This window comes from Nicoliella sp. ESL1120, from assembly GCF_058508515.1.
Map to the genome: position 1 here is coordinate 403,700 of NZ_CP196383.1, position 57,671 is coordinate 461,370.

Consider the following 57,671-nt stretch of genomic DNA (forward strand, 5'->3'; position numbering starts at 1 on the left):
TCAAGGAAAGCGCGGGATTGAAACGAATCCGTTTGGCGACATGATGGAAGTCGGCTTTAGATGGTATCAAGGGCATTTTGAACACCTCTTTGTTAGACCCGATTGGCTTTGGAAAGTAGCCAATCTCGCTCAACGGGGCGTTTTGCATCCAGAAATCGATGCTACTTTTTCAGTGCGCTACATTAAAGATGCAATTAAGTATGCGATTAAAAATCCGATTGACGGTAAGATTTCGATCACAATGGATTTTGATGATCAAAAATATAATGAAGAACGCTAGCATCACTGGTTATCCAGTGGTGTTTTTGTTTGCCCTGCATCGAGTGTTGACAAAGAAATTTCGATGATTGATAATTGAAATAATTTTACATAATTTGATTGAAATGGGGAATCTAAATGCAAGTTGATTTACTAGTCAAGGGAAACAATGTTTTAAATGTTTACGCACGCCGATTTGAGGCGAATCAACTTTGGATCGATGGGGGCAAGATCATTGCGACTGGAGACCAGCCATTCACTGCCGAACAAACCTACGATGCTCATGATCAATACATTGTTCCAGGTTTTATTGATAGTCATGTTCACGTTGAAAGTTCTTTATTAGTCCCTTCCGAACTAGCGAAGGTCATTTTGCCACTTGGGACGACGACTATTTTTACCGATCCACACGAAATTGCAAACGTTGCTGGTGTGCCAGGGGTTCAATATATGATTGATGATGCGCGACAAACCCCTTTGGATGTCGATGTAATGTTACCATCATCAGTTCCTGCGACGCCCTTTGAAAATAACGGAGCAACCTTGAGCGCTGATGACTTACGTCCGTTTTATCGTGAACCAGAGGTCAAGGGACTAGCCGAGGTGATGGATTATCCAGCCGTTTTAAAGCGCAGTCCTGGTATTATGGCTAAAATTAATGATGCTTTGAGCCTAGGCTACCAAGTTGATGGGCACGGGGCTGGTTTTAACCGTCAAATGTTAGATACATACCGTCAGGTCGGAATCAATACTGATCATGAAAGCGTGAACCAATCACAAATTGCAGCGCGTCTGGCGGAGGGCTTTAATATTTTCTTGCGTGAAGGGACCGTCGAACGTGATTTACAAAATACGATCCAAGTCGTTAATGAAGGCAATGCCCAACAATTTTCGTTTTGTACCGATGATAAGTTCGTCAACACCATCTTAGCTGAGGGGGGCATCAATTACTGCGTCCGCCTTGCGATTGAGTTTGGTATTCGGCCCGAAACTGCTTATACGATGGCTAGTTATAACGCGGCGTTAGCGCATCGGGTGCAGAATTTAGGGATGTTAGCCCCGAATGCCGCTGCTGATTTATTAATCGTTTCTGATCCGTATCAAGTTGATGTTCAACGGGTAATGAAGGCGGGACATTGGATTGAAGCACAAGATTTAGATACTAAACCACTTGCCTTTGCGGCAGATTCGGTTCATCACCACGTTACGAAAGCAGATCTGAAATTACCGTTAGTTGGTGAGCATCCAGAATGTAATGTGATTGGGATTCAAAATAATCACATTGAAACTGATCACCTAGTTTTACCCGTTCCAGTTCATGATGGGCAATTTAGTGCGGATCTAAAAAATGATATTTTGAAAATGGTCGTGGTGGAACGCCACCATGACTTAGGAACGGTAGGGGTTGGATTAGTTCACGGCTTTAACCTTAAATCGGGTGCGGTGGCGACTACGATTGCCCATGATTCACATAATTTAGTCGTTGTCGGAACGAATGATGATGCAATTTTTAGAGCACTGCAGGCTGTCACCAAAGTGGGTGGCGGCATTAGCGTGGTCGACGATGAAAAAGAATTGGCAACAATGCCACTGGCAGTCGGAGGGTTAATGTCTAACAAAGATTGGCAATCAGCCAGTGAGGATTTGACCAAGATTACCAATGCCTACCAGCAAATTAGTGGTGCAATCGACTTTAATCCATTCATTACCCTCTCGTTTTTGACACTGACCGTCATCCCTACGATCAAGCTCACTGATCAAGGGCTCTATGACTTTGAAAAACAATCGTTTATTAATGTACAAAATAAATCAAAGCGCATAAAATAATTACTAAGGATTAGACTATCTACGATTAGTTTAATCTTTTTTATTTTCATTTATTAATTTGTAAATGCAAAAATAAATCAATAATCGTTAGACTGATATTTTGTACAAGACTAATCCTTTATTATTTCTTTAATATCAGCCTTTGATGGACTTTTTGTATAGTAAACTCCACGATAAAATGATAATATAATTACATAAACAAATGTCAATTATAGTTCGAATCGATCTAGTTAATCGGAAAAGAAAGAAAGGGGCCTAATAATTTTGCTCTATAACAAATTTAAAATTAATAAAGTAAATGATAAAAAAGTACTTCGGAAGGTTAAAAAACAATGGGTAGTGGTCTCACTATCAATGTTTACAGTATTAGGTGCGGGCGTGTTGTCTGGACAATCCGTTTTAGCGCATGCGAATACAAGTTCTTCTAATTATTCTTCATCTAATGATGATAGCGATAGTAATAACACTAGTAGTGTCGCCAGTGATAGTAGCCAGCCAACGGTTGCCTCTTCCCAACAAAGCGGTGCCGCTAGCGTTACAAGTTCTGAAAATAATTCCAGTGAAAGCACGGTCAGCGCATCTTCAGATGCAACGATCATGAATTATAGTATCAGCAGTAACAGTTCAAGCACGGATACTAGTTCAGCCGATCAATCAAGTGGTAGTAGTAATTCTGCCAGCGTGATTAGCAGTGTTGCATCAGTTTCATTAGAGAGCAGTAGCAGTTCTTCAACGACTTCAAAGAGCTCTAATGCATCTTCATCAGCATCGAAAAGCAGTCAATCATCCAGTAACGTCAGCTCAAGCAGCGCAGAAGATGCTAATAGCAGTGCATCTTCTGCCAGCGTGAACCAACTCTCCGCCGTTACCGTCAGCGCTGATTCATTATCTGGGATCAACGAAAGCGACTTGTTAGCTAGAGCGGCCGTTGAGACGACTTCTGATGTTGATGTAACGACCAATAGTTTGACCGATCGAGCAGCCAGCACTTCTGATAGTGCCGACTACAGTAGCCTACCTGCCGAATCCGGCAGTGTTGCCTATGTTGGAACTTGGGCTGCGTTTGATGCTGCCATGAGAAACGCCAGTGTTGCGGTGATTAAGGTCACCGATGATTTTGGGAATAAGGGGGCTGGTGGAACCAATATTAACCTTAGTAGTAAATCATCGATCACCATTGATGGGCAGGGGCACTCAATTGACTTTGGGGCCGCTGGTTATGGATTTAACGGTGGGGCTGCCAATGCCGTAGTAACAGTGAAGAACCTTACCATGTACGGGACCAACTACTATGGCCCGGTTAAGATTGGGACCGCAGGGACCAATAAAGCCGGAACGATCAACTACTCTAATATTACCTATACTGGATCACAATTGGTGAACGCCACCAACGCTAACGTGCAGATTTTTGGAACCGTAAACGTTAATTCGGTCGGGAAATACACCAGTGTGATCAATGGAAATGACTTCCAGACGGTTAATACGCAGGGAAACAGAAATGACGGTTCTGTCAACCAACAAAATCTCCAAATTTCACAAATGTCCTTAATGAAGGGCAGTACCTACAATGGGTATGACTTCGGGGGGAACGTAATCGACCTTTCCGGTGGGTTAACGTTAAATGAAGGCTCAACCATGAACCTGGTGCCTAAAAATGGTAGTGGAACGCCTGAAGATAACGTTGATGGAGCCAACTCCGTCGGATTAATCGTTCGGAAGGGTGCCAACGTGACAATCAATAACGCCACGTTAAAGGTCGCTCCGCAAGCGAACGCTTCTGGAATCAACGTTAGCGGAGACATTACGGTTACCAATAACGGGGTCTTAGACATTGAACACGTTGATAACCCTAAGTCTGCCAACCCAAACGTAATTGCCGGGACGGTGCTCGTGAATAACGGGGGGACCTTCATCGCCCACGGGAGTTCTGCCGTTAATTCTAACTCTGGGTCATTAATTAGTATCTCCGGGAACTTGAACGTCTTGAACGATGGGAATGCCGAAATTTCGACCGATGGAGCGACTGGGTCTAAATTTACATTACTAAGTAATCAAGGAAACATTTTGATCAATAACCCCGGGAAAAGGGTGATCTTCAGTCTGAACGGGGTCAATAACCAATACACGACCGGTGCCGGGACCTTATTTGCTAAAATTCCGTTAACCGCTTATTCAGTTGTGACTCAAGTTGACAAGGCCATTGATAGTAACGCCCAATTTTACGTTAACGTGAACAACAATAGCGTTAAGGTCCTAGATGCCTCCGGTAAGGAAGTCACTAACAGTGTGTTAAGTCAGTTTAACAATGGGACCACGACCTACCTGAAATTCTCAGCCGTACCAAGTGTATTCTTTAACGGGAATTCGAACCTAAGGACCACCGTTAACAACGCCGCTTCTGGATATGATGTGGTTACTAAGTTAATTTTGGCTAATATTCCTGCTAATATAAGCGACTTGCCTGAGTCTTCAAAGGAAGTTTACGTTCGGGTCACCACGAACGGGAAGAACGAAGTCAGAAGTACGGGGGTGGTGACCAACCCATACCAACCAGCCACTAGTACCGTTCCTAACAATGCTAATTACTCCAATCAATATACAATTAAGTTGCCACTTTCCGCCTTTACTAAACAAGCGGATGGCCGCTACACCTACACGTTAGTTGAGCCATTGAACGCTGTTGGTGCTACTACACCGACTACGGTCACGGTGACAGCGCAATTTGGGGTGTCAAACCAAAGTAATACGATCAAGAATTCTGGGAACAATACCACGACAGAAACGACGATTAATAACCCTGGTAAAACGCCTGACGTTGCTGATACTGGTACTCAAACTGGAACGATCACTAATAATGCGCAAAAGGATACCTCCTCTTCGAATGCGAGTTCAGCAGCGACCTTAGCTAATACCGCTAGTAGCTATGCTGCCGAAGCTAGCAAGGCGGCCCACGGGTTCTCTTCAGCTTACAGTGGGGCCAACCAATTTAACGAACAAACAATTGCCGACTCGAATGCAATCAATGAAGTGACCGATTCATTGAACGCAATGCTGGGGACTTTAGATCAAAATAGTAATGCGGTTAATCGTGATGACTACCTTTCTGCTTCTGCAGCGTTAAGTAGTGCCCAAAGTGCATTGAATAGCTACAAGAGCAACGCAAGTGCATACGCTGCTTCAGCATCCGCAGCTAATTCCGTTGCCAATCAACTTGCCGTAGATGCAAGTAGTCAAGCTAACGTTGCCAGTTCTGCGGCCTCAGTGGCACAAAGTCTGGCCAGTGCAATTGCTTCGGTTCGAGACGATAGTCAATACGCAAGCCTATCTAGTGCAGCAATTTCCGCGGCCTCTGCAGCCAGCGCTGCTAATTCGGCGGCCTCAACTGCTGCCGCTTCCGCAAGTACGCAACGTTCAATTGCCTCTGATGCAGCTTCTAATGCTAGTAAAGCGGCTAGTTCAGCAGCTTCCCTTTACAGTAATGCCAATAGTTTATTTAATTCGATCACCGCGGAAGACTACAATATTGCGGCGAGTGAAGCAGTTAATAATGCTTCGCTAGCTGCTTCTAATGCTTCCAATGCGCAAAGCCAAGTTAATTCAATTGAAAACAGCGTTGGAACCGATTCAAGTGCAATTGCATCGGCTTCTTTAGGTGTGTCGAATGCCAATAGTGAAGCTAGTTCGGCTGCTAGTGTGACTGCTAGCTTGGCTTCACTACATCCGCACGATGTGACGATCAGTAGTGCTAACAGCGTGGCTAGTCAAGCTGCGATAGATGCTAAAAGTGCTTCTGAACAGGCAACTGCGCTTAGTTCTGCTGCTACTTCAATTGCTAATTCTGCCGCCTCAATTAGCCAGGCAGCTTCCAATGCACTGTCGAGTGCGGCAGCTGCTAAGCAAAGTGCGATTGATGCTGCGAGCGTAGTTGCAAGCTATTCTGCTGCTGGTAATTCAGCTCAAGCGTCGACAGCGCTTCAATCCGCACAAAATGCTGCGAGTGCAGCTAGCACGGCTGCTTCGGTTGCATCACAAGCCATTTCAAGTGCTTATGCGGCCTCTCAAGCTGCTAATGATGCGTCAAATAGTGCGGTTCAACAAAGTAGTGCCGCCGCCTCCGCCAGCCAAGTTGCATCGAACGCAGCTGCTGATGCGTTATCACAAGCAACAACGTTAATTAGTAGTAGTAATGCGATTGCTAGTTCAATGGCATCAGCTGCTTCTTCAACCGCTAGTTACGCTGCCGTTGGTCAGTCGAATGCTGATGGGGCCAGTCAACATGCTAATTCTGCCGTTGACTACGCCAATAGTGCGTCAGCTGAAAATAGTCAAACCACTTCATACCAAAATCAAGTTAGCGCTGACAGTAGTCAAGTCTCATCGATGGTTAGTGCTTACCCTAGTGATGCGGTCATTAGTAGTGCTGCATCGGTTGTTAACAGTGCCCAATCATTGGCAAGTAGTGCTCAATCAGTTGCTTCTGCAGCTGCTAGCGTTGCCCAAAGTGCTGAAAACGATGCTAATAGTCAGGCTGCGATTGCTGCTAGCCAAGCTGTTGTTGCTTCTAATGAAGATGCAGCAACTAAGTCGGCAATTTCAGCTGCTAGTCAAGCCGTACAAAATGGTGATTATTCACTAGCTAGTTCTTACGCTGCAGTCGCTAGTCAAGCCGCTTCACGCGCTAGTGATGCTGCAGATGTCGCAAATCAAGCTAACGATAATGCTAATGCTGCTGCTAATGCCGCCCAAACTGCACAAGCCAATGCTTCCAATGCGCAACAAGCTGCGTCCCAAGCAGCGCTTGATGCTAGTAATGCGACTAGCCAGGCTGTAGAACGAATCAATGAGATCAACACGGGAGCGCTAGACTCTGCCAGTTCCCAAGCATCATCTGCTGCTCAAGCAGCTAGTTATGCAGCTTATGGAAGTAGTGCCGCTAATGGTGCAAGCCAGGAAGCTAGCTTAGCCCAAAGTGACGCTGCAAGTACCGCTGATGCGCAAAACAAGACCAGTTCATTTGCTAGCGACACCAGTAGTGCCGCTAATGGCGCCCAATCGGTCGCTAGTCAATACCCAAGTGATGCAGTCATCAATAACGCTTACCAACAAGCAAGTAGCGCTTCTGCTAAGGCCTCCGCTGCCAGCACGGCTGCTAGCGATGCCTTAAGTGCTGCTCAAAGTGCCCGTGATGAAGCGACTAACCAATCATCGCTTGCTGCTTCTTATGCTTCTTATGCTGCTGCTCAAGAGAGTGCAACTAAGGCGGCATCTGATGCTGCACACGAAGCACTCAGCAATGGGAATCATTCCTTGGCTAGTTCTTATGCTTCCGTTGCCAGCACTGCTGCCGATAAGGCTAGTGCCGCTGCTTCAGGTGCTAAAACGGCCCAAGATGCAGCTAAGACTGCCGCTCAAACTGCAGATCAACAAAATTCTACTGCTCAACAGGCTGCTAGGGATGCTGAAGATGCTGCCAATGCAGCCAATGATGCATTGAACCAGATCGGTGAGCGGGTCAAAGAGCTGAACAACCAAGCTAGTGATATCGATACAGCATTATCGAATTACACCAGTCAAGCTGGTTCAGCTGTTAACCTAGCAAGTAGCGCTGCCACAGGTGTGAATACTAATACTAGTGCGACCCAATCAGCCCTGACAGTGGTTTCTGATTTTTCGAATGCAGCTAGTTCTTACGCTGCTCAAACTAATGATAAGAATACGCAAGCTCAATCCATCGCCTCTGTTTACCCAACTGACGATGTGATTCAAAGTGCCGCTAAGGTCAACGTTGAGGCCCTAAGTAGCGCCAATGATGCTGCTAAGAGTGCGGCTAGTGCAATTACAATTGCTAAATCTGCAGCTGACGAAGCGATTGCTCAATCTTCCGCTGCAGCCGAATACACTTCCAGTGCCAACGCTGCCGCTAGTGACGTTCAAAGTGCTGTCAATGCAGCTTCTTCAGCATTGAGTGCTAACGACACCGTAGCTGCTCAATCATACGCCTCACTTGCTAGTGCGGCCGTGAGCCAAGCCAGCATCGCAGCCACAAGTGCGCAAAGTGCCAGTGCAATTGCTGCAGCCGCCAGCGATACTGCTAAGCAACAATCACTCGCGGCCTCACAAGCGCAAACAGATGCCGCAAATGCCTTTAATACCGCTAGTTCTGCGCTTGATGTAATTAATTCACGGGCCAATAGTTCTGCAAATAGTAAGGCCAGCTCGGCTAATTCAGCTGCAAGTGTTGAAAATAGTGCTGCGAGTCATGCAGCTTTCGGTTCATCCAATGCTTCTGGGGCGAGCCAATTTTCTGATGCAATTAATTCATACGCTAGTCAAGTCAATCAAGATAACGTTGCAACCAATAGCAACGCCGTGGTTGCCAATGAAGCCAATCAACTAACTAGTAGCTTAGCGAACAATCATTCTGATAATGCCGATGTTGTTTCAGCGAATAGCAAGGCTAGTTCAGCTAATTCCGTTGCTAACTCTGCCGCTAGCGTTGCTTCGAATGCAACCCAGCAAGTTGAAACTGCTAAGAGTAACGCTGCGACTGCCTATTCCAATGCTTCGATCGCTGCTAGTCAAGCCAGTGAAGCTGCGCAACAAGCTTCACTAGCATCGTCGCAAACATCCAGTGCTGCCTTAGCTGGTGATCATTCTGCTGCAGACAGCTATGCGAACCAGGCTAGCGCTGCAGAAGTTGCGGCCAGCAATGCTGCTAATTCAGCTAACGCTGCTTATAGTGCCGCTGAAGCTGCTGATCAACAAGCAAGTACGGCCTTTAGTACGGCAGCTTCTGCTAGTTCGACTGCCGCCCAAGCTGCTAAGGATGCTAATGATGCCGCTAGTTCAGCTGTGACTGCTGCCAATAATAGTGCTAACACAGTCGCTAGTAAGGCTAGCAGTGTGGCTTCCGTTGCCAATAGCGTTGCCAGTCTAGCTGCCTCTGGATCATCCGATGCTTCTGGAGCAAGCCAACATGCTGATTCAGCTTCTGATTTAGCTACTAACACCAGCAGTGTCTATCCAGATGTGTTTAGCGCTCATAGCTCCACTGCTAGTTTTGCAGCCGATGTTAGTTCAATGGCAGCTAATAATCCAAATAACGAAGTGATCAAGAGTGCTTCTGGCACCATCAGTTTTGCCAATAGCTTTGCTGCACAAGCTGATTCTGACGCTTCCCAAGCGGTGCAAGATGCTAATAGTGCTAAACAAGCTGCTGATGGCTACTCACAGGTGGCCTCTGTTGCTGCTTCCGTTGCTGCTAGTGCCGCTAGCTACACTGCTAGTGCCTCATCAGCAGTTGCCAGTGCTGTTTCTAATGGCAATATTGACCTAGCTTCTTCAATTGCGAATGCCTCATCGTTGGTAGCAAGTAGTGCCAGTTCTGCAGCCATTAAGGCTAGCGAAGCTAATTCGAATGCGGCCGCTCAAGAGTCGCTTGCTAGCGCTGCTTTAAGTAAAGCCAATAGTGCAAGTAACATCGCTAGTGAGGCGCGTGATGCTGCTCAGAGTGCTTTTGATGTCGCTCGCAACAACGCAGGGAGTGGAGCTAGTTACGCCAGTTCCGCAGCTGGTGCTAATTCACAAGCCACCCAAAATAGTCAAAATGCAACGACTGCGATTAGTAATGCCCAAAATGATTTAACACAAATTACAGATGCTTCATCACAAGCAAGCGCTGCTTCCACCGCCTCCATACCAAATGGTAGTGCTGTTAACAGTGCAACCAGCGTGGTGAACAGCTTAAACAGCCTGAATAGCAATAACGCATCAGTTGCGAGTGCTTCTGCAGCCATTAGTAATGCCGCAATTGACACTGCAAGTGCCTCTGCCAAGGCGTTAGAAGCATCCAGTGCTGCTAACCAAGCTAGCCAAGACGCCATTGCTGCAAGTCAAGCTGCTGATGAAGCGAATGCTGCCCTTAGCCAAGCCACCAGCAACGCTGCATCTTATGCTGCTGCTGCTTCACAAGCTGCTGATCGAGGCGATCAATCTGGCGCATCGATTGCCGCATCGAATGCTGAAGCTGCTTCCAATGCTGCCAGTTCAGCAGCGGGCCAAGTCCAATCCGCCGTTGATAAGATCAATTCTGCTGCCCAAACTGCCACTAGTGCAGCGCAAGAGGCCCAGAATCAAAACGTGATTATGAGCTCTGCTGCGCAAGCTGCATCGAATGCTGCCAGTGCGGCATCACAAGCAATTTCAGATGGCTTGAACAGTGATAGTAATAAGGCTTCCTCCGCTACCGATGCAGCCTCGAACGCTGCCAGTGCCGCTAGTCAGGCAACTAACGGTTCTGGATCAATCCCAGGTGCGAGTCAAAATGCTAGCTCTGCTAACCAATTGAACAGTCAAGCTAGTGCTGCCAACAGTGCAACCAGCGCCTTTGCATCCGAAGCCTCCACCGCAGCTGAAAATGCGGGGAACTTTGCTTCTAATAATCCTGGCAATTCAGAGATTGCCTCTGCCGCTAGCGTTGCTAGTTCGGCGAACCAAGATGCCCAGGCGGCTTCAACGGCTGCCAGTCAGGCTTCTGGGAATGCTTCAAATGCTTACTCGACTGCCAGTTCTGCCGCTGATGTTGCTAAATCAGCAGATGCAATCGCTAGTTCCGCTGCTTCCGTTGCGGCTAGTGAACACGCTGCAACGTCTCAAGCAGTTGCTAATGGCGATAGTAATGCTGCTTCCGCCCATGCTGCCGCTGCTGAATCCGCTGCGAATGTTGCTAGTTCTGCCGTCCAAGCAGCAATCGATGCTAGCAATACCGCTAGTTCTGCATCTCAAGTAGCATCTAGTGCTACCAGTCAAGCTAGCTCAGCTCAAGTAGTTGCTTCAAACGCCATTTCAGCGGCTCATTCCGCTGAACAAACCGCCAGTGAATTGAATAGCTTTGTTTCCAGTGCTAACAATGATGTTCAATCTGGAAATAGTGCCGCTAGCGTTGCATCAAGTGCGGCTTCATCCAATGCAGCGCAAACGAATCCAATTGCTAACTCATTGATTAGCAGTGCCGTTGATTCCGCAAACCAATATTCACAAACCGCTAGTGCTGCTAATTCAACAGCCACCGGATCGACAAGCGTTGCATCCAGTGCTAATAGTGACGTTCAATCACACTTTAGCAGCTACTCCAATAACCCAGCATTAAGCAACGCTGCCCAAACTGCCAGCGAGGCTTATTCAACTGCAAGCAGCGCCAGTGTGATCGCTCAATCAGCTAGTCAACAGGCTTCAATCGCCAAATCGATCGTTGATTCAGCCACGAATGCCGCTAGCTACCAAAATTCGATCGCAAATTCTGCCAATAGTGCTGCTGCTGCCGCAAGTCAAGCAGCTTCGCAAGCATACGCTAATTCGCAATTTGCTGATGGAAATAGTTATGCCCAAGCTGCGGCGAATGCAGCGAAGGATGCTGATAGCGCTAATTCGAAGGTATCAGAAGCTAAAAATAATGCAGATGAAGCCCTAGCGAATGGCAGTAATGCTGCCTCAGTAGCGAGTGGGGCTGCTGCAACGATCAGTGCGGCTACCGATGCGGCGCTTAGTGCCAGCTCAGTTGCCCAATCGATTGCAAACGCGCTTGCCGATGGCGCAAGCAACGTCACCAGCGATGCGAACCGCGCCTCGAGTGCTGCCGCATCCGCGAAGGTCGATGCTAACAACGCTAATAGTGATAGCACCTCCGCTTCCTCCGCAAATAACACCGCCAGTGTTGCCGCTAGCAATGCTGACGAAGCTGCTCAACAAGCGCGGGAGGCATCGAGTGCCGCTAGTGAAGCCAACTCAATTGCCAGCGCGGCTGCATCCAAGTACTCAGATGCTTCTGGGATGAGCTCCGCCTCTGCGAAGGCTTCCAGTGCATCCGAACAGGCTTCAATCGCTGCTTCAATTGCTAATTCAGCTAATCAAGAGACCCAAAAGGCATCCACGCTTGCAAGTAGTGCTGCCCAAGCTGCCCAGAACTTTAGCACCGATGCAACTAGCTATGCTAACGATGCATCTAGTGCCGCTGCTGCAGCAATCAGTGCCGCTAACAATGGTGACAGTGCGGCTGCGAGTGCTTATAGTAATGCTGCTAAGGCGGCTGCTGATTCTGCAGAAGTTGCTTCAAATGGGGCTTCCAGTGCCTACCAAGCAGCTTCTCAAGCCACCCAGAGTGCCTTTGATGCTGAATCAGCTGCTAACTCTGCATATCAAACGGCAGTTGATAACGCCACGATTGCGAGTGCGGCTGCCGATGATGCTCAATCAATCGCAGCATTTGCAGACGCCTCACTTAGTGCTAAGCGGGCAAGTAACGCTGTCAACTCAGTTGATAAGGCCAGTTCAGCAATCAACGTTAATGTTAACGATGCTGCTAACAATTCCACTAACGCTAGTTCAGCTAGTTCTGCTACCGATTCAATTAACACGGCCGTTAGTTCAAATGCGACGGCTGCTAACACTCAGGCAGGTCAATATTCCAATAACCCAATTATCAATTCTGCCGCCACGGTAATCAGTAATGCCGTTGCTCAAACTAGTTGGGCGAATAATGATGCTAGCATCGCTAGCTCTGCTGCCGCGGCCGCTAAGTCAACTGTTGATTCCGCCGCTAGCGTTGCGAGTCAGGCATTGATCGATGCACAAAGTTACTACGCTGCTGCTAGTGCTGCCGCTTCGAACAGTGATCCGGACGCCGCCGCAACGGCTGCAAACTACGCTGCTGCCGCTGAAAAGCTAGCTAGCCAAGCTGCAATCGATGCAAGTAACGCTGATGTTGTAGCGTCGAGTGCTGCTACGCGAGCCAACAGTGACCTTGCCGTTGCTCAATCGGCTGCTGAATTGATCAATGCGGCTAGTTCTGCAATCAACTCCGCTGCGATTGCTGCTGATGGATTGGTAAATGGTGTTAATAGTGATGCTGATCGGGCCAGTTCCGCTGCGAACGCCGCTTCAGATAATAATGCTGCGGTGCAAACGGCATCTAATACCGCCCAAAGTTCAGCCGACCAAGTAGCTGCTAACAGCCAAGCGGCCTCGAGTGCCGTTACCAACATCGATAGTGCTGCTAGTGCAATTCAAGCTGCTTCATCAATGGCTGCTAACGCTGGTTCCAGCGATCATGCTGGAATCTCCAGTGCTGCTTCCGCAATTACGAGTGCTCAAAGTGCCGCTAGTTCGGCCTCTGCCGCCATCGCTAGTGCCAATAGTGGGGTTGAATCCGCCACTGCGCAAATGAGTACCGCTAATGCTAACGCTAGCCAAGCACAATCAGCAGCCGCTGAATACGCTTCATTGGCTTCGAGTGCCGCTTCTGCAGCGCTTTCCGCTAACGCCAGTGGGGATCTTTCTGCTGCTCAAACCGCTAGTTCAGTTGCCAAGCAAAATGCTGATAGCGCCGCCAGTGCCCTTAATTTAGCCTCCGCTGCGCAAAGCCTAGCTAGCAGCGCGAGTGCGGTGATCAACGATTTAACGCAAAGTGCCAATGCCCAATCTGCAGTTGCTGATGCTGCCAGTGCCGCTGCGAACAAAGCAATCAACGATGCTAACTCGATTGCCGCCTCTGCTGATGCTGAAGCAAGTGTCAAACGGGCTTCAGATGCTGTTTCACAAGCATTCGATCAGTTCATCCAAGCCAGCAACGATGTCGATGCTGCGACGATTGCATCCCAGAAGGCCAGTGCTGCTTATGATAGTGCTACTTCTGACAATGCCGTTGCATCTAATGCTGCTAATCAAGCCACAAGCATTGCTAGTCAATATCCAAACCACAGTGCGATTAGTAGTAATGCTTCTATTGCTGACTCCGCTGCTAGTGTAGCAAGTAGTGCCCAACAAAGTGCCGCTGCCGCTAGTTCAGCTGCATCTGTTGCTAAGGATAGTGCATCGTATCAAGCATCGATTGCGGCTTCGAATGCTTCACAAGCCAATGGATACCTTAGTCAAGCCAGTGAAGCTGCCAGCAAGGGGGATCTTTCTGGTGCTGCTAGTGCTGCCAATCAGGCTTCTGCTGCCCAAGTGAGCGCAGAACAAGCTGCGAACCTGGCAAGTGAAGCCACTAATGCTGCTAATAATGCTGCCGAACAGGCGAGCTCGGCTTCGACGGTTGCCAGTCAAGCTGCTGAGCAAGCTCAAAATGCCAATCAAGCAATCAACTCGGCAGTAGATGTAATCAACAATCTAAATAACAGTGCGAATGCCGATGCACAACGGGCATCAGTTGCTGCTGATGGGGCAACCGATACCGCTAATAATGCGGCAAATAACAATCTATCAACCGCAAGCGATAGCGACAAGGCGAGTCAAGCCGTCATTGCCGCTAGCAACGGGTCCTTAATTGCCAGCCAAGCCGTCTCAAATATGCAAAGCGTGGTAAGCGATGCAGCTAAATATGACATCCCAGCGATGAGCTCATATGTATCGGTCGTAAATAGTAATGCTGAAGTGGCTAGTCAAGCTAACAGTACGGTTTCAGCTGCCAACAGTAATGCGACCTCAGCATTGAACGTAGCCGAATCCGCTACCGATGCGGCAGAATTTGCCCAAGACGACGCTAATTCGTACGCGGCGGTGGCTTCATCGAATGCGGATGCCGCGACTTCAGCTGCATTAGCTGGTGATAACTCCAATGCCACTGCATTTAGTATTGCTGCAAGTCAAGCTGCCGATTCCGCCGCTAGTGCTTCGAACGCTGTGCAAACGGCATCGAGTGTAGCAGCGAATGCGAGCCAAGCTGCATCTAGTTATGCGGCCCAAGCAGCTTCTGCAGCGGATCAATTGAGCCAGGCTGCTCAAGCGATGAGTAACGCTACTCAATCCGCTCAATCAGCAGCCGGGTCCGCCAATGCTAACGAAAGCAAGGATCGGGCAAGTAACGCTGCCAATGCCGCTCACAGCAACGCTACCGTGACTGATAGCTACCGTAGCCAAGCCGATAGTTCGACTTCACTGACCAACGATACGGCTAGTGATATGCAACCAGTGATTGATAGTGTGGGCCAGACCAATGGCTCAGTGGCCGACCTACTTTCTAATTACCCAAGCAATGCAACGATTTCCAGTGCTGCCCAGGCTGCTAGTGAGGCTACTGCCCAGGCGAGCGCAGCAAAGGATGATAAAAACGCAGCGACGATTGCGGCAAGTAACGCCAATAGTAAGGCTGCTGAAGCGACTTCATTGGCGGTTTCAAATGCTGAAATTGCCGATTCACTAGCGCAACAAGCTAGCTCTGCCGCCGTGAACAACGATCCTAGTGCCGCCGCTAGTTTTGCCGATCAAGCCAGCCAATACGCTAACGAAGCAAACCGTTCGATCGCAGCCGCTAGCCAAGCCGCAAGTGATGCTGATGCCGCCGCAAGTAAGGCGATCGCAGCTTCGAATGCTGCCGATGCAGCGTCCGCATTGGCGCAAAGTGCCTATAACACCGCCAGTGCTGCCGCTGATTCCGCTAACCAGACGTCTGATGGGGTCAATAACGATGTCAATACTGCATCGACGGCCAATTCACAAGCTTCCGCCCAAGCTGATCAAGCGGGACAATCATTTACCGCAACCAGCAACGCTGTTAGTTCAGCCGCCTTGAATGCCAGTGATGCTGCTACTTCTGCTGAAGCAGCCTCCCAAGCTGCTGAAGTGGCGAGTGCAGTTGCCAACAGTTACAGCGATGCTGGCATTAGCAATGCTAATTCAACTGCTGCCAGTGCCGCGAGTGCTGCTTCCGAGGCCGCAAGTCAGGCTGATGCTGCTGCGAGCCTCGCTAATAGTGCCAACCAGGTTGCCAGCGCTGCTAATAACACCGCTAGCACCGCGGCTCAAGATGCAGCGAAATACTACAATGATGCATCTAGTGCTGCTAGTCAGGCCATTAGCGCCGCTCAAGCAGGTGATCAATCGACTGCTGATCAATTCAGCAATACCGCTAAGCAAAATACCGAAGCTGCCAATTCAGCTGCGAGTGCCGCTAGCACCGCGTTGAGCACGGTCAACTCTGCGAGCGTCGTTGCTAGTCAACAGTCTGATCAAGTCATTCAAGCTAGTACCGCTGCCAGTCAGGCCAATTCAACCGCTCAATCTGCCGCCCAAGCTGCACAATCATTAGCTGGTTCGATCGATGCCAGTCAAAATGGTGATCGGGCTTCTTCAGCTGCGAGTCAAGCGAATGCGACCGTAGTCGACGCTGATTGGTATGCATCCGCGGCCCAAAATGATTCGAAGGCCACTGATGAAACGAATGCGAAGACGAGTGGCTTTTCACAAGCCGCTTCAACTGCTGCTGCCGAAGCCGCCGCTCAAGCTGCCAGTCACTCGCAAAATACGGTCATTAGTTCCGCTGCTTCAGTTGCTAATTCGGCGAGTCAAGCCATTGATCAATTGATCAGTAGTGCTAATGCTCAATCCGCAATTGCCAACTCAGCGAGTGCATCGGCATCTAATGCTGCTCAACAGGCTAGTTCCGCTGCTTCAGTTGCAAATGATTTTGCAGCACAGGCCAGTTCTGCTGCTAAGCAAGCCGACAAATCCGCTGCGGCATCATTAGCCGATCAAGCAAGTAGCGCCAACCAAGTCGCCAGCCAACAAGCTAACCAGGCCAAATCTGCTGCTGATAGTGCCGCAAACGCTTCCAATGCTGCGGTCGAATTAGCCAACCAGGCCAGTCAACAGGCTACAATCGCCAGTGCCGCTAATTCAACTGCTGTAAGTGCTGCCGAATCAGCCAGTGCCACGATCGATCAAGCCAACGCCAATAACGAATTGGCTGCCAGTGCTGCGAGTCAAGCCAGCGCTGCTAATAACGGGGCCAACTCAGCTGCGAATGCGACGAGTGCGGCTTCATTAAGTGCGAGCCAAGCCGACTCTGCTGCATCCCAAAGTGCCAGTGTTGCTCATGATGCCTACAACCAAGCTGTTGCTGCGTCCGAAGCGGTCGCTAAACATGGTGAGGTTTTTGGAATGAGTGCGGCCCTTCAAGCTGCTAGTGCCGCTGACCAAGCCGCAGCGAGTGCCGCCAATTCTGCTAACGCTGCCCACCAAGCTGCTGAATCCGAAGCGAACCTTGCAGCGAGTGCGAACGCTACGGCCAGTGCTGCCAACAGCAATGCTAGTTCCTACGCCGTTGCTGCTTCCGAAGCGGCTGCTGCTGCCGTTGATGCTGCTAATCAAGGGGATAGTGAAAATGCGAACCTGTACAGCTTAGCCGCCAGCGCAGCTGCTAACAGTGCCGTTGAAGCGGCCCAAGCAGCTAGTCAAGCGAGTCAAGATGCTGTGAACCACAGTAATGCTGCTAACGACCATGCTAGTGCGGCCAGTGGGTTCAACAGTGCCGCCAGTGTTGCCAAAAGTAATGCGTTAAGTGCGGCTGAACAGGCTCAAGACCTGGCTGCCTCTGCCGATGCTGATCAAAGTGCCAAACGAGCATCGAATGCCGCCCAGGAAGCTAGTCAAGCTAGCCAAGCGGTTGCCGATAACAGTGGGGCGGTGGCTGCCGATGGTCAAGCAGTTTCCAATAATGCGCAAACCACTTCGTTGAACAGCAACAGTACCTCACTTATCGCTAGTCAAGCCGATACGCTTCGTTCTAACAATCCAAATAATAGTTCCGTAGTCAGTGCCGCCAGTGCTGCCGATTCAGCTAGTGCATTGACTAGTTCTGCTGCACAGACGATCAGTTCTGCTAACGATCGGATCAGTTCAGCCAACGATACCGTGAACCAACAATCCAGTATCGCTAATTCTGCATTCAGTGCTGCGAACTCGTTGGCTAGTCAAGCTCAATCAGCAGCGAATAATCACGATTCAGCCACCGCCGCTGAATTGGCCAGTGCTGCCGTTGCCCAAGCCAACCTAGCGAACCAAGCATCCAGCGCTGCCAGTGCTGCTCTTGAGACTGCTGATCAAGCTGCAAAGGACGCCAGTGCTGCTAATTCCGCTGCCCAATCTGCCGCTAGTGAAGCAACTAACCAGCTCAATGCTGCCACAAGTGCTGCTAATACTGCTGGTGATACGAATAAAAACGTGGCTAATGATGTTGCAAGAGCTTCGAATGCCGTCGTTGATGCGAGCGCCGCTGCTTCTGGTGCCAACCGCGATTACAGCGGAACGGTCACCGAAAGTGCGCATGCTAGTTCATCGGCTTCATTAGCAAGTAGTGCTTCTGTAGCGGTTAGTTCTGCCAACCAAATTGCCAGTCAAGCAGTCTATGCGGTAAGTAGCATTGCTGCACAAAACTCAAGCGTTCCATCAATGAACTCGGCCATCAGTGCTGCCAGCGAAGCATATGCTAAGACCAGTGCTGCTAATTCCGCTGTGAGTGAAGCAAATGCTAGCGCCCAAGCTGAATTAGCCAAGGCCAAGCAAGCCGCCAGCGATGCCGATGCTGCACGTGATAGCGCAATTGCTGCCGCTGCTGCTAATGCATCGAACGCTTCATTGGCGAATAGTTATGCGGCGCTTGGGGATGTTGAAAATGCTGCTAAGTATAGCCAGGCTGCCAATGCTTTCGCTAGTGCTGCTGAAACCCAAGCTTCGATTGCTAAGGACCACAGTGAAGCTGCCGCTAATGCTAGCTCAGCTGCTGCTAGTTATGCCATAACTGCTAAAGATGCCTCCATTGCCGCTGCTGATGCTGCTAACGATGCATCGAATGCGGTCAAGGCTGCTCAATCACTAGTTGATGACTTTAACGCTGGTTCCAGTGCGCAACGGGCATCCGAAGCCGCTGAAAATGCTAAGCAGGCTGCTAGTTCAGCTGCGACTGATAGTCAAGCAATCACCACGGCAAATGATAATGCGAGTGTTGCATCTAGTGCTGCTAATAGTACTGCCATGGATGCTCTAATGGCTTCTAGCAAGGCGTTCGACCTGGTGGTTGCCAACCCGCAAAACCAATCTGTCGCAGTCGCTTCGAGTGCTGCTTCCGTTGCTGCTAGTCAGGCCGTTGCCGCTAGTTCTGCTGCTAATTCTGCATATTCATTGGCTCAATCAGCAAGTACTACCGCTGATCAACAAATCTCAATCGCCAACCAAGCTAGTTCCGCTGCTAAGAGCTTTGCTGACTTGGCTCAATCGGCTGCTAATAACCACGATCCAAAGACGGCTGCAGAAATGACCAGTTCAGCAATTGCTCAAGAACAAGTGGCTTCGACTGCTTCTGATGCGGTTAAGGCTGCATTGTCAGATGCGCAAAAGGCTGCCCAATCCGCTGCTGATGCATCGAATGCCGCCAGTGTTGCTACTGATGCCGCCAATAAGGCCGCAACCGATGCCATTAATGCTGCTCAACAGGCGAGTGCTACTAATTCTGGTGTTGCAAGTGATATTGAAAAAGCAACCAATGCCGCTGAAGATGCTGAAGCTGATGCCGCTGGTGCCAACCGTGATTACAGTGGGACTAGCAGCGAAAGTAGTCACGCTAGTTCATCCGCATCACTTGCAAATAGTGTGGCAAATGATGCTGCAAGTGCAAACCAAGCTGCCAGTGCTGCTGCAAATGGTGCAGAGCAATTAATGAGTAGCGCTTCCGACGTTTCAGGAGTAAGCAGTGCCGTTAGCACTGCCGTTCAGGCTGCCAACGATGCTAGTGTTGCTAGTTCGACTGCTAGTGTTGCAAACGCTAGTGCTCAAGCTGAATTGGCGAAGGCGAGTGTTGCTGCTTCTGCCGCCAATGTTGCTCGTGATGGTGCATTGAGTGCCGCTGCTGTTAACTCAAGTAACGCTTCATTAGCCAATAGTTATGCTGCACTTGGGGATGTGGAAAACGCGACGAAGTACAGCCAGGCTGCTAGTCAAGCTGCCGTTGACGTTGCTAACTTTGCATCCGCTGCCAAAGAAAATAGTATATCGGCATCATCTGCCAGTGAAGCTGCTTCAAGTTATGCACGAGATGCTCTGAGTGCATCAATCAGTGCCGCTAGCGCTGCTCAATATGCTGCCAGTGCATCTAGTGCGGCTCAATCGCTGGTAAATGACTTTAATGCTGGATCAAGTGCGCAACGGGCGAACGAAGCAGCTCAGAATGCATCGATCGCTGCTAGTGGTGCCAACGCCGATAACCAAGCGGTGGTAAGTACAGCTAGTGGGGTCGATACTGCATCCAGTGCGGCTTCAGTTAACGCGATCCAAGCTGCCAGTGTTGCCGATGAGGCCAACCAATTATTTGCTGCACATTCGCAGAACAGTTCGCTTGCCAGTGCTGCTTCGGCTGCTAATTCAGCTGCTAGTCAAGCAGTAGCTGCCAGTCAAGCTGCCACCGACGCACAAAGCACGTTCCAAAGCGCTAGTTCCGTTGCTGATCAACAGAATCAAACGGCCCAAGCTGCTAAGGAACAGGCAAGTAGCTATGCTTCATTGGCTCAATCCGCGGCCTTAGATCATGATCCTGCGACTGCTGATTACTTGAATAGCCTTGCAATTACCCAAGAACAGGCTGCCCAATCAGCTTCTGCTGCTGTCCAATCTGCGCGTGCAGCTGCTGAAGCGGCCGCACAAAACATCAGCCAAGCTGTCCAAGCTGCCAGTGCTGCAAATAGTGCGACTGCTCAGGCGACTCAAGCAGCCCAATCGGCTGTCGACCAGGTTAATGCTACGAGTGCGGGAGTTGCTAACGATATTGCACGGATAAGCAATGCTGCTATTGATGCCAGCTCTGCTGCTGCTGGTGCCAACCGTAATTACAATGGTGCCGAAATTCAAAGCCAAAATGCTAGTTCATCGGCCTTGATTGCAAGTAGTGCGGCTTCATTCACTGCCAGTGTTGCTGAAACCACTAGTTCTGCCGTTAGTGCAATCAACTCGATTGCCGCTCAACATGCGGGGCTTTCTGGAATGAACTCTGCAATCATGAATGCTGGTTCTGCTGATGCCACTGCGAGTGCTGCAAACCAGACCGCCAGTGTTGCCAACTCTGCTGCCCAAGCTGAATTAGCCAAAGCGAGTCAAGCTGCCAGTGCTGCTAACGTGGCGCGCGATGCCGTGGCCAGCTATGCACAAGTTAACGCTGCCAATGCATTCTTAGCCAATAGCTTTGCGAATGAGGGGAACGTTGATAGTGCTAACTTCTACAGTCAAGCCGCCAGCGTTGCTGCTGATTCAGCTGCCGCTCAGGCTACTAGTGCGAACGACCAAAGTGCGATTGCTTTCTCCGCTAGCATGGCTGCTGAAAGTTATGCTAATCAAGCCACATCTGCTGTAAATCAAGCAAATATCGCCTTTTCGATGGCTAGTTCTGCAGTTGACGATGCCAACCTATTAGCAAATGGCTTTAACGCCAGTGCTAGTGCGCAACGGGCTTCCGAAGCCGCTGAAAATGCTAAGCAAGCTGCTGCATCAGCTGCGACCGATAGTCAAGCGATTACTAATGTCTCATCAGCTGTCGATATGGCTTATACTGCTGCTGATATTGCTAAGCAAAGCGCCAGTGCTGCTGCTGCATCAGCTGCCAATATGCAAGCTAATAATCCAGAGAACAAAAATATCATTAGTGCTGCCTCCGCAGCGCACCAAGCTGCCAGTCAAGCTAGCGCTGCCACCCAAGCCGCTAGCATTGCTGCTGCTAACGCGAGTGCCGCCAGTCAAGTTGCTGATCAACAAACGCAGGTTGCTAACGACGCACGCGATGCCGCTAGTTCATATGCCGCCGTTGCCGCATCCGCTGCTAAGAACTTCGATCCAGAAACGGCCAGCGTAGCCACTAGCAACGCCATTGTCCAAGAAACGGCTGCATCATCTGCTTCCGATGCGGTTAAATCTGCACGGGCAAATGCTGAACAAGCACTGCAAAGCGCGAATGTTGCTAATTCTGCTGCAAATGATGCGAAAACCGCTGCAAATAACGCATTGCAGGCTGCCCAAGATGCCGCCGCTGATGCTTTCAATAACAACGCAACGATTGACAAGAACGTTGCCAGAGCCAGTGCGGCTGTAGATGATGCCGCTAGCGCTGCTTCTGGTGCTAATCGCGATTACAGTGGGACTGCGACCGAAAGTAATTACGCTAGCTCATCTGCTGAATTAGCAAGTAGTGCTGTCAGTGTTACGAACAGCGCTGCTGCTACCACTAGTTCTGCGCTTAGTGCAGTTAACTCGCTGGCCACTGCGCACCCATCCGTTTCAGGAATGAGTAGTGCGGTCAGCGCGGCCACTGCTGCTAACAGCGTCGCTAGTTCCGCCAATGACGTAGCGACTGGTGCTAACTCCGCTGTTCAATCCGCCCTAGCCGCTGCCAGTCAAGCCGCTAGTGCTGCAAATGTGGCGCGGGATGCAGCAAGTAGCTTTGCACAGGTCAATGCTGATAACGCTGCGCTTGCCAAAAGCTATGCTGCGGTTGGTAATATTGATAAAGTGAGTGCCTATAGCTTAGCTGCGAGTCAGGCCGCTGATTCTGCTGCTGCTCAAGCAACGATTGCTAAGCAACAAAGCACGAATGCTTCATCCGCTAGTGTTGCTGCTGAAAGTTATGCTAAGATTGCCACCGATGCTGCTTCTGTAGCTAGTGCTGCGGTTGTTCAGGCGACCTCCGCAGCTGGTGATGCCCAACTATTAGCGGATGGCTTTAACGCTAGCACCAGTGCACAACGGGCAAGCGAAGCTGCTGAAAATGCTAAGCAGGCCGCTAGCTCTGCTGCAACTGACAGTCAAGCAATTACCGATGCATCTTCTGCAGTGAATACGGCTTCCAATGCTGTTGATGCTGCTAAGCAAAGTGCGATTGCCACTGCCTCATCAGTAGCGCAAATCCTAGCTGATAATCAACAAAACCAAAACGTGGTTAGCGCTGCTGCTGAAGCTAACCAAGCGGTCAGTCAAGCTACGGCCGCAAGCGAAGCTGCTCACCAAGCCGCTGCAACTGCTAGTGCAGCCAGCCAGGTTGCCGATCAACAAACTAAGGCGGCTAACGATGCGCGCGATGCTGCTAGTTCATATGCAGCCATTGCTTCATCAGCTGCTAATAACAACGATCCAGAAACGGCATCTGCAATGACCAGTCTTGCGGTTGAACAAGAAACAGCCGCTAGTTCTGCTTCCGATGCAGTGAAGGCTGCGCGGGCGAATGCGGAACAGGCTTTACAAAGCGCCAATGATGCTGCTAATAATGCTGCTGCCGCCAATTCCGCCGCTAACAATGCATTACAAGCCGCCAGTGAAGCTGTTGCAGCCGCTGGTGACACTAGTGCTGCCATTGCTAAGGATGTGGCAAAAGCCAGTGCTGCTCAAAACGACGCTGCGATTGCTGCATCAGGTGCTAACCGTGATTACAGTGGGACTGCGACCGAAAGTAACCATGTCAGTTCGTCGGTCTCATTAGCAACCAGCGCTGCTTTAATAACTGATAGTGCAGCGACGATCACCAGTGCCGTTAACAGTGCGGTGAGCTCAATTGCGAGTGCTAACCCTGGAATTTCAGGAATGGCTACGGCCTTAAGTAACGCCAGCGTTGCAAATTCCGTTGCCCAATCCGCGAATAGCACTGCTAAATCTGCCACTGCTGCTGCTCAGAATGAATTAGATAATGCTAGTCAAGCTGCTAGTGCAGCCAATGTTGCTCGTGACTTGGCAAGCAGCTTTGCAAAGGTCAATGCTGACAACGCCGAACTTGCTAATAGTTATGCAACGCAGGGCAACACCAGCAGTGCAGCTGCTTACAGTCAAGCTGCTAGTCAAGCTGCTGATTCAGCTGCGGCCCAAGCAACCATCGCTAATTCCAACAGTCAGTTAGCATCATCTGCAAGTGTTGCTGCTGAAGGGTATGCGAACCTTGCCAGTGCGGCTGCAATTGCTGCTTCAGATGCAATTGGTAGCGCTAACGCAGCTCGTAGCGATGCACAATTACTTGCTGACGGCTTCAATGCTGGTTCCAGTGCCCAACGTGCTGCCACAGCCGCTGAAAATGCTGCAAAGGCTGCTAGTGCGGCACAAGATGACCAACAGGCCATTAATAGTGATTCCGTTGCGATCGACACAGCATCGAACGTTGCTTTGGATAATGCACAAAGCGTTGCCGCTGCCTCAGATGCGGTTGATAAGGTCCTTTCTGCTAATCCAACGAACCAAGCGGTAATTAGTGCCGCTAGTGCTGCTAGTTCAGCAACTGTTCAGGCGAATGCTGCAACGCAATCAGCTAGTGCTGCTACCGTGATCGCTTCATCTGCTAACGTGGTTGCTGATCAACAAACCAAGGTGGCGAACGATGCACGTGATGCTGCTAGTTCATATGCAGCATTAGCATCATCGGCCGCTAAGCACTTCGATCCAGAAACCGCTAGCGTTGCTACCAGTAACGCGGTGGCAATGGAATCCGCTGCTAATTCAGCCGCCGCTGCTGCCAGTGCTGCTCGAGTTGATGTAGAACGAGCACTGCAAAGTGCAGCTGCCGCTTCACTTGCTGCCATCAGTGCATCCGAAGCTGCTAATACGGCGCTAGATGCTGCCAACTCTGCCGCCGGACATGCTGGGACGCTTACCAGCAGTGTGGCTAGTGATACTGCACGGGCAAGCACCGCCGTTGCAGATGCCAGTTCTGCTGCTTCTGCTGCCAACCGCGACTACAGTGGGACGGCAACCGAACCTAATAATGCAAGTTCATCAGTTTCATTATCAACGAGTGCTGCGAACACGGCTGCGAGTGCAAATACCATTGCGAACTCAGCTAATGATGCTGTGAACTCAATTGCTGCTAAGCATCCTGGGATTGACGGAATGGATCAGGCAATTCAAAACGTTGCAAACGCATTATCAGTCGCAAGCTCCGCAAATGCGACAGCTAATGCTGCCCAATCAACTGCCCAATCTGAATTAGCCAATGCGAGCCAAGCTGCGAGTGCTGCTGATTCAGCTCGCGATGCGGCAAGTAGTTTTGCACAGGTGAATGCTGAGAATGCATCCCTTGCAATCAGCTACGCTGCTACTGGGAACTCTGATAGTGCAACTGTTCACAGTCAAGCCGCTAGTTTAGCTGCTAACAGTGCTGCCGAACAGGCTGCAATTGCTAAGGCGAACAGTCAAGCTGCATCTATTGCTAGTTCGGCTGCTGAAAGTGCCGCCCAAGCTGCAGTGATAGCTGCTTCAAATGCCAGTGCTGCAGCTAATAGCGCTAATTCAGCGGTTAGTGATGCAAAGCTTCTCGCAGATGGCTTCAATGCTAATACTAGTGCACAACGGGCTTCTCAAGCAGCTACCAATGCTGAACAGGCTGCGAGTGCTGCTGGCAATGATAGTCAAGCTATCACGACTGCATCATCAGCGGTTAGCAATGCTGCGAATGCTGTTAATGCTGATAAACAAAGTGCGATTACCGCTGCTTCCTCAGCTGCCGCATTGCTTGTTGAGAACTCAACCAATCAACAAGTCGTTAGTGCCGTTAGTGCTGCCAACCAAGCGGTTGCAAGTGCGAGTGTCGCTACGCAGAATGCTAGTGCTGCGGTCGTCGTCGCTACATCCGCCAGTGTCGTTGCCGATCAGGAAACTAAGGCCGCTAACGATGCACGGGATGCCGCTAGTTCATATGCAGCAATTGCACAATCAGCTGCTAAGAACTTCGATCCAGAAACGGCAAGCGCCGCAACTAGTAACGCAGTATTAATGGAATCTGCTGCTAGCTCGGCTTCAGAAGCTGTCAAGTCAGCCCGCGCTGATGTTGAACAGGCATTGCAAAATGCGAATGCTGCGGCTAGTGCTGCTAAGGCGGCCAATGAAGCTGCCAATGCCGCATTACAAAGTGCGAATACGGCTGCTACCAATGCTGGTAACGGCAGTGCTGCGATTGCTAAGGACGTTTTAAGAGCTAGTGAAGCTGCCAATGCCGCTTCCTCAGCTGCATCCGCTGCGAACCGTGATTACAGCGGGACTGCTAGCCAAAGCAATCACGCTAGTTCATCGGCTTCATTAGCTGCGAGTGCGGTTGTTGTTATCACTAGTGCATCTGCAACCGTTAGTGTAACCAATGCAGCGGTGAACTCGATTGCAAATAACCATCCAGGCGTTTCTGGAATGGATCAAGCAATCAGTGCCGCAAGCGTTGCCAATGCAGCTGTTCAATCAGCCAATGCTGCTGTAAGTGTTGCTAATTATGGTGCACAAGCTGAATTAGATCATGCTAGTCAGGCTGCTAGTGCTGCCAATGCTGCACGGGATGCGGCTAGCAGCTTTGCAAAGGTCAATGCCGATAATGCTTCGTTAGCCAATAGTTACAATGCATTAGGTGAGACCGCAAGCGCTAGTTCGTATAGTACTGCTGCGCGTCAAGCAGCAGATGCTACGGAATCACAAGCCACCATTGCTGAGCACAATCGGCAGTTAGCATCTTCCGCAAGTGTTGCTGCTGAACAATTTGCAAGTACCGCGCGCGCAGCTGCAACGATCGCTGCGAGTGCAGTGGCCAGTGCTAATTCTGCATTGGGTGATGCCCAACTATTAGCTGATGGCTTCAATGCTAGTGCTAGTGCACAAAAGGCTGCGGATGCCTTTGAAAGAGCAAAGAGTGCTGCTATCTCTGCTGGTAACGACAGTAACGCCATTACTGATGCTTCAGTAGCGATTGCGACAGCCTCGAACGCTGCTGTAGCCAATACGCAAAGCGTTGCAATTGCTGCTAGTTCAGTCGATCAAGTTCTTAGTGCTAATCCAGCCAACAAGAGTGTTGCCAGTGCTGCTAGCGTTGCTAAATCAGCATTGAGTCAAGCAACTGGAGCGAACCAAGCGGCTAGTGCTGCTGCTTCATTAGCTGCATCGGCAAGTGAGGTGGCTGATCAACAAACCAAGGTCACCAATGATGCACGGGATGCCGCTAGTTCATATGCAGCCGTAGCATCAGATGCTGCTAAACGCTTTGATCCTGAAGCAGCCAGCGTTGCTACTAGCCTTGCCATTGATAAGGCCAATGCTGCTTCGACTGCCTCCTTAGCGGTCAGTTCCGCTCGTAGCGCTGTCGAACAGGCATTAAGCACCGCTGCTAGTGCCTCGACAACTGCTAGCTCAGCTTCTGAAGCTGCCAACGCAGCCTTAGATGATGCCAATGCTGCTGCTGGGCATGCTGGGACGTTGAACAGTAGCGTGGCTAGTGATACTGCACGTGCAAGCACCGCCGTTGCTGACGCTAGTGCCGCAGCATCGGGTGCTAACCGTGATTATAGTGGCACTGCGACTGAACCGAATGCCGCCAATTCATCGGCTTCTTTAGCAAGTAGTGCAGCTACGACTACTGAACATGCATCCTCAGCTGCTAATTCATTTAATAACGTCGTCCACTCGATTGCTGCTGCTTACTCGGCAGCACCTGGCATGGATCAGGTGCTAGCAAGTGCTGATTCTGCATTAGCAATCGCTAGTGCTGCTAATTCAATCGCAAGCGCTGCAAATGCTACCGCCCAGGGTGAATTAACAAACGCTAGTTCAGCTGCGAGTGCTGCTAACTCCGCTCGTGATGCCGCAAGCAGTTTTGCTAAGGTAAATGCTGATAATGCTTCACTAGCAATTAGCTACGCTGCACAAGGTGACATGCAAAGTGCTGCTGAATACAGCCTTGCTGCTAGTCAAGCTGCCAATGCGGTTGCTGATCAAAATGCGGCTGCTAGGGCAAATAGTCAAGCAGCCTCGCTTGCTAGTTCTGCGGCTGCCAGTGCTGCTCAAGTCGCTAAGAACGCAGCTATCGATGCCAGCGCGGCCGTTGTTAAGGCCTCCGCTGCGGTCGATAGTGCTAATGTGATCGCCGATGGATTTAAAGCGAGCGTTAGTGCGCAACGGGCAAGCGAAGCCGCTGTAAATGCTGCGCGCTCAGCTAATTCAGCTGGTGTCGATAGCCAAGCGATCACAACGGCATCATCTGCGATCACCGTTGCCGCAAGCACTGCTGATGCTGCTGTACAAAGTATCTCAGCAATTGCCAGTTCTGCTGGACAAATCCTTTCTGCTAATCCAGCCAATCTTCAAGTTGCTAGTGCAGTTAGTGCAGTCAATGCAGCCGTTAGTCAAGCGGCTACTGCTAGCCAAGTTGCTAGTGCTGCTGTTCAAAGCGCATCAGCAGCTAGTTCAATTGCTGATCAACAAACGCAGGTCGCAAGTAGTGCACGGGATGCTGCTAGTTCATATGCAGCAAAGGCCCAATCCGCTGCTGATCACCTTGATCCACAGACTGCTTCTACAATGACGAGTTTGGCAGTCAGTGCTGAAACAGCGGCCTCCTCAGCATCTGCTGCTGTGCAGTCCGCACTTGCTGATGTTCAACAAGCATCGCAAAGTGCCAGTCGTGCTGCGGATGATGCTAAGGCTGCTAATGCAACCGCTCAATCTGCATTGCAAAGTGCAGTTAGTGCCGCTAGCGTTGCCAGTGGGACTCAGCAAAGCATTACTAGTGACGTTGCATTAGCCAGTTCTGCAGCTTCCGTTGCTAGTGTAGCTGCATCTGGAGCGAACCAAGATTATAGTGGGACTGCCAATGTAAGCAACCACGCTAGTTCGTCTGCTTCCCTTGCCAATAGTGCAATGAGTGCTGCTCAAAGTGGTGCGCAAAAAGCTGCCAGTGTTGCTGCATCAGCCAGTGCCGTTGCTAGTGGGAACTCTTCAGTGCCTGGCATTAGCGCCGTCAGTTCAGCGCTCAGTTCTGCAGCAGCAATTGCTTCGACTGCCGCTGTGAATGCCGCTTCCGCTAATTCAGCCGCCCAAGCTGAAACGATGAAGGCTAGTCAAGCTGCTAGTGCTGCGAACGTGGCTAAGGCTGCTGCAAGTAGCTATGCACAGGTGAATGCGAATAACGCATCGCTTGCCAACAGCTATGCTGCTCAAGGCGACACGGTGAATGCTGCGAATGCTAGTCAGGCTGCTCATCAGGCAATGGTGAGTGCTGAAAGTCAAGCTGCGATCGCACTGCAAAACAGCCAGGCTGCAGCGAATGCCAGCCAAGCTGCTGCTAGCTATGCATTAACTGCAGTTTCGGCCACTAACCTAGTTGCTTCAGCAAGTGCCCAGGTGAACCAATCAGCTACTGCGATTGCTACGATGGTAAGTGCCAATGGTGGATTACAATCATTAGCGGTTACGAGTGCTGCAATTAGCTCATCCGTGAGCCAGGCAAGTGCTTATAACGCCACCGTAGTTCAATCCACGGCAAGCGTTTATAATTACGCCTCCGTTGCCAGTGTTGCTGCATCACAAGCCAATAGTTATCAAGTTTATGCCATCACGGCGGTTGGTAGCATTAGCTCATATGCAGCTGCTAATCCTGCCAACTCCCAACTAAGTAGTTTGAATAGTCAAGCTAGTGGGTTGAACCTGACGATTAATTCTGCAAGCATCGTTGCTAGTCGGAATGCGAGTCAGGCCAGCGTCTACACTAGTCAAGCTGCTAGTGCTGCGACTGCATTATCCAACGCTAACATGGTAGTAACGACCGCGCGTTCAAATGCTAACAGTGCATACTTGGCTGCTTCTAGTGCTTATGCTGCTGGTAGTTATTCATTAGGTGATAGTTTAGCTGCTACGTTCAAGGGATATGCTGCGGTTGCTAATTCCGCAGGGGCCGATGCAGCTAGTGCGTACAGTGCATTCAATGCTGCTAGTTATTCAGCAAGTAGTGCCGCTAGTGTTGCAGTGAGTGCTGCTGTAGTTGCTAAGTCGGCTGCTGAGATGCTTAGTGGATTCGTTGCTCAAGCAGCTGGATTGATCTCCAGTAGTCAAAGTTCAGCTGTTCAATCATCAGCGAGTTCGACTGCTGCGTCCAGTTCCGCTTCGGCAACGTCATCGGCAGCTTCATCAGCAACGTCAACTACTTCCTCAGCCACCAGCAGTGCCTCTGCTAATTACGATAATTTCTTGAAGGGTATCAGTGATGCTAAAAAGAAAATTAATAATGGCGATCTAGCAACCGATAGTGCTTATGTTGCTGGTCGGACTGGCTATTTAGCCGGGAGCAAGGCTGGTTATAATGGTAAGCAACCGACTGCACTTGCTAGTGATGCTTCGCAATACGAAAGGGCGTATGCACTAGGAGCTAGTGCTGGATATGTTAAGTATCAAAGCCAAGCAGCCGTTGGGAAACAAAGGGCCAATAGTAGTTATCTAGCGCTAAGCTCGCTAAAGAACCGCTCGAAGGGTTATCGGGATGGTTACCTTAAGGCTTACAACGCTAAGTTAGCCAAGCATCCTAAGTATATCTACGCAACTGATTCGATTTACTCCTATAAGGGAGCAACTTTCAACACTCATTTACGGAAGGTATTACACCCTAAACGTTCACGGACGAATGCAATTCAATATCGGATCAAAAAGATCGTAATGACCAAATCTGGATTAATTCGTTACTATGTCAAAGCACTGATCAGTGGACGTCAAGCTGCTAAATACAGCGGCTACATTACTGCTAATCGGAAGTATATTGTTAACACTTATTACCAAAGCACTCCTGCTACCAAGCAAGTTCGAGTAATTAACAATAAGGGGATCAGAATTCATTCCGCAACTAAGTTCGATCGGAATAATTCCACCTATGTTAAGAAATCAACTAAGCTAAATGTGCAGCGAATTGTTAAGTATAAGGGTATTACCCGCTTCTATATCGGGAATGGACAGTATATTACAAGTAACAAAAAGTTCGTTAAGTTTATTTAACCCGTTTAAAAAAGAAATTAAATTGATAAAAAATATCAATTTAATTTCTTTTTTTTTGAACCTAAATCAATGATTATATTTCTAATAAGTGGTACACTTAACAGCATAAGATACTGTCCACAAATGGATAGATTGTTTTTATACTAATAGATTTAAAGACGCAAAAGGGGATGTCCTCATGCTTTATAATAAATTTCAATTTAATAAAGTTAATGATAAAAAAGTCCTTCGGAAAGTAAAGAAGCACTGGGTAGTAGTTTCACTATCCATGCTTTCATTACTAGGAGGAGCAGCGGCAGTGAGTCATGGAACTGTCACTGTTAAGGCCGATGCTAATACTAGCTCTACATACGGTTCTGGATCAGCTAATGAAGATGAACAAAGCACTTCTGATGCTGGATCTAAGACTAGCGCTTCTGATAGTACGACTAGTTCTGCTAGTGCTTCAAGCAATAGCTCAACCACTTCAAGTAGTAGTGCCAGCTCAACGACTTCTAGTTCAGCTAGCAGCGATACTACTAGTTCGGATAGTAAATCAACTACTTCGTCAAGTGATAATACGAAGAGTTCATCAGCTGATGATAGCTCTGCAAGTTCTGCAAGCGCTTCTGCTAAATCAGAAGAAAGCGCTGGTTTTGCTGCGGCTTCATTAGCCGAAAAGAACGGTACTTCAGTACCAGCTAGTTCAGATGATAATTACAATAAAGGGGTCTTAGAGTATGATGCTTCAGCGGCTTCAGCTGCTACAGCATCATCTTCTAACTCTACTACCACTAGTTCAGCTGACTCCAATAGCTCAACGACTAATTCAGGTTCGTCATCAGCTTCAACGACTAGTGATGTTACCAGTGATGTAATTAGTTTCCGTGATGGTGAGGGTTCAACAACTCCATCATCGACCTCAGCTCAAATCAGTGCTGCCATCAGTGCTGGTTTCTCAGCTGCTGCATCTGCAGCTTCAGCTGGTAAGACGCTTGCTAGTAGCTCAGATCCTAACTATAATAGCGGAATTGCAAGCTACACGAATTCAGTAGCTTACAGTTCGGCTTATTCTGCTGCATACACCGCATCTTCAAATGGATCGACGTACTCATATAGTGGAAGTAATTCCAGCCTCGCTAGTGCGGTCGCTTCTGCTACTAGTGACTATAGTGCGTATAGTTCAGCATTCGCTAGTGGACTTTCAGCTGCTTCTTCAGCTGCATTTTCTGGAACTAGCGTTAGTGCTCAAAGCGCAAGCGGATTTTCTGATGGGGTTCAAGCTTACTACGCCGCTAATGCTGGGGCCGTGGCTGCTTGGAACTCCTTGCATCCAGATGATACTAAGTCTGCCGATTCAGCAGGCTCATTTAACGCTAGCAATGCGTTCTACGTGCAAGGTTACAATGCCACAATCAATGCATTCAATACTTACAATAGCTTAAATGCTAGTGCTGGGACTCAATCAGGTTCTGCGATCTATGGTTCTGGTGGTCTTGGCCAACAAACTAGCTACACCAGTGGTTCCGTCAACCGGGGTAACTCCGCCCAAGTTGTGAACTCACCTAGTGATAGTGCTGAAGCAACTTCTGGGAATAACGTTACCAGTGGCACCGCAGGTGTTTTGACTGGGACTGGAATTAACACCGCAGCCCCAACTCAATCGCTAGCTTATAACTACGCCATTGACTACTTCCTGGGTCGCCAGGGGGCTTATGATGCCGAAACCGGTCGTTGGAATGGGGCCGATGGTAAGGGTAGTTACACGGTCTTAAATACCAGTACGAATACCAATAACCCTTACATCCAGGCCTACAATGGGGCGCAAGCTGCAATTAACAACGAACAAACTGGGAGCATTCAATCGGTTACTAACTTAACTACGGCCCAAAAGAATAGCACCACTAATAACTACCAGTATGGTTATAATGATGTTGCCAATAAGGTTAATACCCAGAATAACTACTTCCTTACTTACAACACTCCTAATTCAACCTTAGATACCCTTCTTGGTCTCTCCAATAGCGGAACGAATACAATTAGATTTACTAGTGATTATAACTATACTTCGGCGGGTTCTTCCGCTCCTTCTAATTCAAACCTTAACATTGTTGTTAATGGTCAAAATCACGTTGTTGATTTTGGGCAAATGCATCAAAACCCATATAACATCGGTAGCTTAACCATTGAAAACTTTGCTAAGATGTATGGGACGAATGAATATGGTGCAATTAACCTTTATAACTCAACTTCAGGAAGTTTAACCTATAGAAACCTTAACTTTGAAGGATCTCAACTGTTCTATGGGCCTACTTTGCCTAACCTATATCTTGATGGTGGGGTTAGCGTTATTAGTGAGGGTCAATACACCAGTCCATTTAGGTCTAATCAAGTAACTGATGCACCAACTCAACAAAACTTTCAAGTTACTAATATGGAAGTATTACCAAATGCATATTACTATGGTCAGACTCAAAATGGTAATAATGTTGAATTAGGTGGAAACCTTAAGTTAGATCAAGGTGCTACCATGAATTTAGTTCCTTATACCGATCTTTCCAAGGGGAACCCTGAAAACTACTACACTGGTAATGGTGCAAGAGGATCTAGAGGTATATTGTTAACCGGTAGTAGCTCTAACCTATCTATTGGTAAGGGTGCTACTTTAAATATTACTCCTGGAAATGGAGCCGCATCTGCTCTTTATGTTGCTAGTGGTGGAAGTGTGAATATTGATGGTGGTTCACTAAACGTTACTTATAATAATAACCCTGTCGACACCAATCCTACTTTTATTGCTGGGAATGTTAACGTTCAAGATGGTGGAACTTTCAATGTTCACGCTACTAATAACGCTACTAATATCGGTGGGGACTTAGTTACTCTTTCTGGGAGCCTAAACGTTCAAAACCGTGGGAACTTGTTAATTTACGATCAAGGTGCAAATACTAACCCTGCAATGACCTTACTTAATAATACAGGGTCTGTTACCATTAATAACCCTGGTAGCAACGTGATCTTTAGTAAGACTGGTTTAACCTATGATTCCTCACAACCAGGTGCCGGGAAATTCTTCGTTACTACTCCAATTAATGCCTATTCCGTTTTTGGTCAAATTGATGGTACTACTGACCAGACCCCACAATACTTGATTAGTATTAATACCACATCTAGCAATAACGGAAGTGTAATCCAAGTTCTGAACCAATATGGTCAACAAGTTGCTGACAATTCGTTAACTTCATTTGATAACGTTAATAATAAATATCTATCATTCCATGCCGTTCCAACCGTTTACATCAGTGGGCAGCCATATTTAGTTACGAATAGTAGTGCACTAAGTGGCTTCTCATTAGCAACTAAGTTGGAGCTTGCTAACGTTAAAACCACTGATGGGTATGTTTACGTTCGGGTTAATACTAATGGAAATGATGAAAAACCAGGGACAAATGATAACCCAGCGAGTGCTGCAGTTGATAGTAATGGAATGATTATTGATTCTGCGCAAGCTTCGTTAGCATCAGGGGTTAGTGAATCTGATTATCGGAATGCCTACACGATTGCTATTCCAGTCTCAAACTTCACATCTAATTCTGATGGGACTTACACTTACACTTACACCCGTCCATTGAATGCCGTTAGTTTGCCAACTTCAGTTACCGACGTTAAAGTTGATGCTCAATATGGGGTTACTAATAACCAGACTGAAATTAAGACTAGTGGTAATAGCACTGTTGCTAGCAACAGTACCCTTAACCCTGCTACTTCAGCCATTGTAAATAATAGTAGTACCACTAGCGGGACCATCGCTGGGAATGCTCAGGCCCCAGATAACACCGGTTCATACACTAGTGCTGCGCAATCTGCATCCGTTAGTGCCGGTTCATACGCTGCTGCTGCTCAATCAGTAGCTAGTGGGATGACTTCATACTCTAGCGTTGCTTCTAGCGCTTCTAGTGTTGTTTCCAGCTTTAACAGCTCTGCGCAATCATTAGCTAGTGACAGTAGTGCGCTTTCAAGCAACTCTAGTTATTCAGCAACGGTTAGTTCTGCTGTAGCTGCAATTAGTGCTGCTAACAAGGATGCAAGCTCGCAATCATCATTAGCTAGCTCCGCTAGTGTAGCGGCAAGCAACGCAATTTCGTCTGCCTTTGCAGCTTCAACGGCTGCTAGCACATATGCTATTCAGGCCTCTTCAGCAGCTAAAAGTTTTGCCGCTGTTTCAGGAGCGAGCGCCCAACTTTCAGTTAACAGCTTGGTTTCCGGCTACGCTTCCCAAGCCGCTTCAGCAGCTGCGCTTGCATACAACCAATCCTCAGCCGTTACTTCAATCAATGCCAATGGATCATTGGCTGCTTCTCAGGCCGTTTCTGATGAAATGAGTGCTGCAATTGCTGCCTTTGCGCTCAGCTCTGCTTACACCAGTGTTCAAGCTTCTAGCGCTGATTCATTAGCTAGTCAAGCTAACTCCGAAGATGGCACGATCAATAACAACAAGTCCGCTGTGGATTCAGACTTCACCAGTGTTAACAGCATTGCTAGTCTTTACCCATCCAATGCGGATATCAAGAATGACCAATCAGTAGCATCTTCAGCTTCTGCTACTTTGTCAGCCGCTTATTCTGCTGGTTCATCTGCTAATTCAGATGCCCAAGTGGCTAAGGCTTCAGCTGATGCTGCTGAAAGTAATGCATCATCAGTAGCCGCTGCAGCTTCTGCTGCCGTATCGACTGTTGCTGCTCAATTATCAGCGGCCCAAAGCTTTGCTTCTGCTGGTAATAGTGCGTCTGCACAAAATGCATTAATTGCCGCTGGTTCTGCAAGCACCAATGCATCAACTGCTGATAGCAATTTGAACATTTACACTTCCGCCGCTTCTGCTGCCAACGTGAAGGCATCTTCCGCTGAATCAGTGGTGGCTGCTAACTTGAAGTCTGCGAGTGCCGCTGCTACTGCAGCTAATTCCGCTGCTGCTAATGCTAGTTCAGTTGCAAGTAGTATTGCTGCAAGTACTGGTAATAGTGCTAGTTCCATTGCATCTAGTGCTTCAAATGCTGCTTCCGCTGCCGCTAATGGTGGATCATCAAATGCATCCAATGCGGCTTCACGGGCTAATACCACTAGTGTTGACGCATCTAGTGCCGCAATTAATAATTCATCTGCTAACTCAGCATCTGCAGCTGCATCTTCTGCCAACAGCAATGCCCAATCCGTTGCCTCTGCTAACTCAGGTAATTCAGCAGTTTCTAGCGCCGCTGTCGTGGCATCTTCCGCCACTTCAATCGTTAGTTCTGCTGCTAGTGTTGCTTCTGCTGCTAATGGCTCTGCTCAAGCTGCTAAGGCTCAGGCGGATAGTGACAATGCGAAGGCATCCAGTGCCAACGCTGCTGCTAGTGTTGCCAATGCTGCCGCAGACTCCGCATCCGCAGCTGCTGCTTCTGCTACTGCTAAGGGTGATCATTCAACTGCTAGTGCTGAAGCAAGTACTGCTGCTAGTCAAGCTGCCATTGCTTCGAATGCTGCAACTGACGCATCAAATGCTAATAACGATGCTAGTACTCAGGCTTCGATCGCATCGAGTGCTTCTGTTGTTACATCGAGTGCCAACGCTGTTGCTTCATCCGCAAATAATACGGTTCAATCCGCAAATAATACGATTAACTCAATTGCTGGTTCTGCAACTACTGATGCTCAATCCGCTGCAGCCGCTGCATCAAAGGCTGCTGCTGATGCATCTAATGCTGCAACACCATCATCCAGTGCTAATAGTGCTAACGATGCTGCCAAGAGTGCATCATCTGTTGCTAGTGCTGATTCCGCAGCCGCTGGTTCCTCAATTGCATCCTCAATTGCTCCAGCCCAAAGTGCTGCAAACAGCATGAACAGTGCTTACCCAAGTAACGCTGCCGTAAGCAGTGCTTCTGCTGTCATCTCAAGTGCCGCATCGACTGCTAGTTCCGCTGCCAATGACGCAACTTCAGCATCCAATGATGCCAACTCCGCCAGCGCTGCTGCTAGTTCACACGCTGCCGCCCAAAGTGCCGCTGCTAGTGATGCGAGTGCCCAAGCTGCTACTGCTAAATCCGCTGCTGCTGCTGCTAGTTCCGCTGCCAATGCTGGGAACGCTAATGCTGCTAGTTCTGCTAACGCCACTGCGCAAAGTGCTGCTGCGCAAGCATCTGCCGATAGTAGTAACGCAACTTCTGAAGCTAACGCTGCAGCCAGTGAAGCTGACAAGGCCAAGAGTGCTGCTTCTCGAGCATCTAGTGATTCTGCAGCCATTAGTAGTGCTGCCCAATCCGCAAGCTCTGCTGCATCTGCTGCATCTGCAAACGTAAATGGTGGATCAACTGCTAATAGTAACGCCAGTGATGCCGTTAAGAGTGCCGACAGTGCTTCGATTGCTGCATCCAGTGCCGCAACTGGTTCTGCTAACGGTGCTTCTGATGCCTCCAATGCATCATCACACGCTAACTCCGTTGCTTCTACCGTTGCCAGTGTTACTGATTCCAGCAATGCTACTAGTCTAGCTACTTCATCCGCTAATTCATATGCTAATGATGCTAAGTCAATTGCTAGTGCTAACTCCGGTAATCAAGCTATTTCCAGTGCCGCTTCAGTTGCTAGTTCTGCTGCTTCCGTCGCTGCATCCGCATCTAGTGATGCCGATAATGCTAGTTCTACTGCCGCTGCTGCTAAGTCACAAGCTGACTCTGACAATGCCAAGGCAGCTAGTGCTAACACGACGGCTAGTTCTGCTGCGTCCGTTGCGCGTGCTCAATCAACCGCTGCCAGTGAAGCCGCTGCGAATGGTGATTCAGCTGGTGCATCCAGTGCTGCTTCTGCTGCCAATTCCGCAGCCGTTGTAGCATCCAATGCTGCCACTGACGCATCGAATGCCAATGCCGACGCTTCTTCAGCTGCAGATAGCGCCAATGCTGCTTCTGCGAAGGCATCAACTGCTTCATCAGTTGCATCCAGTGCCAACGCTGCTGCTCAAGCTGCTGATGCTAATGCTTCTTCAATTGCTAAAAATGGTGATTCTGCTGCGAACGCTGCTGATTCCGCTGCGAAGGCTGCCAGTGAAGCGGCATCCGTTGCCAATCAGGCTGCATCCAACGCTACCAGTGGGGCTTCCAGTGCTAATACGGCTGCAAATAGCTACTCAGCTGAAACTAGTTCCGCTTCCAGCACTGCTGCTCAATCAGCAACCTCAGTTGCTTCAGCGCAAAACTCAATCAGCTCAATGACGAGTCAATACCCAAGCAACGCAACCGTAAGCAGTGCTGCTGCTACGATTTCTAGTGCTGCTGGGGTAGTTAGTTCTGCTACTAAGGACGCCACTGATGCCTCTAGTGATGCTAACTCCGCCAGTGCTGCTGCTAGTTCATATGCTGCTGCTGCTTCTACAGCTGCGAGTGATGCTAATGCCCAAAGTACGGCTGCTAGTTCAGCTGCAGTAATTGCACACTCCGCTGCCTCCGCTGGGAATACTTCATTGGCTAGTTCAGCTGCCGCAACTGCTAAAGCTGCTCAAACCGCTGCTGAAACCGATAGTAGTGCTGCCGAAGCTGCAAGTACTGCTGCTGATTCCCAAGTTGCTTCTGGAAAGGCTGCCTCTGAAAAGGCATCTAATGCTTCTTCCGCAATTGCTAGTGCTGCTCAAGCTGCTAGTGCCGCTGCCAGTGCCGCTGCTGCGAATACTAATGCTGGTTCAGGCGCTAATGCCGAAGCTTCAACTGCAGTTGATAATGCCGACAAGGCTTCCAGTGAAGCATCCAGTGCCGCCACTGGTTCCGCAAATGGATCCGCTGACGCCTCGAATGCTGCATCCCACGCTAACTCAGTTGCTTCAGACGTTGCCAATGTTTCTAACTCCAGCAACGCCACTAGTTTAGCTAATTCATCTGCCCAATCTTACGCTGGGACAGCTTCTGCGATTGCATCTGCAAATCCAAATAATACGGTGGTATCCAGTGCGAACTCAGTTGCCCAATCTGCTGCTGCTGTCGCTTCATCCGCATCTAACGATGCAAACAGTGCTAGTTCCACTGCCGCTGCTGCTAAGTCACAAGCAGACTCTGACAACGCCAAGGCATCCAGTGCTAACATCGTTGCAAGTACTGCTGCATCTGCAGCCCGTTCTGCATCCAGTGCCGCTAGCGAAGCCGCTGCTAATGGTAATTCATCTGCTGCCCAAAGTGCTGCCGATGTTGCCAGTCAACAAGCATCCAGTGCGCAAAGTGCTGCTACTGACGCTTCAAATGCGAATGCCGATGCTTCTTCAGCTGCATCGAACGCTAGTGCTGCTTCAGCTAAGGCATCGACTGCATCATCCGTTGCTGCTAGTGCTAATGCCGCTGCTCAAAAGGCCGCTCAAGACGCTGCCAACGCTGCTAACGGAGATAAGGCCACGACTGCTGCCGATAGTGCTGCTTCAGCTGCTAAGAGTGACGCTTCTGCCGCTGCTAATGATGCTTCCAACGCCTCAAGTGGGGCTACCAGTGCATCATCTGCAGCTGATGACTACTCTAAGGCTGCCAGCTCTGCATCTAGCACCGCTGCCCAATCACTTAGTTCGATTACTGATGCATCCAGTTCTGCAAACAGCTTGAAGAGTGCTTACCCAAGCAACTCAGCTGTTTCGAATGCGGTTGCTTCAATTACGAGTGCATCATCCACTGCTGCATCCGCTTCTAAGGACGCTACCGACGCATCCAGTGCTGCTAACTCAGCTAGTTCTGCTGCTAGTTCATACGCATCTGCTGCAAATTCAGCTGCTAATGATGCCAGCACCCAAGCTTCAATTGCTAGTTCCGCTGCATCCGTTGCGCACTCTAAGGCTTCTGCCGGTGATGCTTCTGGTGCGAGTGAAGCTGCTACTTCCGCTGAAAATGCACAAAAGGCTGCTGATACTGATAATGCCAATGCTTCTTCTGCATCTGCTTCCGCTGCCAGTGAAGCTGCTGCTGGTTCAAGCGCTGCATCCAAGGCCGAAAGTGCATCCAGTGTCATCTCAGATGCTGCTAAGGCCGCTAGTGAAGCCGCTTCCTCCGCTGCTGCGAATGCTAACGCTGGATCAGGTGCTAACACCGATGCATCCAACGCCGTAAACAGAGCTAACCAAGCCTCCGTTGACGCATCCAGTGCCGCAACTGGTTCTGCCAGTGGTTCAGCTGATGCTTCTAATACCGCATCACACGCTAACTCAGTTAACTCTGATGTTGCTAGTGTTACTGCTTCTAGTTCTGCTACTAAGTCAGACGCCGCAGCTGCTTCGACAGCTGCCGATAACGCTAAGTCAATTGCTTCGGCTAACCCAAGCAACACAGCGGTTTCCAGTGACGCTGCCACTGCTTCCACAGCTGCTGCAACTGCTGCATCTGCATCTAGTGATGCTGATAATGCTAGCACCGCCGCTTCCGCTGCTAAGTCGCAAGCTGACTCTGACAACGCTAAGGCATCGAATGCTAACAGTGTTGCAAGTACCGCTGCTTCTGCAGCTCGTTCTGCATCCACTGCCGCTAGTGAAGCTGCCGCCAAGGGTGATTCATCTGCTGCCCAAAGTGCAGCCACCGTTGCTAGTCAACAGGCTGACAGTGCCCAAAGTGCCGCTTCCGACGCATCGAATGCTAATGCTGATGCTTCTTCAGCTGCCGCTAACGCCAGTGCTGCATCTGCTAAGGCATCCATTGCTTCATCTGTTGCCGCTAGTGCCAACGCTGCTGCCCAAAAGGCCGCTCAAGACGCTTCTGCGAATGCTAACGCTGGCGCAGGTGCAAACTCTGAAGCTGCTAACGCTGTTGATAGAGCTAACCAAGCATCCATTGCTGCATCGAGTGCCGCAACTGGTTCTGCCAGTGGTTCTTCTGATGCTTCAAATGCTGCATCACACGCTAACTCAGTTGCTTCAGACGCTGACAGTGTTGCTAATTCTAATACAGCTACAATCAGTGATGCTTCCAGTGCAATTTCATATGCAAGTACGACCGCTTCCATTGCATCTGCTAACCCAGATAACACGGTCGTATCCAGTGCTAACTCGGTAGCTAGTGCTGCATCTGCTGCTGCAAGTTCAGCTAGCACTGATGCCTCCAATGCGAATGCATCTGCTAGTTCTGCTAACACTCGGGCTAGTTCCGACAACTCTAAGGCATCCAGTGCCAACACCGTTGCAAGTAGTGCCGCTTCAGCTGCTCGTTCCGCATCCGCTGCCGCTAGTTCCGCTGCTGCTAAGGGTGATTCAGCCACTGCCCAAAGCGAAGCTACCATTGCCAGTCAACAGGCTGACAGTGCCCAAAGTGCCGCTACCGACGCATCGAGCGCTAACGCCGATGCATCCAGTGCCGCTTCCGATGCTAGTGCTGCTTCTGCGAAGGCATCCACTGCTTCATCCACTGCCGCTAGTGCTAACGCCGCTGCTAAGTCAGCAGAAGAAGCTGCAACCGCTAACGTTAACAGTGGAAACGCTGCTAACAATTCCGCCGCTGCTGCTTCTACTGCTGCATCGTCCACTGCAAACGATGTGCCATCAGTTGCCAGCTCCGCAACTGATAGTGCCAAAAGTGCTTCAGCAGTTGCTAGCGTAGTAAGTTCCGTAAACAGTGCGATCTCACAAGCTACGACTAGCGCATCTGACGCTAAGGATTCCGTTTCTTCAATGGCATCTAACAACCCTGGCAACAGTGCCGTTAACAGTGCTACTTCCGTTGTAAGTAGTGCTTACTCCGCTGCTAGTTCTGCTAGTGCCGACGCATCTCACCAAAACTCAATTGCTCAATCAGCAAGCACGACCGCATCTGTAGCTAGTTCAGCTGCTAGTTCAGCTAACTCCGCTGCTGCTGATGCTGCCAGTCAAGCTGCTGCTCAATCAACTGCTGCCAGCAATGCTGCTAAGTCAGGGGACACCAGTGCTGCTTCAACCGCTGCAAGTAACGCTGCTTCATACGCAAGCAAAGCTTCTGATGAAAGCAACGCTGCGAAATCCGCAAGTGCTTCTGCTGAAGCCGCAAGTAAGGCTGCCGATGCTGCTAAGTCAGCAATCGATAGTGATAGTGCAACTGCTTCGAGTGCTGCCTCTGACGCTACTTCCGCTGCTGCCGCTGCATCAAACGCATTGGACAGTGGCAACCAATCTGCTGCCGCATCTGCTGCTGCTAAGGCTGGTCAAGACAGTACCGCTGCTGGAAGTGCATTCAGTTCTGCCCAATTGAACTCCAATGCTGCTTCCAAGGCATCTGCTGATGCTAGTTCTGCAAATTCACTTACTAGCAGTGATGCTGGTGTCGTTAGTTCTGCATCTGCTACAGTTAACAGCTTGAACAGTAACAACAGTGATAACCCAGTTGTATCCAGCGCATCATCTGCAATTGCATCCGCATCCGCTGTTGCTTCATCAGCATCATCTGACGCTGTGATCGCTAATAGCGCTGCGAGTGCTGCTAAGGCATCTGCTGACTCTGCCGTTGATAGTGCTAAAGCTGCTTCAACCGCTGCTTCAAATGCTGCATCCACTGCTAGTTCATACGCTAGTCAAGCTGCCTCTGCTAAGGGGAACGATGCTTCCTCATTAGCCAGCCAAGCAGAATCTGCTGCTGCTAATGCTGACACTGCTTTGAGCAGTGCTAACAGTGCATCTAACGCTGCGAACTCCGCTGCCCAAAACGCTACTAGTGCTGCTCAACGGGCTGCTTCTGATCAATCAGTTGCATCCAGTGCTGCTCAAGTTGCATCCAATGCTGCTACGAACGCATCTAACGCCGTTTCTGCTGGAATCTCCAGTGCCAACAGTGTGGTTAGTTCAGCTAACTCCGTAGTGCCATCTGCATCAACTGCTACTTCTAACGCAGCTAGTGATACTAGTGATGCTAGTTCAGCTACTAACAAGGACTCATCAACCGCAAGTTCAGCTAACTCAGCTGCTAAGTCAGCTGCTGATAGCGCTGCCGTTGATTCTGCTGATGCTGCTTCGATTGCATCCGCAAATCCATCTGATGCTTCACTTGCTTCAGATGCTAGCACCGCATCCAGTGCCGCTAGTGCTGCTAAGTCCAACGCTAGTGACGCTAGCTCAGCTTCCCAAGATGCATCTTCTGCATCATCCACTGCATCCAGTGCCAACTCAGTTGCATCCAGTGCCAATGCCGATGCTAGTTCAGCTAATACTGACTTCTCATCCGCATCTGCTGCTGAATCATCTGCTGCTAAGGCTAATAACAGTTCAGCTGCCGCTAGTGCTGCCAGTGCTGCAGCATCAGCTGCTGCTAAGATTCAATCCGCTGCTTCGGTTGCTAGTGCTGCATCTAATGCTGCTGCTAGTGCTAAGGCTGCTGGTGATAAGGCTGCCAGCGTTGCATCTTCTGCTGCTAGTGCCGCTGTATCTAATGCTGCCGTTGCCAGTTCTGCTGATAGTGATGCCAATGCTAAGAGTAGCGCAACTTCATCCGCTAACTCCGCTGATTCACAAGCAGGGAACAGCATTGCTAGTTCAGCTGTTTCTGCTGCTACTTCTGCTTCCAGCACCGTTGCACCAATTGCTAGTGCTACTAATACTAATGCATCTAATGCTGATAGCTATGCTAAGGTTGCTAGTGATGCCAATAGTGGTGTCGGCGTTTCATCAAGCGTCGCATCCGGTGACTCTAGTGCCGTAAATAGCCTTGCTTCTCAATATCCACAAAACAAGATCGTTTCAAGTGCTGCTGTTGTTGTTAGTTCCGCAACCAGTGTGGTTAACTCAGCCAACACTGTTGCATCTAGCGCAAACTCAGTTGCTTCTAACGCTAAATCTGCTGCTGATGCTGCTTCAAACGATGCTGTTCAACAAAACTCAGTTGCTAGTTCTGCTGTTGACGCCGCTAAGAGTGCCAGTTCCGCTGCTGCTTCTGCTTACTCAGCAGGTAGCTACGCTGCCGGTGACAAGTACGCGCGGGTAGCTTCCCAAGCTGCTGCTGATGCTAGCTCCGCCGTTACTAAGGCCCAAGGCGACTCATCCACTGCTAGCCAAGCCGTTGTTGACGCATCTAATGCTGCATCAACTGCTACTTCCGCATCGATCGTGGCATCCAGTGCTGCTTCTGATGCTAATACCGCATTGGACTCCGCTAATAGCGCTGCCAATGCTGCTAATGCATATGCTTCCGGTGCTGCTAAGAATGCAAGCATCGCATCATCTGCTGCTAGTGCTGCTGCTAAGAACAGTAATGGAACCAGTGATGCCAACTCAGTTGCTTCTAACGACGCATCCAACGCTTCCATCTCATCCAGTGTGGCATCGAGTGCCAACTCGATCGCTTCAGATGCTAACAGTAATGCATCGAGTGCTAACTCAATTGCTATTTCTGCACTATCTGGTCACTCTAGTGATGCTTCCATTGCATCTGATGCCTCAGTTGCTAGCTCTGCTGATAACGTTGCATCCAGTGCTAACAACCAAGCATCTAGTGCTACTGCTAGTGCTAGTGCCGCTAGTGTTGCCGTTGCATCTGCTTCTGCAAATGCCAATGCTGCTACTTCAACTGCTAACGCTGCTAAGTCTGCAGCTTCAACTGCTGCTAGCGAAGCTGCGAGTGCTGCTGCTACTGGTGATAACTCTACTGCAGAATCAGCCAGTGTCGTTGCTTCACAACAAGCAAGCATTGCATCAGCTGCTGCTGACTCTGCCAACACTGCTCGTTCAACAGCTGATAGTGAATCAGCCGTTGCATCCAGTGCTGCTTCCGTAGCTAGTTCTGCTGCTTCAGTTGCCAGTTCTGCTGGTGCCGTAGCTAGTCAAGCTGCTGCTGATGCCCAAAGTCGGGCTGCTAAGTTGGATTCATCCAATGCAGCATTAAACTCCAACCGGGCTTCCAATGCTGCGAGTGCTGCTTCTGCTCACGCATCCAATGCTGACAGTTACTATAAGGCTGCTTCAATTGCCAATGACAGTGCCCAAAGTGCAAGTGCCGTAACTAGTTCATCAGCTAGTGCTACTAGCACTGCCACTACAGCTGTTAACTCAATTGCTAGTCAATACCCAAGCAACTCGGTTATTAATCATGCCAGTGCCGTAGCTAGCCAAGCTAGTTCTGCTGCTGCATCTGCTAATGCTGATGCTTCCGTTGCCGGGAACCAAGCTAGTGCCGCTGAGTCTTCTGCATACGCTGCTAAGAGTACCGCTGACGCTGCCGCTTCTGCTGCAAGTTCAGCCAACGCTGCTGCTAAGTCTGCTGCAAGCACTAGCAACCCATACGATTCAAGCGCTGCCGAATCTGCTGCCAGTGCTGCTGAATCTGCTAATAGCGTTGCATCCACTGCTGAAAACAATGCATCCGATGCCGCTTCTGCTGCTAAGTCTGCATCTGATCGGGCCAACACTGACTCATCAATTGCTAGTTCAGCTGCTCAAGCTGCTTCTGCTGCTCAAAGTACTGCTGAAGCTGCCAGTGCTGCTATTAATACTGCTAACAGCATTGCTAGTGATTCAGCCAAGGCATCGAGTGCTTCATCTGCAATCTCAAGTGATTCTGCTAACACCGCAAAGGCTGCTTCTGAAGCCGACACTTCTGCTAACAGCGTTGCAAGTAGCAATGCCGATGCAAGTAACAGTGCCGCTGCTGCTGGTTCAGCTGCCTCTACTGCTGCTTCAATGGCCAGTGCTCACTCTGACAACTCAGCAATGAGTAAGGCTGCTTCTGAAGCTAACGCTGCTGCATCTAGTGCTGCTGCTGCCTCCACTGCCGCATCGAGTGCTAATTCTGCTGCACAATCTGCACAAAGTCGGGCTAACAGTGATAGTGCGAAGGTATCCAGTGCCAACTCAGTTGCATCAAGTGCATCGAGTGCCATTGCTTCCGCATCTGCTGCGGCCCAAAACGCTGCTTCCAATGGGGATCCTTCAACTGCCGCTGCTCAATCCAAGGTTGCTAGTGAAGCCGCTGCCTCAGCTGCTCAAGCTGCTGCTGATGCCAGTGCTGCTAACAATGATGCTTCAAGTGCTGCAAGTGATATGAGTTCCGCTAGTGCTGCTGCTCAATCTGCAAGTACGAACGCATCCACTGCTAATTCCGCAGCCCAATCCGCAAATAACTACATCCACACCATCAATGGAAGTGGATATGATGACGTTACCTCAGCCGAAAGTGCTGCTCGGGCTGCCTCCATTGCTGCAAGTTCAGCAGGGGACACCGCCGGAAGTTCTTCCAATGGTGCTGATAGCTTCGCAGCCGATGCTTCTAAGGCATCCGCTGCTGCGAGCGCATCATCTAAGACTGCTGACGATTCAATGGGCTCAGTTAACTCAGCTAATTCTGAAATTACTTCCCTTCACAGCAATAACCCAAGCAATGTTATTGTTAACAGTGCATCCAGCGTAATCAGTGCTGCTTCTAAGGCTGCTAACGATGCTTCAGATGCTGCAACTTCTGCATCATCATCTGCTAATAGTGCTTCCGTTGCTGCTAGTTCATTTGCATCTGCAGCTAATACTGCAGCTCAATCCGCAAGTGTTCAATCATCAGTTGCTGCATCTGCCGCATCTGCTGCTAGATCTGATGCCAATGCTGGTAATGTTTCAGCTGCTTCTGCTGACGCTGCCAATGCCATTGCTGCTAAGAATTCCGCTGACGCATTGAACAGTGCTGCCAGTGCTGCTCGTGATTCCGCATCCAGTGCCCAATCCGTTGCTAGTGATCAAGCAACCAGTGCAGCTAGTGCCCAAGTTGTTGTATCTAGTGCTGCCGAAGCTGCTTCTAAGGCTGCTTCTGAAGCTGCTGCTAACGTTGCTCAAGTATCTGGTGATAGTTCCGTGGCCAGTTCTGCTGATTCAGTTGCATCTAGTGCCGTTGCACCAGTTCCATCTGAAACTGCTAATACTGACTCCAACGCTGCTGCTGTTTCATCCGAAGCCGATAGCGTAAAGTCATCATCTGCAGCTGTTGAATCTGCATCTGTTGCTACTAGCTCTGCTGCTGCCGTGGTTAACTCAATGATTTCAGCTAATCCATCAAACAGCTCACTTGCTTCTGCATCATCTGCAATTGCTAGTGCCACTGCTGCTGCCACTGCTGCATCTAAGGATGCTAATGCTCAAAACTCAGCTGCTCAATCTGCATCTACTGCCGCTTCAATCGCAAGTAGCAATGCCAATGCTGCATCCACAGCTGCATCCACAGCATCCGCTGGGGCTGCCAAGGAATCCGCTGCTGCTAGTTCCGCTTCCGTAGCTGGTGATTCCAGTGCTGCTGATAGCGCTGCATCTGCTGCGAAGTCATATGCATCTGATGCTGTGACTGCCGCTTCCTCCGCTGCTGCTGCTAATAAGGCTGCCAGTGATGCTAGATCCGCTGCTGACTCCGCATCTGCTGCTGCTGATAACGACTCAAAGGCCGCTTCAGAAGCTGCATCCGCTGCTGCTAGTGCCCAAAGTTCAGCTGGTAGCACCATTGATAGTGGTGAAGCTTCTAACGCTGGAAGTGATGCTAAGCATGCCGACGATGATAACAGCGCTGCTAGTTCAATCTCGGCTGCTGTATCCAATGCCGCTAATGATGCTTCATTGAAGTCCAGCCAAGCTAGCGTTTCATCCAGTGAAGCTAGCGAATCAACCAGTGGGGTTAACTCCGCTGCTTCCGTTGTTAACAGTATCTTCAGTAATAACAGTGGTAATTCTGTAATTGCTAGTGCTTCATCCGTAGTTAGTTCCGCAAGTTCAGCTGCTAACTCCGCATCTGCTGATGCAACCAGTGCCTCTGCCGATGCTTCTAAGGCTAAGTCAGATGCTGACGTTGCTTCTGATAATGCTAACAAGGCCTCAACTGCTGCATCTACCGCTGTATCCGAAGCTAATTCATATGCTTCCGCTGCATCTGCTGCTCACGGTTCTGATGCTAAGTCACTTGCTGACAAGGCCGCATCCGCTGCTGCCGATGCTGATACCGCATTATCAAGTGCCACTGCAGCATCTACTGCTGCTTCTGATGCTGATAGTCGGGCTTCTAGTGCTTCTGCACGGGCTGCTGCCGATTCCAAGACTGCTGCTGATGCTAGTTCCGCTGCATCTGCTGCCACTGCTAGTGCCACTGCTGCTAGTCAAGCTATTTCCAACGCCGGAAGCGCTCAAACAATTACTGCTGGTGCTGGCAAGTTCGTTAGTGCTGCATCAGTTGCATCTAACGATGGTAATAGTGCTGCTGCTTCAGCCGTATCTAACGCATCCAATGCTGCAACTAGTTCCGCTGCAACCAGTGGTGACGTTACTAACTTGAGTTCTAACGGTGACGTAGTTAACAGCATTGCATCTGCAAACCCAACGAACTCTTCAGTTGCTTCTGATGCTAGCCTTGTTGCTTCATATTCAGCTGATGCTTCTAAGGCATCTGCTGCTGGATCAACTGCTGCATCGAATGCTGTCATTGATAGTTCTAATGCTAATTCATTTGCTCAATTAGCATCTAGTCAATACGCTGCTGCTGTTGCTGCATCCAGTGCTGCACAAAGTTATGCTAACGCTGCTACTAGTTACGCTGCCAGCGGTGATAGTGCTAATGCATCCACTGCTGCTAGCCAAGCTGTTTCAGCAGTTTCCGCTGCTAGTCAAGCTGCTTCGAACGGTTCATCATACACTAACCAAGCCGTTAGTGCTGCTCAAAAGGCAACTGCTGAATCACAAAATGCAGCTTCAGCTAAGGCCGCTACTAATAGTGATGCTAACAATGTTTCAACCATTAAGATCAGCCTTGCTGCTTCAGTTACTTCAGTTAACAACGCTGCATCTAGTGAAGCCGCTTCTGCTCAACCAGTTGCATCCAGTGCTTCATCCGATGCCAGTGCTGCTGCTTCTGGAACTGTAGTTAACAGTAATTCTGCTGATTCTAGTTCATCACTTGCTAGTTCCGCTAACGATGCTGCAAGTACTGCTGCTGCTAACGCCAGTGATGCTGCTTCAGCTGCCGTTAACGCCGCATCTAACAACCCAACTGACTCATCAATTGCTAGTGATGCTGTCGTTGCTGCTTCAGCTGCTAAGGTTGCATCCAGTGCTGCTGGAACTGCCCTTAGTGCATCTAGCAACGCACGGGTAGCTTCATCTACTGCAAATAGTGCTAACTCAGTTGCTTCATCAGCTAACACCACTGCTGGTAATGATTCATCTGCTGCATTGAGTTATGCTATCCAAGCTGATTCAGCATCTAGTGCTGGTAACATGTCAAATGCTAAGAGCTACGCTGACTTAGCATCTAGTGCCGCCGCTGCCGCTGCTGCTCAAGCTGTAATTGCTAACAATGCTTCTGCTGCTGCCGCTCAAGCTGCTAAGGATGCATCTAACGCTGCTTCTCAAGCAATTGCTGCCAATACTGTTGCACAATCAGCTAACGCCGTTGCTTCTGCTGCTGGTAGTGATGCTACCAAGGGAAGTACTGCTAACTCATCTGCTGCAACTGCTGATACCAGCGCTGCATCTAGTGCCAACTCAGTTGCACCAGGATTTGCAAGTGGGGCATCTGTAAGTGCTAGTCAAGCTAGTTCTGATGATCAAGATGCTGCTAAGTACTCTAGTGAAGCATCTGCTGCTAATAGTGGTGCCGATGTATCATCATCCGCAGTTAGTGCTGATAGTCAATACGCAAGCAATGCGGTTTCTGCTAACCCAAGCAACACCGTTGTTAGCTCCGCTGCTTCCGTAATTAACTCTGCCAACACTGTTACTTCAAGTGCTTCAGCTGATGCTAGTTCTGCCAATGCACAAGCTTCAACTGCTAAGTCAAATGCCGATGCTGCTGCTAATACCGCAAGTTACCAAAACTCACTTGCTCAAAAGGCCGCAACCGATGCATCAGCTGCTAATTCAAACGCCTCATCAGCATACGCTGCTAAGGATTACTCCGCTGGAAACAGTTATGCCAACGCTGCAGTCCAAGCTGCATCCAATGCATCAACTGCCAGTTCCAATGCCGCATCTGCCGCCGCCGCTGTTAAGAGTGCTACTGATTCAGCATCTGCTGCTAATGCTAAGGCACAAGCCGACTCAGTTGCTGCATCTAATGCTGCATCTGCTGCTTCTGCCGCTAGTGCTGCCATCAGTAATGCTGTTCAAACTCAAAATTCACAAACCAGCGTTGCTTCATCCATTTCAAGTTCAGCTTCTGCTGCTGAAAGTGAAGCCGCTGATGCTAATACCAATACTGGTAAGAACAATGCTGCTACTTCATCTAACGCAAGTGCAACTGATTCAGTTGCAAATCAAGTTAGCTCCGCTGCTAGCCTAGCTAGTTCACAAGCTGATGCTGCTAATAGTGCTTCAAGCGTAGCTTCATCAGTAATGAGCGATGAAAATTCAGCTGATCCTGCTACTACTTCAGCTCTTTCAAGTGATGCTTCAACCGCTGCATCTGCTGCATCTGCTGCAAATGATGCTAAGACTTCTGCTGCATCTGCTAAAACCGCTGCAGATTCTGCTTCTGCTAGTGCTAATGCTGCTTCAACTGCTGCATCTAACGCTAGAAGTAATGCAACCTCAGCTAAGAGCGCTGCTACTAGCCTTGCTAGTTTAGCTTCATCTGCTGCCGTTGCTGGTAACAGTTCCGCTGCTGATAGTTACAATAGTCAAGCTAAGTCCGCTGCTGATGCTGCCAGTTCACAAAACGCAAGTGCTCAAAATGCAGATTCAGCTGCTGCTAGTGCAAGTACGGTTGCTTCAACTGCTGCATCTAATGCTTCAGCAGCTTCAACTGCTGCAAGTCAAGCTTCCTCAACTGCATCTAGTGCTGCATCTGATGCTCAATCCAGAGCTGCTAAATACGACGCTAACCAAAGTAAGAAGCGGGCATCCAATGCTGATTCTGCCACTGATAGCGATGCTGCCGCTGTTTCTGGTAACAGTTCCGCTGTTAATAGTGATTCAGCCGTAACCAGTGCTGCTGTTTCTAACACTACGGACGCTTCAAACAGTGCTAATTCTGCTGCTAGCGCCACTGCATCACAAGCCTTAGCTCATCCTAAGAACTCCGTCATTGCTAGTGCTAACTCAACTGCTAACTCAGCTTCAGCAGTTGCTAGTCAAGCTGCTAACGATGCTAGTGCTGCTAACGCCATCGTAAGCAGTGCTTCAGGAGTTGTAAATTCTGCTTCTGCCGCAGTTAGTGGTGCGCAAAGTGCTGCTTCCGATGCTTACTCATCAGCAGCTAGCTACGCTTCTGCAGCTAGTGATCCAAACGCTACTCCAGCCCAACGGTCAACTGCTAGAAGTGCCGCTGCAAGTGCTGCTGATAGTGCTGCTTCACAAGAACAAATTGCATCTAAGGCTGCTGCTGCAGCAAGCAACGCAACTAACGATGCTGCAAATGCTACGAGTCGGGCTAGTCGGGATCAATCAATTGCTTCAACTGCTGCTTCTCAAGCTGCTGATGCCAATTCTGCTGCTAGTGCCGCTGCCGCTGCTGGAACCCAAGGGGATGCCAGTGCCAATGCTTCTTCATCCGAAGCTGCTAGTGCAAACACTGCTGCATCCAACGCTGCCAGTGGTGCTAACAATGATGCTGTCTTAGCATCTAGTTACGCAAGCAACGCAAATTCATCAACTAGCCAAGCTTCTGCTTCTGACAGTCTTGCATCTAGCGTTGCCACTTCTGCAAACAGTTACGCTTCTGCACATCCTGGCAACAAGGTGGTTAGCTCCGCTGCTTCAGTTGTTAACTCCGCTGCTTCAGTTGCCAGCTCCGCTCATGCAGACGCCAACTCTGCTAACTCCGATGCCCAATCAGCTAAGAGTACCGCCAGTACTGCTGCTCAATCAGCAAGCAGTGCCAACGTAGTTGCTAGTTCTGCTGCTACACTTGCATCTAGTTATGCTAGTGCTGCTAAGAGTTACGCTAGCGATGGTGATCAATCAGCTGCTGATAACGCCAATGCATCAGCTGCCGCTCAAGCCGCAACTGCATCAACTGCTGCATCAAACGCTGTTGTTGCTAGTCAAACTGCATCAACTGCTGTTAAATCAGCATCCAGTGCTGCTGATAGAGCTGCTAGCGACGCTAAGACTGCTGCAGATGCTGCATCGACCGCTAGTTCAGCAACTAACGATGCCAATAACGCCGCTAACGCCGGTGATCAAGGTTCCGCTAGTGCCAGCGCTGCTAACTCGGTTGCATCCAATGCTAACACCGCCGCATCTAACGCTGCCAGTGGTGCTAACAACGATGCTGCCTTAGCATCTAGCTACGCTTCCGATGCTAGTGCTTCAACTGACACTGCATCTAAGGCTGACACGAATGCTGCTTCCGATGCTGCCAGCGCCACTGCCTTCTCATCTGCACATCCAAATGATAAGGTAGTTAGCTCCGCCGCTTCAGTTGCGAACTCCGCTGCTGCGGTAGTAAGTTCAGCACATGCAGATGCCAACTCAGCCAACTCTGATGCTCAATCAGCTAAGTCGGCTGCATCTAACGCCGCTGCTTCTGCAAACACTGCTAGTGTCAACGCAAGTCAAGCTGCCAGTGCTGCTGAATCTGCCGCTAGTGTTGCTAACAGTTACGCCAGTGCAGGGGATGCCGACTCCGCATCCAGTGCTAACGTAGTAGCTTCTAACCAAGCTGCTGCTGCTAGCCAAGCTGCTAGTCAAGCCATCGTTGCTAGTCAAACTGCATCCACTGCCGTTGTTTCCGCATCGAGCGCTTCTGTTCGGGCCGCTTCTGACGCCAAGGTTGCTACCGACGCTGCCGCATTAGCAAGCTCCGCTAACACGGATGCTTCTAACGCTGCCGCAACTGGTAACCAAGGATCAGCTAGTGCAAGTACTGCTAACTCCAGTGCTGCCAGTGCTAATACCGCTGCATCTAACGCTGCTAGTGGTGCTAACGACGATGCTTCTAATGCTGCTAAGTACGCAAGTGAAGCTAGTGCTTCAACTAGTGATGCAGCTAATTCTGATAGTTCTGCTGCTGATGACGCTACTTCCGCTAATAGCTACGCTTCCGCACATCCTGGCAACAAGGTGGTTAGCTCCGCTGCTTCAGTTGTTAACTCAGCTGCTGCGGTTGCCAGCTCCGCTCATGCTGATGCAAACTCAGCCAACTCTGATGCACAATCAGCTAAGTCGGCTGCATCCAACGCTGCTGCTTCCGCTAACTCGGCTAGCGTTACCGCCAGTCAAGCTGCAGGTTCTGCTGAATCAGCTGCCAACGCCGCTAAGGTATTTGCTTCTAATGGTGAAGCTGAATCTGCTGCCAGTGCCAATGCGGTTGCTTCACAACAAGCTGCCGCTGCGAGCCAAGCTGCTAGCGAAGCCGTTGTTCAAAGTCAAACTGCATCCACTGCCGTTGTCTCCGCATCGAGTGCTTCTGTGAGAGCCGCTAATGATGCCAAGGCTGCTGCCGATGCTGCTAGCTTAGCTAGTTCCGCTAATAACGATGCTAAGAACGCCGCTAACGCTGGTGATCAAGGTTCCGCTAGTGCCGATGCTGCTTCCAACAAGGCTGCTAACGCTAACACCGCTGCATCAAATGCTGCTAGTGGTGCTAACAACGATGCTGCCTTAGCATCCAGTTACGCTGCCGATGCCAGTGCTTCAACGAACACTGCATCGACTGCCGACACCACCGCTGCTAGTGCTGCTGCATCTGCGACTGCCTTCTCATCAGCACATCCTAACAACTCTGTAGTTAGTTCCGCTGCTTCAGTTGCAAACTCCGCTGCTGCGGTTGTAAGTTCTGCTCATACCGATGCAAACTCCGCTAACGCTGATGCACAATCAGCTAAGTCGGCTGCATCAAGTGCCGCTGCTTCTGCTAACGCTGCCAGCGTTACTGCTAGTCAAACTGCCAGTGCTGCTGAATCTGCCGCTAGTGTTGCTAAGAGTTACGCAAACGAAGGAAATGCCGACTCTGCATCCAGTGCTAACGTAGTGGCTTCTACCCAAGCTGATGCTGCTAGCCAAGCTGCTAGTCAAGCTGTTGTTGCTAGTCAAACTGCTTCAACTGCCGTTGTATCTGCATCCAGCGCTTCCGTCAGAGCCGCTAGTGACGCTAAGGTTGCTACCGATGCTGCCAGCGTGGCAAGCTCCGCTAATGCCATTGCTTCCAACGCTGCTAACGCCGACAACCAAGGATCAGCAAGTGCAAGTACTGCTAACTCAGTTGCTGCTAGTGCTAACACGGCTGCTTCCAATGCTGCCAGTGGTGCTAACAACGATGCTTCCTTAGCAGCTAGCTACGCTTCCGATGCCAGTGCTTCAACTAACACAGCATCAACTGCTGATACCAATGCTGCTAGTGCTGCTGCGACTGCGACTGCCTTCTCATCAGCTCATCCTGCTAACAAGGTAGTTAGTTCAGCTGCTTCAGTTGCTAACTCCGCTGCATCAGTTGCAAGCTCAGCTCATGCCGATGCAAACTCCGCTAATGCTGATGCTCAATCCGCTAAGTCTGCTGCATCGAGTGCCGCTGCTTCTGCTAACGCTGCTAGTGTTAACGCAAGCACCGCTGCTCAATCCGCTGAATCAGCTGCTAATGCTGCTAGCGTCTTCGCAGATAATGGGGACACCGTTTCCGCTGCGAGCGCCAACGCGGTTGCTTCACAACAAGCTGCCAATGCCAGTGTAGCTGCCAGTCAAGCCGTTGCCCAAAGTCTAGTTGCTTCGACCGCTGTTCAATCAGCATCGAGTGCTTCTGTACGGGCTGCTAATGATGCTAAGGTTGCTACCGATGCTGCCAACATCGCAAGCTCAGCTAACACTGCTGCTTCGAATGCTGCCGCAACTGGTAACCAAGGATCAGCCAGTGCAAGTACTGCCAACTCAGTTGCTGCTGGTGCTAACACAGCTGCTTCCAATGCTGCCAGTGGTGCCAACAACGATGCTAGCCTAGCATCCAGTTACGCTGCCGATGCCAGTGCTTCAACTAACACTGCATCGACTGCCGATACGACTGCTGCAAGTGCTGCTGCAAGTGCAACTGCCTTCTCATCAGCAAACCCAGCTAACAAGGTAATCAGCTCTGCTGCTTCCGTTGCTAACTCGGCTTCTGCTGTGGCTAGTTCCGCCCATGCCGATGCTAACTCTGCTAATGCTGATGCTCAATCAGCTAAGTCAGCTGCATCAAGTGCTGCTGCTTCTGCTAACGCTGCTAGTGTTAACGCTAGTCAAGCTGCCAGTGCCGCTGAATCCGCCGCTAGTGTTGCTAACAGCTACGCTAGTGCAGGTGATGCTGAATCTGCATCCAGCGCCAATGTTGTAGCTTCTAACCAAGCTGCTGCTGCTAGTCAAGCTGCTAGTCAAGCCATCGTTGCTAGTCAAACAGCTTCAACCGCTGTTCAATCAGCATCGAGTGCTTCTGCTAGAGCCGCTAGCGATGCAACGGTTGCTACCAATGCTGCTAACACGGCTGCTGCTGCCAACAGCGCTGCTTCATCCGCCGCTGCTGCTGGTACTCAAGGATCAGCTAGCGCAACTGCTACTTCCAGTGAAGCTGCTAGTGCAAACACGGCTGCTTCGAATGCTGCTAATGGTGCCAATCAAGATGCCAGTGCCGCTGCTAGTTATGCAAGCAATGCTAGTTCATCAACTAGTGCTGCTACCTCTGCAGACGGTCAAGTGAACTCCGTTGTATCTGCTACGAACAGCATTGCTTCGGCTCACCCTGACAACGTGGTAATCAAGTCTGCTAACTCAGTTGCTAATTCAGCTGCTTCAGTTGCTAACTCTGCAACTTCAGACGCTGTAATTGCTAACTCCGCTGCTCAATCAGCTAAGAGTGCTGCAAGCTCCGCTGCAGATTCTGCTAACCTTGCTAGTTCGGTTGCAAGTTCTACCGCAACGCTCGCATCTAGCTATGCTAGTGCTGCTAAGAGTTACGCTAGTGCTGGTGATGAATCTGATGCTGCGATTGCTAATGCATCCGCTGCTGCTCAAGCTAACCTAGCTAGTTCGGCTGCCGTTCAAGCTGTCAATGCTTCCGTTGTTGCTTCTAATGCTGCTCAATCAGCATCTAGTGCTGCAGTGGTAGCCTCAAATGACAATTCAGCTGTAGCAAATGCGCTTGCAATTGCATCCCTTGCTAACTCAGTTGCTAAATCAGCATCCGTAAGACAAAGTGCTGCTATTCAATCAGCATCACAAGCTTCAAGTAGTGCGGCTGCTGAAAGTAACGCGACTGCTTCTCAAGCATCTAGCGCTACCCAAGCTAACTCAGCAACTTCAATCTACGCTGGATCAGCAAGCGCAAATGCTTCTCAAGCTCAATCTGGAGCTTCAGCTGCTAGTTCTGCAGCCCAAGTTACTTCACTCATTGCTTCTGGAGCAACTCAAAACAGCAGTGCTCAATCATATGCAAGTGAAGCTTCTGCAGCAACTGTCATTGCTTCATCCGCTGCTTCTCAAGTAGCGAGTGCAAATGCAATTGTTCAATCTAACAGTAGTATTGCTAGTTCTGCTAATTCGGCTGCTGCATCTGCCAATGTTCAAGCAAGTGCTCAAGCCAGTGCGGCTGTATCATTTGCTAGTCAAGTGGCTAGCGCCGCCAGTGCAGGTAACTTCTCTGCTGTTACTTCATTGAACTCACAAATGAACGCTGCTAATAGTGCTGCTGCTTCATACTACAGCTACGCTACTTCCATAAACTCAGTTGCAACTTCCGCTGCCAGTGCTGCTGCAATTGCTCAATCAGTTGCTAGTTCCGCTAATGTAACGGTTCAAAATGCTAACTCAGTTGCGCAAAGCGATGCTGCCGCTGCTTACGCTGTTACGCACTTGTCTAACAATGCTAGTCAATACGCTTCAGCTGCTAACGCTTCAACTAGTGCAGCTGCTCAAACGTTCAGTCAAGTTAGCGGTAATGCTAACTTAGCAAATAGTTACTCAGTTGTTGCTTACACCAACACTTCAGAAACTGCAACGCCTGCTAGTTCCGCTGTTCAAATTGCTAGTCAAGCACTTAGTCTTGCTGCTCAATCAGCTGGTAACCAAGCATTGATCAGTTATGCTGCTCAAGCTAGTTCTGCTGCCGCTGTTATTACTTCCGCATCTGCTGATGCTGTAATTGCTAACAGCCAAGCTAGTTCCGCTACGGTAGTTGCTAACTCTGCTGCTTCTGCTGCTAATTCAGCTGCTTCGATTGTTAACAGTGCTCAAACCGCTGCTAACAATGCGAATACGAATGCTTCACTCGCTTACTCACGTGGTGATGCTGCACTTGGAGACAGTTACGCATCAGTTGCTTCCGCAGCTGCTGCATCTGCTGCCTCAGCAACAACGCAATTGAGTTCTGCTAACTCAGTGCTTGCTTCTGCTACGGTATTGGCAAGTTCAGCTGCTAGTCGTGCTGCTAGTGATTATCAAACAATCATCCTAGCTGCTAAGGTCATCTTCTCAGGTGAATCTAACCTAAGCTCAACTGCTGACTACTACAAAGAAGGGGTTTCTGACGCTAAGGACGATTCTGGTAAGTCTTCTGAATACGCAAGTCAACCTACTTACCTTGGTGCTTATGATGGTTACAAGGCAGGATACAAGGGTAAGACTGCTAAGTCAGACTTTACTGGTGAAGCTAGTGGTTATGAAACTAATTACGACAAGGCTTATGCTGCTGGACGCGCAGCTTACTTGAAGCAAGTTGCCGCTGGTAAAGCTGCAGCCAAGGCTGATACTAAGTATGCGAAGGAATCATTAGCTGGTAAGTCTGCTGGTTACAAGTATGGATACGTTAAGGAATTCAATGGTAAGTTGAAGAAGCACCCACTTTACATCTACAACACCAAGGGCGTTTACGTTCACAGTAAGGCTACCTTTGGTAATGGTGTAAAGGTTGCTGGATACGCCAAGAAGGCTCGTAACAAGATCAGTGAATTTAAGGTTTCTAAGATTGCCCTTTCTAAGAGTGGCTTGGTACGTTACTACGTTAAGAGTCATTTGAGTGCTAACTCGACTAAGGGTTACCTTACTGCTAACCGCAAGTACATTGTCAACGCTTACTACAGTAAGAGTGAAATGGCTAATGCAGGTAGCAAGACCGTTAAGGTAATCAACAATAAGGGAATTCGGACTCATAGTTCAAAGACCTTTAATTCAG

General features: G+C 49.6%; 4 protein-coding genes (2 of these 4 running past the window's edge). All 4 read left to right on the forward strand.

Annotated elements, in window-relative coordinates; translation table 11 throughout:
- A protein-coding gene (locus tag ACSYTE_RS01935) for an NAD(P)-dependent alcohol dehydrogenase (RefSeq protein WP_491717038.1) crosses the window boundary here: on the forward strand, positions 1–280 show its final stretch. Its footprint begins 740 nt before the window's first position; 280 of the gene's 1,020 nt are visible here — the last part of the coding sequence; its start codon lies beyond the left edge, outside the window; its stop codon occupies positions 278–280.
- Between the two features lie 116 nt (positions 281–396).
- Positions 397–2,085 (forward strand): adenine deaminase, encoded by a 1,689-nt coding sequence (gene ade, locus ACSYTE_RS01940; RefSeq protein WP_491717039.1) that lies wholly within the window; start codon positions 397–399, stop codon positions 2,083–2,085.
- A 264-nt stretch (positions 2,086–2,349) separates the two neighbouring features.
- On the forward strand, positions 2,350–30,657 hold the full coding sequence (locus ACSYTE_RS01945; protein WP_491717040.1) for a DUF5776 domain-containing protein: 28,308 nt from the start codon (positions 2,350–2,352) through the stop codon (positions 30,655–30,657).
- 178 nt (positions 30,658–30,835) lie between these two features.
- On the forward strand, positions 30,836–57,671 hold the 5' portion of the coding sequence (locus ACSYTE_RS01950; protein ID WP_491717041.1) for a DUF5776 domain-containing protein. Its footprint extends 134 nt past the window's final position; only the first 26,836 of its 26,970 coding nucleotides appear in the window; it begins with the start codon at positions 30,836–30,838; its stop codon lies off the right edge, out of view.

Excerpts from the sequence above, each read along its gene's own strand:
- ade (WP_491717039.1), top strand. The coding sequence starts at position 397 with ATGCAAGTTGATTTACTAGTCAAGGGAAACAATGTTTTAAATGTTTAC.